General features: G+C 47.3%; 36 protein-coding genes (2 of these 36 cut by a window edge). 11 read left to right on the top strand and 25 right to left on the bottom strand.

Annotated features, from left to right (window positions below; genetic code table 11):
* On the bottom strand, positions 1-1,529 hold the 5' portion of the coding sequence (locus tag PAT3040_RS00715; RefSeq protein ID WP_108991121.1) for an extracellular solute-binding protein. It extends 67 nt beyond the left edge of the window; 1,529 of the gene's 1,596 nt are visible here — the first part of the coding sequence; the start codon lies at positions 1,527-1,529; its stop codon lies off the left edge, out of view.
* Between the two features lie 322 nt (positions 1,530-1,851).
* Between PAT3040_RS00715 and PAT3040_RS00710 the strand changes: the two genes are divergently transcribed.
* A complete protein-coding gene (locus PAT3040_RS00710) occupies positions 1,852-3,600 on the top strand; it encodes a DUF8769 domain-containing protein (RefSeq protein ID WP_108991120.1) in 1,749 nt (582 codons plus the stop codon).
* Between the two features lie 133 nt (positions 3,601-3,733).
* Here PAT3040_RS00710 and PAT3040_RS00705 read toward each other — a convergent pair whose 3' ends face one another.
* The 9 genes from PAT3040_RS00705 to PAT3040_RS00665 form a co-directional block, all read right to left on the bottom strand.
* Positions 3,734-4,270 carry a pyridoxamine 5'-phosphate oxidase family protein gene (locus tag PAT3040_RS00705; RefSeq protein WP_108991119.1) on the bottom strand — a complete coding sequence of 179 codons (537 nt, stop codon included), beginning with the start codon at positions 4,268-4,270 and terminating at the stop codon, positions 3,734-3,736.
* Positions 4,271-4,363: 93 nt separating this feature from the next.
* Positions 4,364-10,093 carry a CBM96 family carbohydrate-binding protein gene (locus PAT3040_RS00700; RefSeq protein WP_108991118.1) on the bottom strand — a complete coding sequence of 1,910 codons (5,730 nt, stop codon included), beginning with the start codon at positions 10,091-10,093 and terminating at the stop codon, positions 4,364-4,366.
* Positions 10,094-10,179: 86 nt separating this feature from the next.
* Complete coding sequence (locus PAT3040_RS00695) at positions 10,180-11,772, bottom strand: extracellular solute-binding protein (RefSeq protein WP_087565844.1); 1,593 nt, start codon at positions 11,770-11,772, stop codon at positions 10,180-10,182.
* 24 nt (positions 11,773-11,796) lie between these two features.
* The gene (locus tag PAT3040_RS00690; RefSeq protein WP_087565843.1) at positions 11,797-12,693 is read right to left on the bottom strand and encodes a carbohydrate ABC transporter permease; all 897 of its coding nucleotides are present in this window, start codon (positions 12,691-12,693) and stop codon (positions 11,797-11,799) included.
* Between the two features lie 2 nt (positions 12,694-12,695).
* Positions 12,696-13,652 carry an ABC transporter permease gene (locus PAT3040_RS00685; RefSeq protein ID WP_258234769.1) on the bottom strand — a complete coding sequence of 319 codons (957 nt, stop codon included), beginning with the start codon at positions 13,650-13,652 and terminating at the stop codon, positions 12,696-12,698.
* Positions 13,653-13,809: 157 nt separating this feature from the next.
* Complete coding sequence (locus PAT3040_RS00680) at positions 13,810-16,110, bottom strand: helix-turn-helix domain-containing protein (protein WP_108991117.1); 2,301 nt, start codon at positions 16,108-16,110, stop codon at positions 13,810-13,812.
* Positions 16,111-16,473: 363 nt separating this feature from the next.
* Positions 16,474-17,178: a response regulator transcription factor gene (locus PAT3040_RS00675; protein WP_108991116.1), complete on the bottom strand. Its 705-nt coding sequence runs from the start codon at positions 17,176-17,178 to the stop codon at positions 16,474-16,476.
* Positions 17,179-17,184: 6 nt separating this feature from the next.
* Entirely contained in the window at positions 17,185-19,332 is a 2,148-nt protein-coding gene (locus PAT3040_RS00670; RefSeq protein ID WP_108991115.1) for an ATP-binding protein, read from the bottom strand.
* Between the two features lie 232 nt (positions 19,333-19,564).
* Complete coding sequence (locus tag PAT3040_RS00665) at positions 19,565-20,350, bottom strand: aspartate dehydrogenase domain-containing protein (protein ID WP_087565839.1); 786 nt, start codon at positions 20,348-20,350, stop codon at positions 19,565-19,567.
* 254 nt (positions 20,351-20,604) lie between these two features.
* Here PAT3040_RS00665 and PAT3040_RS00660 point away from each other — a divergent pair, with 254 nt between their 5' ends.
* Genes PAT3040_RS00660 through PAT3040_RS00625 form a run of 8 tightly spaced genes read left to right on the top strand, consistent with a single transcriptional unit; the run spans position 20,605 to position 31,043 of the window.
* A complete protein-coding gene (locus PAT3040_RS00660) occupies positions 20,605-21,300 on the top strand; it encodes a polyphosphate polymerase domain-containing protein (RefSeq protein ID WP_108991114.1) in 696 nt (231 codons plus the stop codon).
* Between the two features lie 18 nt (positions 21,301-21,318).
* Positions 21,319-21,996, top strand: coding sequence for a DUF4956 domain-containing protein (locus tag PAT3040_RS00655; protein WP_087565837.1), 678 nt, complete (start codon positions 21,319-21,321; stop codon positions 21,994-21,996).
* 11 nt (positions 21,997-22,007) lie between these two features.
* The gene (locus PAT3040_RS00650) at positions 22,008-23,456 is read left to right on the top strand and encodes a CotH kinase family protein (protein ID WP_108991113.1); all 1,449 of its coding nucleotides are present in this window, start codon (positions 22,008-22,010) and stop codon (positions 23,454-23,456) included.
* 28 nt (positions 23,457-23,484) lie between these two features.
* Positions 23,485-25,650, top strand: coding sequence for a hypothetical protein (locus PAT3040_RS00645; RefSeq protein ID WP_108991112.1), 2,166 nt, complete (start codon positions 23,485-23,487; stop codon positions 25,648-25,650).
* A gap of 15 nt (positions 25,651-25,665) precedes the next feature.
* The gene (locus PAT3040_RS00640; protein ID WP_108991111.1) at positions 25,666-26,790 is read left to right on the top strand and encodes a HEAT repeat domain-containing protein; all 1,125 of its coding nucleotides are present in this window, start codon (positions 25,666-25,668) and stop codon (positions 26,788-26,790) included.
* The gene (locus PAT3040_RS00635) at positions 26,787-28,193 is read left to right on the top strand and encodes a glycosyltransferase family 2 protein (protein WP_108991110.1); all 1,407 of its coding nucleotides are present in this window, start codon (positions 26,787-26,789) and stop codon (positions 28,191-28,193) included. The genes PAT3040_RS00640 and PAT3040_RS00635 overlap by 4 nt, the downstream gene beginning before the upstream one ends.
* 31 nt (positions 28,194-28,224) lie before the next feature.
* A complete protein-coding gene (locus PAT3040_RS00630) occupies positions 28,225-30,162 on the top strand; it encodes an EAL domain-containing protein (protein ID WP_181376365.1) in 1,938 nt (645 codons plus the stop codon).
* On the top strand, positions 30,159-31,043 hold the full coding sequence (locus PAT3040_RS00625) for a hypothetical protein (protein WP_108991108.1): 885 nt from the start codon (positions 30,159-30,161) through the stop codon (positions 31,041-31,043). Before PAT3040_RS00630 ends, PAT3040_RS00625 begins: the two co-directional genes overlap by 4 nt.
* 137 nt (positions 31,044-31,180) lie before the next feature.
* Here the strand turns inward: PAT3040_RS00625 and PAT3040_RS00620 are convergent, their stop codons facing one another.
* From PAT3040_RS00620 to PAT3040_RS00590, 7 genes are all read right to left on the bottom strand, one after another.
* The gene (locus tag PAT3040_RS00620) at positions 31,181-37,024 is read right to left on the bottom strand and encodes an S-layer homology domain-containing protein (RefSeq protein ID WP_108991107.1); all 5,844 of its coding nucleotides are present in this window, start codon (positions 37,022-37,024) and stop codon (positions 31,181-31,183) included.
* A 33-nt stretch (positions 37,025-37,057) separates the two neighbouring features.
* On the bottom strand, positions 37,058-37,891 hold the full coding sequence (locus tag PAT3040_RS00615; RefSeq protein WP_108991106.1) for a carbohydrate ABC transporter permease: 834 nt from the start codon (positions 37,889-37,891) through the stop codon (positions 37,058-37,060).
* The gene (locus PAT3040_RS00610) at positions 37,888-38,772 is read right to left on the bottom strand and encodes a carbohydrate ABC transporter permease (protein WP_179215289.1); all 885 of its coding nucleotides are present in this window, start codon (positions 38,770-38,772) and stop codon (positions 37,888-37,890) included. The genes PAT3040_RS00615 and PAT3040_RS00610 overlap by 4 nt, the downstream gene beginning before the upstream one ends.
* Before the next feature lie 124 nt (positions 38,773-38,896).
* Positions 38,897-40,261 (bottom strand): ABC transporter substrate-binding protein, encoded by a 1,365-nt coding sequence (locus PAT3040_RS00605; protein WP_181376364.1) that lies wholly within the window; start codon positions 40,259-40,261, stop codon positions 38,897-38,899.
* Positions 40,262-40,338: 77 nt separating this feature from the next.
* Complete coding sequence (locus PAT3040_RS00600) at positions 40,339-42,732, bottom strand: family 78 glycoside hydrolase catalytic domain (protein WP_108991104.1); 2,394 nt, start codon at positions 42,730-42,732, stop codon at positions 40,339-40,341.
* The gene (locus tag PAT3040_RS00595; protein ID WP_179215287.1) at positions 42,729-43,784 is read right to left on the bottom strand and encodes a LacI family DNA-binding transcriptional regulator; all 1,056 of its coding nucleotides are present in this window, start codon (positions 43,782-43,784) and stop codon (positions 42,729-42,731) included. Before PAT3040_RS00595 ends, PAT3040_RS00600 begins: the two co-directional genes overlap by 4 nt.
* 255 nt (positions 43,785-44,039) lie before the next feature.
* Complete coding sequence (locus PAT3040_RS00590) at positions 44,040-44,639, bottom strand: Uma2 family endonuclease (protein ID WP_108991103.1); 600 nt, start codon at positions 44,637-44,639, stop codon at positions 44,040-44,042.
* A gap of 278 nt (positions 44,640-44,917) precedes the next feature.
* Here PAT3040_RS00590 and PAT3040_RS00585 point away from each other — a divergent pair, with 278 nt between their 5' ends.
* Positions 44,918-46,945 (top strand): 5'-nucleotidase C-terminal domain-containing protein, encoded by a 2,028-nt coding sequence (locus tag PAT3040_RS00585; protein ID WP_108991102.1) that lies wholly within the window; start codon positions 44,918-44,920, stop codon positions 46,943-46,945.
* A gap of 56 nt (positions 46,946-47,001) precedes the next feature.
* Here PAT3040_RS00585 and PAT3040_RS00580 read toward each other — a convergent pair whose 3' ends face one another.
* Genes PAT3040_RS00580 through PAT3040_RS00570 form a run of 3 tightly spaced genes read right to left on the bottom strand, consistent with a single transcriptional unit; the run spans position 47,002 to position 49,912 of the window.
* Entirely contained in the window at positions 47,002-47,610 is a 609-nt protein-coding gene (locus PAT3040_RS00580; protein ID WP_087565822.1) for a response regulator transcription factor, read from the bottom strand.
* The gene (locus PAT3040_RS00575) at positions 47,607-48,731 is read right to left on the bottom strand and encodes a sensor histidine kinase (protein WP_181376363.1); all 1,125 of its coding nucleotides are present in this window, start codon (positions 48,729-48,731) and stop codon (positions 47,607-47,609) included. The genes PAT3040_RS00580 and PAT3040_RS00575 overlap by 4 nt, the downstream gene beginning before the upstream one ends.
* Positions 48,732-48,763: 32 nt before the next feature.
* Positions 48,764-49,912, bottom strand: coding sequence for a DUF418 domain-containing protein (locus PAT3040_RS00570; RefSeq protein ID WP_373863915.1), 1,149 nt, complete (start codon positions 49,910-49,912; stop codon positions 48,764-48,766).
* Between the two features lie 182 nt (positions 49,913-50,094).
* Between PAT3040_RS00570 and PAT3040_RS00565 the strand changes: the two genes are divergently transcribed.
* A complete protein-coding gene (locus tag PAT3040_RS00565; protein ID WP_373863914.1) occupies positions 50,095-50,937 on the top strand; it encodes a YitT family protein in 843 nt (280 codons plus the stop codon).
* Between the two features lie 257 nt (positions 50,938-51,194).
* Here the strand turns inward: PAT3040_RS00565 and PAT3040_RS00560 are convergent, their stop codons facing one another.
* The 5 genes from PAT3040_RS00560 to PAT3040_RS00540 form a co-directional block, all read right to left on the bottom strand.
* Positions 51,195-53,129 carry a heavy metal translocating P-type ATPase gene (locus PAT3040_RS00560; protein ID WP_258234768.1) on the bottom strand — a complete coding sequence of 645 codons (1,935 nt, stop codon included), beginning with the start codon at positions 53,127-53,129 and terminating at the stop codon, positions 51,195-51,197.
* Between the two features lie 825 nt (positions 53,130-53,954).
* Positions 53,955-55,061, bottom strand: a complete 1,107-nt coding sequence (locus tag PAT3040_RS00555) for a cache domain-containing protein (RefSeq protein ID WP_108991098.1) — start codon at positions 55,059-55,061, stop codon at positions 53,955-53,957.
* 169 nt (positions 55,062-55,230) lie between these two features.
* Positions 55,231-56,019: an alpha/beta hydrolase gene (locus PAT3040_RS00550; RefSeq protein ID WP_108991097.1), complete on the bottom strand. Its 789-nt coding sequence runs from the start codon at positions 56,017-56,019 to the stop codon at positions 55,231-55,233.
* 40 nt (positions 56,020-56,059) lie between these two features.
* The gene (locus PAT3040_RS00545; protein WP_108991096.1) at positions 56,060-57,454 is read right to left on the bottom strand and encodes a GH39 family glycosyl hydrolase; all 1,395 of its coding nucleotides are present in this window, start codon (positions 57,452-57,454) and stop codon (positions 56,060-56,062) included.
* 104 nt (positions 57,455-57,558) lie between these two features.
* On the bottom strand, positions 57,559-57,671 hold the final stretch of the coding sequence (locus PAT3040_RS00540) for an alpha-galactosidase (RefSeq protein WP_108991095.1). The gene runs 2,101 nt beyond the window's last position; the window shows 113 of its 2,214 coding nt (coding positions 2,102-2,214); its start codon lies beyond the right edge, outside the window; it ends in the stop codon at positions 57,559-57,561.

Genomic DNA, 57,671 nt, shown 5'->3' with positions numbered 1-57,671 from the left:
CGCTCCCATTCCTTGCGAATTTCCTCTAGCGCCCATTTGCCGCTATATTTATCCCCTTGCTGCGTAACCGCCTCCGCACGGGTTTCCCTAATAAATTGGTCAAGCGACGAACGGATATCATTGATTTCGTCGAAGTTTGGCTGATAGGGGATATCTCTGCGGAATGGATGCTTCAGCGCAGTAGTCAGCGACTCCGAGTTCAGCTTCGCGATGCGCTGCGACAACTCATCATCCGCCGCCATAATGGACAAATACTCCGGCTTGACAACTTCCTGGCGCAACACGGCGTATTCCCCTGCGTAGCCGACTTCCTTGGAAAAAATGTCCGCATCCAATTTTTTAGCTACGCCGTCCACCATTTCATAATGCACGCCTTCCTCGCCGGATACTAACGTTCTCCAGTTTTCGAACACCCAGTCCAGGTATTCGATCGCCGCTTTCGGATTGGCGGCATCCTTGCTCATGGCAACGAACATAAACGGAGCCGATTCCTGATACGAGCCATAATGTCCGTACGGACTAGATACCATCTCCAGCGGTACCGGCTCAGCGGTAGGTACGTTGGTCAACAGGTCGCGATTCAAGTTATCAATGTTGCCGAGCCCCCACTGTCCCATCAGAATACCTGCCCGTCCGGTCGACCATAGCTGTGCCGCGCGCTGATTGTTGCTGTCGGTCAAATATTCGCGATCGACCAGCCCTTCCTCGAACAGCTGCTTCTCAAGCTGCACCACATCGCCAAAACGATCCAGCGTAGCGCCGTATTGCATCTTGTTGTCCTCGACATACCACATATTGTTGAAAGCGCCATAACTTGCGGAATAGATGTCAAAGGAATTCTGTCCAACAATCGGCGCGATGTCGGGATAACGATCCTTAAACGCCCTCGCCACCGCAATCAATTCCTCAATTGTCGTTGGGCTCTGCATGCCAACCTCATCCAGCCAGTCCTGGCGGATCCACATCCCATGGTTGGCGATGGACGTAACCGGGCGTTTCGTTGCAACCGCATACATTTCTTCCTCGAACGTCAGATACGGCAGCAAATCCTGGTTTTCCTCCAAATATTGTTTGTAGCTTGTGCTGTATTTCTCGATATACTCTCCGATTGGCTGCAAAACCCCTTGGGTCACCAGCTTGCCGATATAGGTGTGATCATATTCCCAGATCAGATCCGGCGCCTGTTTGGATGCAATCAGCACGTTAAGCGAATCCTGTGCCTGGCCGCGCGGAACCGGAACCATCGTTACATCGATGCCCGACTGCTCGCGAATCCAATCCACCCAACGGTTTTTCTCGTACGTGCCTTCGTCGCTCGATACCGCCCCCCTGTCGAAGGCGGAAATACTCACCTTGCGCGGAATAGCATCGAACGGATCGACTTCCGGCGCGGTTGACTCGCCGGAACTTGCCGTCGGACTCGTTCCTCCTATTGGTGTGCCGGACGTGGCTTTGCCTCCGTTCGAGCATGCCGCGAGCAAAACAACAACCGCAAACGCAAGCAACAGACCTTTCATTGCGTTTCTCATGCTTTGACCTCCTGAATGTATGGCGTCAAGACTGCTCCCCTTTTCCTGTTTGACATGTCGAACTGCTGCAGCGGCTCTTGTACCACGAATGTAGCACGCCGCTTGAGCTGCCTGAAACCTCCACTTTTTACCTTGCTACTCCATGCGTCACCTATGCGGACATTCTTTTTTTGAGATGATATTCCTTTTTTTCGATGAAGGACTTGCATCGACGCGCGAACTAGAAAGGCGTACCCGGCAAAAAGTGAAACTATCGGGCCGGAAACATCCGTGTTACTTTGATGAGGAAACGTTTATCATGCAGAAGGGATGCGAAACGCCAATGAGCTTAAGCGAAACAACAGAGGGTTACCCATCGGCCAAAGAGGAATTGGAGCTGTTAAAGAGAAGCGTCTCCATGCTGGAGAGCGAGTTTAATCCGGAGCTAAATCTGTTACGCGTCAAATATCACACCAACGGGTATCACACCATGCTGACCGGCGTGGAATACGTCCATTCAACACGTGCTTCCGTGGAATACGCGCTAGCCCTGCTCGATACCGGGCTGCCGGAATATGAGGCGAAGGCCTTCAAGATTATTGAACAAATCATCTCCCTGCAGGACTGCGACCCGTCGCGCGATACGTACGGCATCTGGTCGTACTATTATGAAGAACCGCTGGACAAGATGGCACCGCCGGATTGGAACTGGGCCGACTTTATCGGCAAGGTGCTGGTGATGATCGCGATTCGTCATGGCGAGCGGCTGCCGGAGATGTTGGCGGGGCGGCTGCAGGAGGCTGTCTTTCACGCCTGCGAATCCATTATTCGCCGTAATATGGGGCCGCATTATACGAATATTGCCATTATGGGCTCCTTCGTCGCGATTGCCGCCGGAGAGCAATTCGGGCATAGAGGCTATCTGGAATATGGTTTGGGGAAATTCGAAGCTTTCCATGCCTATACGAGAAGATTAAACACGTTCCAGGAGTACAATAGTCCGACTTATACCGTAGTCGCCATTATCGAGCTGTCCAAAATTCGATCCTATTGCCGATCCCCGCGCGCTATTGCTATCGCCGACGAAATGCTCCGACTGGCATGGACGATGGCGGGAGAGCATTATCACCCGGCTACAGGGCAGTGGTCGGGCCCGCACAGCCGTTGTTACCACACGCTGCTCACCGATGCAACTCACGCCTTCCTCCGGCGTTGTCTTGGCAAGGAATGGACGGAACTAGCCGCAGACTATCCGGTTCATTTGTTGGAATGGCATCGCTCCGGCGCCAGCTGTCCCGACGACCTGCGCAGCCTGTTCCAAGAACCTGCCGACAGGGAGCTGCGGGAAATCTATTATCGCGGAGAAGATGGATACGAAAAGACCGGCACGACCTGGATGACGCCCTCCTATTCGGTCGGCTCCGCCAGCAAGGAAGTCATGTGGAATCAGCGCCGGAACCTGCTGATCTACATGGACAACGGCGGCAAGCCCGCATATGCGTCGCTGCGCATGCTGCACGATGGATACGACTTCTCCGCGCCGGTGCTGACGGCGGTTCAGGACAAAGGCCATGTGTTATGCGGCATGCAATTCTCGGTTAACGGAGGCGATACGCATATCGGGCTGGACCGGATCAATGGCTCGATTCAAGCCGAAGATTTGCGACTACGCCTGGAATTCGGCGGCGCCCTGGAAGGCATGGAGCTTAATGCCGCGCAGGAACACGTCGTATTGACGATCGGCGGCACTCGCGTATCTCTGTCTTTGCTCTCGTTGGTGTTTGACGGCGATGTTCCCGAGGTGGAGCCCAAGTGGACGGTGACGCGTGAGGAAGACAAGCTTGCTCTGGATCTGTTGTTGTACAGCGGCTCCAGACGGCTCATCGACTTCACGGGCATGCGGCGCGCGGGCATCTGCTTTGCCGTGTCCGCCGAGGCTGCGGAAGCGGCAACCGCGCATGACTTGGCCGGGATGGAAGCCTCCGCTGATGAAACAGACCTAAGGGCCGACTGGTCGCCTGCCGGTCGCAGGCTGTCGCTGATGCTGCCACTCAAACCCGATCGTGTAGAGACGCTTCGCGGGCAACAATAAATGCATTCCCCCTTGGGAAAAATCGAAATGGCGGTGACAGGGTTGTTCACTCTGTAACCGCCATTTCAACTAATGGGATATTATGGACCACAAGGACAACGGCAACTCACGTTGTCCTTGATAAAAAAACCGCCTATACCGTTTTTCCTGGCTTGAACATTTTTCCCTCTTCAAGTTGATTTTCTTTCGCCGTGATTTGATGAGGATCAATTCGGTATACCCGAACCGGACCCCCAAATACTGTGGATCGATATTTGTCCACATGCTGCTGGGGAAGCGGTCGATTGTAGTACCCGGGAACATACTTATCAATCATTGCTTGCAGCATAAGTGTTGCTTCATCCAGATCGACGACGGGATGTGCCTTGCCAAAAATCATCACGCTCATATATGCGGTGTCCGTCTTGGCTGGTACGGGATCTGTAATTGTCCCGTATTCTTCACTAACCGTAAAACAAACCTCCGGATTTGCTTCCATAACCTGATTTCGTCGCCCGCCTGCGGCTCCATGAAAATATAGCTTCCCGTTTGTCCAAACAAAGTTAAGCGGAACAACATACGGCAAATGACCGTCGGCCATGCCTAAGTGTCCAATTCGGACTTGTCGAAGAAATGCCTCGATTTTATCCTTGTCCAACACTTCTCTTATTTTGTAACGTACCCCGTCCATTTGTTCACTCCTCGAATTGAAGTATGGAGTAAGCTTATCAGTTATTGGAGTGAATAGAAATATCCATAACTATACAAATGGAGCAGTCCATATTTACATCTGCTGCACCATTCGCACCGCGATCGCAGCAGCTTCCGCTCGGGTGACCGTTTCCAGCGGCTTGAACTGGCCGTCTCCTGTTCCTTCCATCAGGCCGCTTGCCAGCACTTGCGCGACATATCCTTGTGCCCATAATGGGATTTGCTTTGCATCCTTTAAGCCGTTCAGTTGCATTTCTACGCCGGCACCTTGACCTGCTGCCTTACCGACTGAAGCGCTAATGCGCGCCAGAACCGCTGCGAGCTCGATCCTTGTCATTCCTCCCTGCGGTCGGAAGCTGCCATCTTTGTAGCCCGTAATCCACCCGTCCGCTACGGCTCGCTGTACCGCCTCCAGCGCATACTTGCCAATCTTCGCGTCGTCCGTGAAGACTACCGCTCTTTCGGCAGCCTCATCCGCTGCTTCTGAATGACCTTCCAGCAACTTCATGCCTCTTGTCAGAATCGTAACCAATTCCTGGCGGGTAACCGCCTGGTCCGGACGATACGTATGATCCGGGAAGCCGGTAATAAGTCCTGCCTCTACTGCACGCTCAATCCACTTTTGTCCCCAATGTCCGGCGATGTCTGCCAGCTCTTTCTGCGGCTTCGGCTCCTCCTTCGCGAAGACTGCCACAGCAAAAGTACCTAGCTCATTGATGTCTGCAGTAACACTCAGCTCGCCAGATTTGCCGCCTACCTTCACCCATGCTTTTTGCTGCTCATCGTATCGAGCAAGGACGGCCTCCTCGCCTGTTTTCAGTTGACCTTCATAGGCGATGCGAAGGACAGCCGGTTTGCTTAGCTCGGCATTCCCATCCTGACTTAGCAAGTAAACAGGGCTTAGAAGACGAACCCCTTTCTGAACTGGCAGTTCTTCCTTCCACTCCTCGATCTTGAAGCGAGCGCTGACATTGGTCGCACCTTTCGGGATGCTCAGCTTAATTTGCTGACCCTTGCTTACTTCACCGCCCATGCCTGCAGGTACATACAGTTCCCCGTTAAAGGATTCGTTAGGCGCCACGCCTCCCGGATATGCAGGCGGATCGGTCGGCGGCTTCGGCTCGCTATGGATAGCCAGCTTGACCGTTGCCGTATTGGAATAGCCATAACCGTCATAAACACGGAATCGAAATTGATCCTCTCCCGATGCTGACACTTTGGCAACATAGAGAAATTCGCCAGTTGCAGGATCAATCAGCTCAATCGTTCCTTGCTTACTCGCAGTTACAATTTCATAGGTTACTGCACTTCCTGAAGCAGCCTCATTCTTAAGCATGCCGCGCAGTTCCTCCCCCGCTTTCACACTGTATGAAGCGTCAACTGCAACCGGAGCAGGCTTCGTATGCATCCACTGCATGGTGCGGAACAGGCTAGCTCTCTTCGTAAGACCGATCCCCGATCCCCATTCCATCCAGCCTCGCCTGCCCTCGCCGTTATTGTCATTAACAAGCAAGGAGAAGCTCATGACTTCATTTCGGAGCGGAAGCACCGGCGCCAGTTCAGACCATGGCAGCGACATTTGATACACGGTAATTTTTTTCTCCTCGTCACGCTTTACGACTAGCTTGCCAGACTTGATTGCCCCTTTATCAATACCTGGCGGAGCAGCGAATCGATACATTTGCGGTCCTTCGGGCGTATCGGACAATCCAATTTCATACCAGCTGCTGCTCTCGCCGGGTACACCTGATGAAATCGCAAATTGCAAGCTGTCATTATTCCAAATCTGGTTGCCGGTTGCCTTTGCAGAGTGAATCCCATCCTTAATTTGTGCTGTCAGATAGAGATGATCACGGTCATAGTTCATCCACATCTTGCCGCGAACATCGATCTTGCCGCTAAAGCCGGATAATAGTACTTGCGTTCCTTTTTCCAAGTCGATGGTTGGAGCTGTTGCTTCAAGCTCCGGCTCAATTTCTCCATTCACCTGCACCGTTCGCTCCGTAACAGGGTTAAAACCGAAATTGCCTTCGTATCGATACGCATCACTATTACTAAACTTCACAAGTACGGAAGCCTTGTAATTATCCCCGAATCCGAAAGAAGGAAGAGGAATGTTAATTTGCTTTGACGCCTGAGGTTCGATACTGGTGTTCAAAGCCTGCTTACCAGATTGGTTCCCAATACTCCACTCCACTTCCTGCACATCAAGTGCGCGAAGCTTGCTGAAGTTGGCAACATCAATATGAAGCGCTTGTTTATACTGTCCTTCCGCGCCTTCCGCTTGCTCCATGATCGGACGTACTTTTACTTCCTTGGCTTTCTCAACCTTTAGCTCATAACCAAGCTTACCGACCTTTTGGCCTCCTGCCATTAAATAAACCGGAATATATCGATAGCCGTCACGCGTGTCCATTACTGTAATTTCTTTGTTAATCGTTTGGCCAGGCTCTATCGAAATAGGGTACTCCTTCCCTTCAACATCCATAGTAAGGGAGAGCTTCGATTTGCCCGTATTGGTCATTGAAATTGCGAATTGTCCTTCATCCCCTACAACGGTAGCTACGCCGCTAATTGTAATAGTAGGCTCAACAGCAATTTGACCGATGTGGCCTTTCACATAATACGGCTCTCCGGTAAGGGAAAGCATTATCTTTCCGTTGTGCGGAGAATACAGCTCGGTATTGCCCATCATATCTGTAATCTCGATTGGAGCATCCGCTGCAATCTGGATAACGGCATCCTCCGTTGCCCAGACCACTCGAACAGGCTGCTGATCCTGGACAAAGCGATAGCTGTGAATCGGCGCTTCGACTGCCTCTACTTCCTCAAATTGTGCGCCGGTCAGCTCTCGCGTCATTACCGCATAGCTCAGATAAGCCGGCTTGGCTGTATAGGCCCCCAACAAGCTTTTTTCATTTCGGATCATTCCAAAATTATCTTCGTTCAAATCCGCTATCATGCCATCGTCCATCAGATCGTACCACATCATTTTTTCCACACCGCTGCTTAATGCGATGACATGCCCTCGCAGCAGGTAATTTGCTTGCAGCTTCTCATTGACTCCGCGAGATCCAACAAAGGTTGGCCATCCAAACTCCGTCAGCCAAATCGGAACCAAATTTCCGTCATTATACTTTCTAATCAATGTTTTCAGATCTTCCAGCTTCTCTGCTAATTCCTCAGGAGCGTTGGGGTATACATATTCTTGTACTGCTATAGCATCAAGATAATCCATACCTCCCAGCTCGAGCACTTTTTCGATCCAGTCCAGACTGATGCCGGCAGATACAATACCGACAATCGGCAAGTCTGGATGCTCCGCATGTACGACCTCGTAGGTTTTCTTCAATAATTCAAAGTAATATTCTGGTTGTGAATTCGCAGGGCTATTGCCGCGTTTGCCAAATCCGCCGTTAAACTCGTTGTACACATTCATGGCGAAAATCTGGTCTTTATACTTCTCCACATATGCCTTTGCGTAATTCGCCATGCCTAGTCGCCCTTCATCTGTATAAGGGGTTCCGTTATTATCGTAAAATTGGTTATTATAAGCGGCAACAAACAGCAGCGGAATGCCTTCCAGCTTCAATCTAGCCATATAATTTTCGAGATCAGGAAAGTAGGTATATACTCCTTTTTCTTTTTCAATATATTGCCACTCTATACCATCACGAACAAAGCTGGCGCCTGCATATTTCACAAGCTTCACAAGATCCGCATTCCAGCCGTATCCGATGCGATGCAAATGCGTATTAATCCCGAACGGTGAATCGCCATTCGCCGGTGCTGTGAAAGGTGCAAGCACGGAATAAGTTGTTTCCAACATAATCGGCAAGCTGCCGCCTTTTTCAGCCTGTGCTTCGAGTGTGAAATATCCCAGTCCACGATCGGGAACTGTAAACGTTGCCTGCCCATTAAAGGCCTTTGCCGTGCCCTCAGCAACCTTCGTGCCATTCAGATTAAAGGCTTTCCAGCTCACATTCGGCCTGACTGTCTCAACGATGAACTGTATAGGCTCATTATTCAAAAACACATTGCCAAGCACAGTCTGTTTGAACTTCGTGTCTGGCGGAGTAACGGTTAGAATCGGACCATCCTGACTCCACTCTCCTGCCGCATTGCCTGCTTCTACTTTATAGGTATAACGTTCGCCAATAATAAGACCTTCAACAAAGTAGCTCTCCTCTTGGCTGCTTATGGTATCCATTAATGTTCCATTTTGATAGATCCGATATTGCGTAACACCTGTCGGATCTACCGCTGCCCCCCATTGGAACGCCACTCCTTCCTCTTCCATGCTCTGCAGCTGCAAGGTGCTGCCCGTTGGCCAGCTTGGCGCTGCCGCATTTGCACGTGAGCTGTTGATGGATAGATAAGGCCGATTCTCTGTATTTTCCTTACTATTAATGATTGCTACGAGTCCGACATCTGCTAACTGTACTATACCAAAGCCGGCATTTGTCTCTCCTTTGCTAATCTGATCCTTTACATAGGAGGTAACATCAACCTGATGCCATTTCCAAGTCGTATTCATCGGAATCTTGTTCAAGAAATGTATAACATTCGGTTTCGTGATCCAGGTCATTTCCGCTTCTTTCCAGGAATGATCCTCCAATCCATACACAGCCATATCGATCGCACTGCCGCCGCCATCTGAAACGGCTCCATAGAAGTTGAGAGTTGCAGTGCCGACCTCTTCTGGCAACGCTTCCATTTCGAATTTCATAAAAGCTTGGCGAGTCACATTAGGGTCAGCCTTCATATTTTTGACGATCAGCTTGTCACTCGTGCCATAATTCGACTGACTTGCACTGCCTGAGTTAACATGGGTGTCCTCAACAACCGGAAGTCTGACAATGCTTGGCATAGTTACGACTGCTTCCGGCCCATCCTGTGACCAATTGCCAGATGAATCTCCCGCTTCCACCCTAAAGGAATAAGTTTGCTTTTGTGCCAACCCCGCTGCATGGTAATGCTTTTGAGTTACTGGCACTGTGGCGATCAGCTCATCATTCTGATAAATCCGATAGGATACAACCATTTGATCGTCTATAGCCGGTGTCCACTGCAATTCAACTGTATCATCTGCAGTCTGAATCGCTTTTAGTTCACTGCCATTTGGCCAGACAGGTGCTTCATGATCCACTGGCGCCCTATATTTCACTTCCACATAGGGTTGTTGACTGTCACTTTCCTTACTGTTTAAAACGACGGCTATTCCTTGCCCTCCCGGCATTTCAGGCTGAACAAAGGCAATGCTAACCTTCTTATCTGCTGCCAGCTGATCTATTGCCAGATCTGTAATATCGGCCTCGTAACCCCTTGCTTCTTTGCCCAATGTAAAAGAAGCCATTGCATCGGATATATAGGAAGGCTTGTTGTTCCAAGTGATTGTCTCTTCTGTCCAATCATTGTTTGTTACGCTATGAAGCTGAATACTTGCTTGGTTTCCTTCCCCGACAGCGCCGTACACGACCAGCGTAACGGATTCTACTTCTCCGGAAAAATCGGTGAAGTCAAATTTCATGTAGCTCTCGCGAGTTAATTCCGGGCTCCCCTTCTTGACTACCAAAGACTTCTCTTTACCAAAGTTGCTATTAGCAAAAGCATTCGAGCCTCGCACATATGAATCATCCGATGGTGATATCTTGAGCGTATGAAGCTCTGTTGCTCCACTTTGAATGACGTCTCCCGTATCATTAGCATAGACAGACATGTTGTTCATCTGAAATAGCGTGCAGATCATGGCCAGAATAAGCAATTGGACTAATGCTTTGGTTGAGCGTTTCCTTCTCCTCATCTTCCAACCTCCTAGAGTGAGATCATTGGACAGCTGTTGCTTCACCTGCAGCTGCTGCAGGTGAAGCAACTTTGATAGTCAGCTCCTTACAAATTGCCCTTATTAGCTTCGTACCACTCTTGAACCATAGACTCGATATTTTCTCCGCCAAGACGTTTCCACTCTTTACGGATCTCATCTATCCCCTGCTGCGGCGTCATTGCGCTGCCCCCTGTTACGACCTTCGTTTCAATTTGCTCGGCAATCGGCTTGAACGTGGCAATTAATTGGCTCAGCTCAGGGAGATCCGGGTTATAGGCAATATCTCTGCGGAAATTATTTTTAAGCGCAGTTTCAATCGATACAGACTGCTGCTTGGCATACGCTTGCGCTACATCATCCTGCGCCGCCAAAATCGGGAACCACGAAGCTTCCGGACTCCATTGATGAACGACGGCATACTCGAATGCATATAAAACCTCTTTGCGGAATTGTTCGCTATCAAGCGTTTGCGGCACGCCATCTACCAGCTTGTAATGCTCATTTTCATTCCCTTTTTTCAGCGGCAACCAGTTATCTTCAATCATCCAATCCAAATAGGCAATCGCATCCTTGATTTTTTCTTCGCTCATTTCGCTGTTGAACATAACATAGATGTTGGCCGGTGTTTCTTGATACAAACCTGTTTTGCCATATTGTGTTGCGAACGGCTCAAGCGGAACCATCTTCGCATCCGGTACATTCGCCATCAAATCGCGGAATTGATTAGGCATATCCCATGCGCCGAACATAATCGCCGCTTTGCCCGTTACCCAAAGCTGGTTGGCACGTTCAAAATTGTTGTCCGTAATGTATTCCTTATCAATCAGCCCTTCGTCAAAAAGCTGCTTTTGAAAAGCCAGGGAGTCGCGATGGCGATCCAGCGTTCTGCCGTTAACCAGCTTGCCTTCCTCTAAATACCATTGATCCGAAACCGCTTGGAACAACGTTCGCATAATCGGGTTTCCGTTGCCATTAAATGCAATCGGAGTCATTGTCGGATCGTCTTCCTTTATTTTACGCGCTACTTCAAACAGCTCTTCTACAGTTGTAGGAGCCTTTAGCTGCAAGCGGTCCAAAATATCCTGGCGAACCCACATCGCATGGTTGGCAATAGCATCTACTCCACGCTTGGAAGCAATCGCGTACACCTTGTTGTCCACGGTCAAATAAGGCAGCAAGTCCGCATTTTTCTCCAAATAAGCTTTGTAGGAGGTGCTGTACTTTTCAATATACTCCCCGATCGGCTGTATAGCGCCCTGCGCCGCCAATTGCGTCATATAGTTGCGATCATATTCCCAGATAAGGTCGGGAGCTTCGCCCGAAGCGATCAAGGCGTTCAGTTTGCTTTGCGCCTCGTTTCTAGGAACCGGAATAATCTCTACCTCGGTAGGGGAATTTTCGTTGATCCACTTCGTCCAGCGGTTACTTTCATAGGTACCTTCATCTGCGGCAACCCATCCGCGGTCAAACACCGAAATGCTGATTTTCCCTTTTGGTTTATTGGGCTCGTTTCCTTTATTATCCGTTTGCTCGCCCGTCGGTTTTACGCCTTCATTTGATGGCTTAGGCGTCTCCTTATTGGAGCTGCATGCAGCCAATATCGACAGCAGCATGATTACAGTCGCCAATACAGCACCCGTCTTTTTCCATTGCATCATATTTCTATCCCCTTTTTTTCAAAATTAGCCTTTCACCGAACCAATCAAAACGCCTTTAACAAAATGCTTCTGCAAAAACGGATAAACACATAAAATCGGCGTTATCGCGATAACTATCGCGGCGGCTTTAATCGCCTCCGGCGTCAACATCGCTTGCATAACCCCTTCGGATCCGCCAGCAGGGTTAAGCAAATGCTGATCTACCTGCCTGATCATCTGATAAAGCTTGAGCATAAGCGTCTGTTTATTGGATTTTCCAATATAGAGCATCACCTGAAAATAATTGTTCCACCAGCCAACCGCATAGAACAGAGACAGCGCAACTACAATTGGCTTGCACAGCGGCATAATGATTTGCACAAGTATCCGCCAGTCCCCTGCTCCGTCGATCGCCGCGGACTCTTCAATCTCTTCGGGCAGCCCTTCCATAAAGGTCTTCATAACAAACATGTTGTAGGTGCTTATTAACGCAGGCAGCCATAGCGACCAATAGGAATTCATCAACCCTAAATATTTGACCAAAATAAAGTTAGGGATAAGACCCGACACAAAAAGCATGGTAAACGTTATAAACATTAACAAAGCGCTTCGGCCAAGCAGCCGCTTCTTCGATAGAGGATACGCTGCAAGTATCGTCAGCACGATATTCAGCAATGTGCCTACAAACGTAACCCATATCGTATTTTTCATAGAAATGAACAGCTGCCCGTCTTCAAATAAACGTTTATACGCTTCGATATTGAATTCGACAGGCCAAAACATCACTTCGCCTGATGTAATCGCTCTGCTGCTGCTAAACGATGCTGCCGCCTCATACCAGAATGGATATAAGGTAGCCAATGAGAAAAGGCCAAGAAAAAGCGCATTTATCGCTCCTCCCAGTTGCGGCAGCCATCTCTTTTTGTCTGTTCTAGCGTTCATAGCTACCACAACCCCCGCTCTCCAGATACTTTAATGACTCGATTTACGCTAATAATAAGAATTAATCCTACAATGGATTGGAATAAGCCGATCGCCGTCGTATAGCTGTAATTCATATTTTGCAATCCAACCCGATAAACGTAAGTGCTTATTACATCCGCAACGTCAAGCACAGAGCTGTTTTGCAGCACCAAGGTCTGTTCCAGCCCCACGTCCATCATGCTGCCCATACGCAAAATAAGCAAAATCGCTATCGTGCTGCGAATACCCGGCAATGTAACATGCCATATTTGCCGAAGCTTGTTGGCACCGTCGATTTTGGCAGCTTCATACAGCTGCGTATCTATGGCCGCCATTGCCGCGAGATATAGAATCGTCCCCCATCCCGCTTCGCGCCAAATTCCCGATAACGTGTACATAACCGGCCACCATGAAGAATTAGCCATAAAATAAATCGGATCGATGCCAAATACCTTGTTTAATAGCAGGTTGACTATCCCGGTACTTGGCGACAGCATCGCAACCAGAATACCGCCCAGCACTACCCAGGAAATAAAATGCGGAACATAAAGAAAGTTTTGCACGAGGCGCTTATACCATTCTCTGCGAACCTCATTTAATAGAAGAGCCAGAACAATCGGTACTGGAAACCCAAAAACTAAGCTGTACACATTCAATAACAGAGTATTTCTTAATACGCGCCAAAAATCCGCACTTTCAAAAAGCAATTCAAAATGCTTTAACCCTGCCCACTTGCTTCCCAATAAGCCGTCGGCGAATCTGTAGTCCTTGAATGCAATAATTTCGCCACCCATAGGAAGATACTTAAACACGATGTAAAAGACGATTACAGGCAACAGCATCGAATATAAATACTTGTCCCTGATCAATCTTTTCGTAATGGTGCCGTTCTTCTTCGTTCCGACGGGCACTTGGTCCACCGGGATCATCCCCTTCATTGCAATCCTCCTCCCTGCATCGATTAAGCTAGGCTGATCATTCCGCCTCGCAACTCGATTGTATGCAGCTGGGCAAGATAGGCGAAAGAGACTCGTTTTAAAATGGTGTCATTTCTTGCAAAACCCAGGTTACAATTATTAATTCAGGTTCATTTTCTTATGATTTAAGCGTTTTTTGCTCTCTAAACTCTGTAGGCGTCAGTCCTGTATATTTCTTGAAGGCACGCAGAAAGCTGCGCGTATTCGTATAGCCGACTGCTTCTGCGACATCATTGACCTTCATGCTCCTGTCGTGTAAAAACTGCTTGGAAGCCGCAATCCGAATTTCAATTAAATAATCAATAAAATTTCGCTCCGTATGCTCTTTGAACAGCTTGCTTATATACGGAGGAGACAGCTCGAACTTATCCGCCAATTGATCCAGTGAAAGCTCGCTCTCATGGTAATGCTCCTGAATATAGCTAAGTATGCTGTCTACCGTTTTATTTTTACCGCGGCTGCTTCTCTTTTCCGCGATATTTGCCGCTATTTGCTCCAACACGCTTGCAACTATGCGTTCGATGTCCTGCCAATTGTCGCAAGCCGTTATGCGTTGATGTAAATTGCCGAGGCTTGCAATCGTCTCTTCCGGGTCTATGCCGATAAAAGAGATCATTTGCAGCGACTTCATAATCAGCTCAAACGAAAGCTGCTTAATCAAGTCGGGAGATAAATTGCTGCCCAGCGCATCTGCAAACATCTCCTTAACGTACAGCTTCACGCGTTCGTCATCCGACTGCTTCAACGACTCCGTAATCCGTTCGGCCTTTTTGACGATATGGTAGTAATCCTGATTTTGAGAGGTGGAAATATCCTCTATCGAAATGACCGCATCGCTGCCGAACAGCAGCTTATATTGCAGTGCTTTAAGAGATTGATCATAGGATTTTGGAATATCCGCCATATCCGGATAGCAGCGTCCAAGCCCCGCTGTTACTGAAAGCTTGAACTCCCGCTCCATCGCCTTCAGCAGCAACTCCAGCACAGCCAGCGCGCGCAAATGGTTCTGTTCCTCATCGCCTTCAGCAAAGCTGATTAAAATAACCGCCTTTCCGCCGCCCAAATCAACGGCTATTCCGGCATGCTCCATATTAATCAGCTCTTCCGCCACATTGCAAAGCATGAATGTATAAAGCGCCAGGTCTCTGCTGCCAAGTTGCTCCCCCTTCTCGATTTCGGCGCTGCAAACGATGTAATAACGGGAGTACAATTTAATTCCGATATACTCCAATTGATGACCTACAGCGGCGTATTCCGTTTTGTTGCCCGTCAGCATATCGGTCATGAGACGCCATTTCAGCACAGGCTTGAAATCCCGCACCTGACGCTCCAGATGCTCGCGATCCAACGAAATTTGATCAAACATCGTCTCCAGCGAGCTAAAACCGTTCAAACGCCTTGCGGCCTCCGTCTGCGGCGTACGGTATACCCCGAACATTTTGCCGGCCAGGCGTTCGATCGGTTTAAACGTCGTATGGTTAAAATAAAAGAGCACCAATAAAGCAACGACAATCATGCCCAACGCGACGACGATGAGCAAATCCCGCGTCGATGAGATCGGCTTGTACACATCGCTATTGGGGATGACCGTTACTATATTCCAATCCGTATAAGCCGATTTCATGTAGAACACCGAGTGCTTCGTCCCATGCCAGTCAATCGTAAATTCACCCTTCGCGCCGCCTGCCATGATTTGTTTCGCAAACGGAAGAGAGTCGGCACTGCCATAGCGTTGGGAACGGTCGCTATGCGTGACAACCTGGCCTTCCTGATCCATAATGATCGTTTGGCCGCTGTATTTTGATTCGTAGATGCCTGCGATCATGCGCTGCAGCAGCAGCTCGTCTATATTGACAGCCACCAGTCCCTTCCGAAAACCTGGCTTGCTAATCGCAGGATAAGGGCGGATTAAAGTGACAACATCCCTGGAAACAGCCCCTTCCCATATTTGATGAGTAGGCAGCCATTTTATATAGCCATCCATATTAATGTGATCCACTAGCCAATCTTCGTTATTTTCCGAATGGGGCACATACATCTTGTTCATCAGCATGTTACCGCTTACATCGGAATATATATAAACCGAGGTCAACTGTGTATTGGAATGGGTAAAGCTTGTCACTTTATTGAATAGGCTGTAAAAGTTGACATACTTCTCCGACTCGTCGATATAACTGTCATACATGAAATAAACAAACTCCATCTCATTCATAAGCTTCAGCAAATTTCTTTCCGTCTCCCGGAAGGACAGCTCGATTTTATTATCGATCTGATTGAGCAGCGCATAGTGAACATCCTTCAAGTCCTTCTCCAGCCTCCCAACTGTGCCTATAAAGGACAGCCAGAAGCTGAGTGCAATGATCACCATTAATACGATGCTGTAGGTGAGCTTGATTCTTCTCGAAATATGAACCGACATATAGTCCTCCTCTAGTCGTGATGAAATAGATCGTCGCTCAAAATGAGACAAGCCTTCCGAACATCTTACGTTTCGAAAGGCTTGGCGCGCTGCAACTCTTTATAGGCACTTTTTGAGCTTGAATTCGGTATACTCGTATCCCAACGCACGTTTGTCTTATGTTTCAATACTATTTACTATTGTTTATGTTGTCAATTTATTTCTTTTTAGTTTCGAACACTTATTTTTTTAGGAAGCGTTTGAACCAAGGCAAAAAAGAAATAGAACGGTTCTCGACCCTCGACATTAGCGATGTACAGGTCTTGAAACACGTTCTAAAAAGGGCAACGTTGCTGCCGGCGATGCAAACATCACGTATTAACGCTATGTACGCGTTTGTAACGGACTTCTGGCAACTAGCATATAGCCAGCCCCCCGAACCGTAATGATTCTCTCAGGATTGGCAGGATCAGCTTCAATTTTTTTGCGTAAATTGCTGATGTGCACAGCGACCGTTCTCGTATCCTCCAGACTCTCCATTCCCCAAATGAGCTGAAACAACGCATCACTACTAACGACACGATTGACGTTTTGTGCCATATAGGACAGTAGACTGAACTCTTTTTTCGATAAAAAGATGGTTTCGCTGCCCGTGTTGACGGACTGGGCGTAGAAATCCAGCGTCAAACCCGGCAACTCCAGCAGTTGTTCCCTTCTGCCCGTCGACACTCTGCGAAGATGAGCTTTGATCTTGGCCATGAGTACTCCCGGACTGAAAGGCTTAGTCACATAATCGTCGCCGCCGTAGGATAATGCGCTGATTTTCACCTCGTCTTCCTCGCGGCTGCTCAGGAACACAATCGGCGCATCCGTGCGGCTGCGTGCGTTCATGCACCAATCTATGCCGTTTTCATTAGCCAGCAGTACATCCAGTACAATCAAATCCGGCTCGAACGAAGCAAGCAGCTTTGTTGCTTCTGTCCCGCTGTGGCTAGAGGTGGATATAAAGCCTTCCCGCTCGCAATACACCTGGATAATCTCGCATATATGGGGATCATCATCGACGATCATTATTTTGTATGTGCCCATCCACCGTCACCCTCCCTCTTCTCGAACACACGGAAGCGATACATAGAAGGTCGTCCCCGTCTGACCATCGCTTTCCGCTCGGACCGTCCCTCCATGCGCATGTACGATTTCCCTGCAAATCGCCAGCCCGAGCCCGCTGCCCTCTACTCCCTTATCCATGCCCGGTCGATCATACCTGTAATTGCGATCGAAGATTTGCTCGAGCTGCTCTGGAGGAATACCCATGCCGGAGTCTTGCACGCTAATGATCGCATAGCGGGTATGATCCACCTCGTCCACAGCTAACGCAATACGCACCACCCCGCCGCTAGAGGTGAACTTCATTGCGTTCGACACCAGATTGAACAAAGCCTGCTCCAGTCTTTGCGCATCCATCTCGACAACAGACATGTTGGGTCCTTGATCTCCCGTATCTCCGACATCCAGCATGAAATGGAGCCCTGCGTCACGCACAACCAGCTCATATTGTTCATAGAACTGGCGCAAAAAGCGAGCCGTATGGACCGGCTTCATTCGATACGAGACTTGTCCCGTCTCCAAATGCGACAAGAAGGACAACTCCTCGATCATGCGGTTAATCCTTATCGTGTTATCCCGGATATACGCCAGGTACTGTTCATTGCGTTCAGGCTTGACCATGTCTTGCACAGCCTCCACATATCCAAGCATGCTGGACAGCGGCAAACGCAGATCATGCGTGATATAGGCAAGGAGCTTTTTTCTCCCTTGCTCGGATAGGAGCAACTGGTCATACGATGTGCGGAGATCATCATGAGCTGCGGATAAGGCATGTGTGCGCTCCTGTACGATCCGTTCCAAATTCATATTCATTTCGGACAGCTTGTCGTTCGTGTCCTGCAGTTCGCGCGCAATCCGCTCTTCATTCGATGCCGCCCTCGTAAATCTGGAAGATAGCAGAATCATCTGCGCGATCGTAAACACCAACAGACCAAGAGGAGATGTATTTCCGATTCGTGACCATTCGTTGTAATATAAAAAATCGTTGATAACCGTAACTAAAGCAACCACCGACACCAGCAGGAAGATTAGCGCTCCCTCCATGCGTCGCAAAGCGGCTAGGCCCAGCCCGACCATCAGATAAACCATATGCAGAACAACGATCACACCGATCATCAGTAACATTTTGGTATATAGAAGTGCAGGGGTCACCACAACAACGATACAGAATGCGCCGGTAACGATCCGCGTGCCAAGATGAAACCAACGCGACACATAATTCGGAAAAACACTATCAAAGTACATCGTCATGATATAACCAATACTGCAAAGAATCAGATACTCGATCTTGAACTGCAATCCCCATGGAAAAGATGGCCACAATTGTGTGAGCAAGAGCTCGCCGACCAGCAGGGATCGGATACCGGACAACGTGGTGAACAGACCAAAATACAATGGAGCCTTGTCTTTGCGCCGCAGGATGAACAACAGCAGGTGATACGCGCCAATCACCAGCAGGCTCGTGGTGATGAACACCTCAGCGGCGATATCCAGATTTCTCCTGACCGTTAATACATCACTGCCGCCAATCTCGATATACTTAGTGATGCCGCCTCGCTTATGATGAAAGTTGGCGACTTGCATAACCAGCTCCACCCTCTCATGCTCGGGCTGGAAGAACACCAGCTTCGTTGCCAGAAGCGGGGTCACGCTGCTCTTGTCCTGACCAACCTCACCGACTTCTGCCAGCAGCTCACCGTTCACCCATAATTTATACGCATGAAAGATGGTCGGCAGCCGCAGAGCAAGCCTCTCGTTCTTATCCTGCTCGCTAAGCTCAATGACCACACGAAAGGTTGCGAAGCCTGTACCGCTCAGCTGCTGACCATCTAACCGATAACCTAGCCAGGAGCTCGGTATGCTGATCCAGCGGTCACGATATCCGTCCTTCGCCAAGCGATTCTGTATGTCCTCGGGCGACAGCAGCTCTTGCCAGTAGAACGCCCACTCCCCTTTTAAATTTAGCGGGTTCTCACTGACATGAACCTGCTTTAAATCCAGAATGCCTTTTTCACTATGTAAATTAGGAGATTCCGGTACAGAGATGACGGCATAGCTTATAACCAAACCAACAACAACGGCAGCAACGATATGAAGCAAGATCGTACGAGAACCGAATCGGAGAATACCCTTCATTATGAAACGACCCCAATCTGCAAGAGCACCATAAGTAAGTTGATTATCTAGATCATATCATCATTATAGGAAAATGTGCCCAACAAATATCTGCGAGGCGTTGAACACAATATTACGACGGGGTCCTGTTTTAAACGCACGAAAAACCGTCCCAACGGACGGTTCACCGATGCAGATCACTTTTGATCGCCCTTGCCGATTATCCGTAGACAGAGCTGGATCTCCTACTTCGTTAAAACACAATGGGCGATACGATATTTCGCAAGACAGCGACTACGCTCCAGCCGGCGATGTTGCTCGTTCTGGAATAAATATTAAGATCAGTTTTCACTTCTCCGCCTTCGATCTCTATCTTATATTCATCTCCTACAAAGCCAGGAACCGCATCGATATGGAGTGTCGTCCGTTCAGGACCTGCACTGGCAAGAGCTGTAGCAACCGCCACGTTAAAATGAAAAGGAAGCATTTCAATCGCTTCCTTCGTATTTCCGCTAAACACTTGCTCCGGCTCCGTTATATTCATGAGCTCTTCTTTAAAGAGCGGTGTGTAAAACAAGGAGCGTAACGATTTTTTAGATGTCATGGTTGCTTTGATAGGACTCATTAGGGCAGCAGTACGGAGAACATCAAACCCCCCGACAGCACCGCTGGCGATGTATACCTTTTGATTATTTTCGGCTGCTGTCTCTCTTACTCTATTATATAATGCCGCATCCGCAAAAGCTCCTATAGACAGTACGACCAGGCTTGCTCCGCCTTTTAGAATGGTTTCGCTGTACTCTCCGACTGCTTGCGGCGATGCAGCTTCTGCGATAATATCCGGCTTTAATGCCAACAGCTCTTCCATACTGTAGCATGCCTTGCAATTGTGACGTTCGGCAAAAGTCGTTGTCCGCACGGGATTCCTTCCAAATGCACCAACGAGCTCATATTCAGGAAGATATCCGTTATGTAAAGCGTTAGCCACGATCTCATTTAAAAATCCACAGCCCAAAAATGCCAGTTTCTTTTTTTCCATCGTTCCTTAACCCCTCTCCTATTTATATGAGCATAGCAAAAAAGCAGCTTTGTGGCGCAAACGAACCAAGCCGTAGCCTCTATACTAATAATTTTTATTATATTAATCAAGGCTGTTACGAGTTCTCCATCTCCTATTTTCGCCTTTTATTGACATGTTCAGAAATTTTTCAGTTTAGTATGATATTATTGTCACTTAGCTTTCAACATTATACGACAATTTTCCGTCCTTAAAGAAGGGTGAGGGATAGCTGGATGAATGAAGTCTTTAGACAAGAAAAGAAATACCTGATATCTATTGATGAGTATGTGAAGCATAGTCACTTTTTAAGTCTACTGCTGCATCAGGATCCTCATAACGGAGCGGACGGATATATGATCCGATCCCTTTATTTTGATACGCTGGACGACCGGGACTTTTTTGAAAAAGTAAATGGGATTTACATCAGAAGGAAAATACGGCTTCGCGTCTATGATCCATCCAGTGAGTTTGCCGTTCTTGAAATGAAACAAAAACAGGGCCCTTATCAAAAGAAACGTTCCTTGCGGATCAAAAGAGATGACGCGGCGCAATTATGCAAAGGCAACTATTCGCCCCTGCTAAAGTATCCCGAACCATTTGCAGCGGAGTGTTACGGATATATGAATATGTATTGTTATCGACCGACTGCAGTTATCCAGTACAATCGCAAAGCGTTTATTGCAAAGGAAAATAAAATCAGAATTACCTTTGACAACCAAATCGAAGCAACAGAAAGTTGTTTCGACATCTTTTCCGATCATCTAAAAATGAACCCCGTGCTCGATCGTTTTAACGTCGTCCTCGAGGTTAAATATAATCATTTTTTACTCAGCTATATCCGTAACATGATTAACCAGTGCACTAAAAGTGAATTAGCAGTCTGCAAATATGTCCTGGGAAGAAGAAATCTATTAAACCATTTATCGTAAAGGCGGTTAACGTTTATCATGAGAGAATTTTTATCGAACATGCTGGAGCAGGGAAAAACATTGGATCTAGAAGGGATTCTAACAAATTTAGGAGTTTCCATTATAATTGGACTCGTTATTTTTCTGTCTTACTGGATTACTCATTCCGGTACGATTTATAGTAAGAAATTCAACGTTTCATTAATAATGCTCACTATTTTAACGACAAGCGTCATGGCAGTTATTGGAAATAACGTAGCACTTTCCTTAGGTATGGTCGGTGCTCTGTCTATTGTTCGTTTTCGAACGGCGATTAAGGATTCCAGAGATACCGTGTACATCTTTTGGGCGATTGTGGCAGGCATCAGCAGCGGCGCCGGCGAGTTTATGGTTGCTTCCTTAAGTTCGGCTGCCTTATTTATAATCCTCCTCTTCTTGGGAAGAATAAAAAACGACAACAGAAGGCTTCTCATCATTAGAGCAGCCAAAAGCCAGGAAAGAAATATCGAATCTGTGGTGTTCTCCTATTTCAAATCAAAAGCGAATTTAAGAGTCTTAAACTCGACAAGGGAATCCGTGGAGTTAATCTATGAGTTATCCGGCAGAACACTGGCCGAGGCCGCAAAGGGAAATAAAAGCATTACTGAGGTCCTCTATGAAATTGACGATGTTGAATATGTCAATGTGGTCACCCAAAATGATGAGATCGATGGTTAACGGTAAAATAGATGAATAAAAAATGGATTTATTTTGGCGTGATCTGCCTGGCCCTTTTCTTTACTTTCTATAGTTCGGTTGCCCTGTCGGACACCATTACGAGAGAACATCAGCACTTGTCGGCGCTCCCGCCCCAAACCTGCGTCCAGAAGGATCAGGTTTTCTGTACACATCTGCCGATTGTTTCCATTAATACTAATGGAGCTAGCATTCCTGGTGCGAGAGGTCAAAAGGAAATGCTGAGAAGCGATTTAAGCATTTTTGATACGCAAGGCGAAAATAACTATCTTACCGATGAACCTGCACTTTCTACCTTGGCAGACATCAGATATCGAGGAAATACGTCGCTCCATTTTGATAAGAAATCATATCTTGTCAAACTGGTGCATGCGGATGGAACAGAAAATAAACAAGAGGTAGCAGGCATGCCTGCCCATGACAATTGGGTTTTAAATGGGCCCTTTCTAGACAAAACCTTGATTCGTAATTATTTGAGCATGAATATTTCGGCGGAAATTATGGGGTATGCGCCCAGGGTTCGTTTCGTCGAACTTTTTGTCAATGAACAATATCAAGGTGTTTATGTATTGATGGAGACGATTTCCCAAGGGACGGAACGAGTAAATATTTCAAGCTACAAAGATGGTGATCCATTTACCAGTTACATCTTAAGGATAGATCGAGGCGACACTCCGGAAAATGAATTAAATAACTTCTCTAAATACATCAAACGGATACCTCCGAACACCGAAACCAATCGATATATGATGAATGTGGAGTATCCTGCAACACGAAAGCTTACGCCAGCGCTGAAGGAATATATTGAGCGTGATTTTAGCAAGTTCGAAAAATCACTTTATTCCTATGACTATGATGACGATGATTATGGCTACGAAAGCTTTATTGATACGCAGTCATTTGTTGATTTTTTTATTATCAACGAGTTCTTTCAAAACTATGACGCCGCTATATACTCCACTTATTTCTACAAGGATATCCGGGGGAAAATTACTATTGGGCCTGTCTGGGACTTTAACAACGCATTTGACAATTATATGGAGGTAGCCCATGATGGCACTGGGTTTGCGCTTCATGATCGAACCTGGTACTTTATGCTTACCAAAGAAAAGGCCTTTGTCGATGCAATTGTCCATCGATATAAAACGCTTAGAAAAACCACATTAAGCGAAGATTATCTCATGAACTACATGGATGAAACGGTCGCTTATTTGGGAGATGCTCGCGATCGCAACTTTGAAGTTTGGGGCTACAGCTTTGATCCATCAAAGCTCACCGAGCGGAGCTTGCTAGAACCCTACGAGCGGAATATTACGAGTTATGATCAAGCTATAGAGCAAATGAAGGCCTTCATTAAAAAGAGAGGCAGCTGGATGGACGAGCACATCGAAACCCTCTACCAGTACAGCCATGAATCTAACAACAAAAAGTTTAATCATTAGCAGCTAACTTAGAAAGGAGGAACGCTAATTGAAAAAGTTTATTATCATTTGCGTATCCATCCTCCTACTGTACTTTATTGGCGATTATCTGTATTACAATAAAGGGATTTATATTTCTTTTTCCACCGATAAGACTGTAACAAGTTTTACAAAAACGGAGGGCAAAAAGATCTATGTCGATCACGGTATTGGAAAGGGATTCGAGGAATTCCAAATTAAAGGCGTAGATATGGGTGTGGGGATACCAGGTTATTTTGCCACAGATTATGCGATCGATAAAACCACCTATCTTCGCTGGTTTAAATTAATTCAAGAGATGGGCGCCAATACCGTTCGGGTTTATACGATATTGGACGATACCTTTTATGATGCTGTGAGTGAATATAATACTGGGAATAAAAATCCACTGTATATTATCCACGGGTTATGGGTCAATGATTATGTTCAAAATTCTCGCGTAGATGCCTATGACGAAAGTTTTTTAGATCGGATGATCGAAGACTCCAGGCTTCTTGTCGATGTTGTCCATGGCAATCGAAAACTGGAACTCGGAAGAGGCCATGGTTCAGGCAGCTATACGAAGGATATCTCCCCATGGGTTATCGGTTATATTTTGGGTGTCGAATGGGAAGATCTTACAGTTGCCTATACGGATCGCATGCAGAAAGACAAAAACATCTATATAGGGAATTACTTTAGTACCACTGTAGATGCCAGTCCGTTCGAAGCGATGTTAGCACAGGTTGGAGACAAGATTATTGCGTATGAAAGCGACCGATATAAGCAGCAGCGTTTGGTTGCATTTTCGAATTGGGCTACTACTGATCCGTTAGATTATCCAGATTACATCTCTAATTATTTCTATAAGATAGCCAAGGTGGATGTCGAGCATATCCAGCCAACCAGAAATTTTCTGTCGGGCACTTTTGCTTCCTATCATATTTATCCTTATTATCCCGACTATCTGAATTACATGCTAGACAAAGAAAAGTATGTGGACAAGGCAGGCAAAATAAATACGTATTACGCTTATTTAAAAATGATTAATGATCATCATACGATGCCAGTAGTCATCTCGGAATTCGGTTTTCCTACATCAAGAGGAATGGCGCAGAAAGACTTTAATACAGGGCGATCTCAAGGAAGATTGTCGGAACAGCAGCAAGGACAGGCCATTATTGACAGTTATAACGATATTATGGCCGCCGGCTCGGCAGGCGCTGTTATTTTTACATGGCAGGACGAATGGTTTAAACGCACCTGGAACACGATGCATGCGGTGGATTTGACAAAAACACCTTATTGGAGCGATTACCAAACAAATGAACAGTATTTCGGTCTGCTATCCTTTGATCCCGGCAAAGAGAAGAGTATCAGCTATGTAGATGGTGATCTATCCGAATGGAAAGATACAGATAAAGTAATAGACACCCCTACCTCTTCTCTTTCTATGAAATATGATGAAAAATTCATCTATTTTCTTGCATGGAATAAGGGTTTTACAGAGGATGACACACTCTACATTCCAATCGATACGACTCCGAAGACGGGCAGCAATTACAGCCAGAATGAAGATGTGAAATTTGAGCGTGATGCAGACTTTCTGATGGTTATCAACGGAAAGGAAAATAGCCGTGTGCTGGTTCAAGAACGATATGAAGTGTTACGCGCTATGTTCCGGCACGAAGTAGAGGGCAAAGATGCTTATTATGATCCTCCTGATAAAAAGACGCCTATTTTCAAAAATATAAATCTGATTCTGCAAACAGCACTGTTAGATCCAAAAGAAGCAACACAACCTAAAAATAATGCCCAAACTAAAGCGTTGAATATGGAGATCTATGAAACCGGAAGACTGACTTACGGTAATGCCAATCCTGAATCGCCGGATTTTAACTCGCTTGCGGATTTTCACTTTAGCGGTGAGTATATCGAGATTAAAATTCCGTGGCAGCTTTTCAATTTTTCCAACCCTTCGGAAATGATGATTCATGATGATTACTATAAGCATTATGGCGTGGAAAATATCAAAATCGACAAGCTGTATACAGGAATCGGCAAAAAAGGGGAAATCAATCAACGGATTGCGATGAAACCTTTTGCATTAGACGGTTGGGGACGAAAAGTAACCTACCATGAACGATTGAAGCAATCTTATTATGAAATTCAGAAAGTCTGGGTAAAGAATGAGTAGGGGTGATACATACACATGATCATTACAGTCGAAGAGATCGTTTATATTTATATAGGTGTATGTATCAGCATGCTCATTTTCAATGTTTTCATTATTTTTTTCCGCAAGTCGCAATACAAAAGGTTTAAAACTCGTACCCAGGATATCTCAAAACTAATCGATGTGCAGCTTGAGCATATTGCGCGCAAACAACCCATTAAACGAACGATACAAATCAAGTTGAACAAGATGTTGACCGCGCCAAACAAGCTGATGGCTTTTCATGAAGCCATAGAGGCTGCCCTTGAGCAAGATGCCGTAGTCGTTCAACAGTATCTGCTCTTAAGCCGCCCCCTGTTCGGCAGCCTGGCTGTAAAATATATGCAGAAGGATGATATAAGAAAAGCCTATTTTGCCTATTTGATGTCGAGATACAAGGTTTGCAAGGATATTGAGCAAGATGAGATCATTAATAGCATGCTGCAGCTTATCGATACCAAATCAGCTTATTGCAGGGAAAATGCGCTCAAAGCGCTTTACAGCTTTGGTAATGAAAAAAATGTGTTATCTGCGATTATGTTAATAAATAAAAATGAAATATTCCATCATGAAAAATTGTTATCCGATGGTCTATTATCTTTTGAAGGCGATAAAGCTCGACTCGGTGCCTTGCTGTGGGAGCACTTTAACGAATTTAACAATGACATTCAGGTTTCCATCGTGAAATTTTTGCATGCTGTTTCGGATCAATTTAAAGAGGAGCTTTACTCCTTGTTAATACGACAAGAAACAAACAAGGAAGTTAAAGTGGCAATCATTCGCTACTACGGGAAATATGTATATGAACCTATGTATCACTTTTTGCATACGACTTTGACAGAGGCTTCGGACGACTGGGAGATTATAGCGATATCAGCAACGGTAATCCGAGCATATCCAACCCCTGCATCTATAGAAGCATTGAAGATAGCCATGCATCATTCCAATTGGTACATTCGGTTTAATGCTGCTGAGACTCTTAATGCATTGCGAAAAAATTACAATGAGCTTGCATCCATATACAATGGTACTGACCGCTTCGCAAGAGATATGCTGCTGTACCAAGACCAGCGAACCCGTATCAAAGCACAGGCTCAACAGCAGGAGGCAGTGAGGGTATGATGGATTCCATCAAGGTATTATTCGAATATGTAGCCATTTTTTTCATTTGTTATATGCTGGTGTATTCTACATTTTTATTTTTGTCTGTTACGGTCGGAACCTCCGTGCTATACAAACAGCTGCAAAGGCGGCAAATGAAAAATGAGCTCCAACATGACTATTATATTCCCATTTCGATCATTGTACCTGCTTATAATGAAGATGTTACCGTTGTAGATACCGTCATTTCGTTGCTGAATTCTAAATATCAGTTATTTGAAATTATTGTCGTGGATGACGGATCAAAAGATAACACATCACAGGCATTGATTGATTACTTCGAATTGAATCCAATCGAGCGCCCGATCCGCAAGCTGATTCCGTGTATGCCTGAGGAGGCTTGTTATCTCGGCTATCGAGATAATATCCAGATCACGCTGATTCGAAAGAAAAATGGCGGCAAAGCGGACAGCTTAAATATGGGAATTAACGCTTCACAATTCCCCTACTTTATCTGTATGGATGCAGACTCCATGCTGCAGGATGATGCACTTGAAAAAATTATTCAGCCTGTACTTGAAAACCGCGACGTTATTGCTTGTGGCGGGCTTATCAACATCGCGAACGGTGTTACGATTAAAAATGGTAAAGTAATCAAATATAAACTGCCTAATAATATTTTAATTATTATGCAGGCATTGGAATACAACCGCTCTTTCCTGGCATCCCGCATTTTTTGGGATCAATTTAATGGAAACCTAATTATTTCTGGCGCCTTTGGCTTATTTAGAAAAGATATGGTCATCAATGTCGGCGGTTATGATCACGACACTCTAGGCGAGGACATGGAGCTTGTAGTAAAGCTGCATTCCTTTTGCCGTTCTCATCAAATCCCTTATTCTATTAAATACGAACCCGATGCCATATGCTGGAGTCAAGTACCAGAAACGATGTCGGATCTGATTAAGCAGCGAAGACGATGGCATCTCGGACTGTCCCAAAGCCTTTGGAAGCATAGAAATTTAATTGTAAATCCAAAATCCGGTATTGTCGGTCTAACATCTTATTCTTATTTTCTGTTTTATGAATTATTATCACCTTTTATTGAGTTGTTTGGATTGCTGACCATCATGCTGGCCTTCTCTGTTAATATAATTAATGTACAATTTATGATTATATTTTATTTGATATACGCAGGCTTTGGCTCAATCCTTTCCCTGACAGCTTTCTTTGCTCGTATCCATACACAAAATTTAAAGCTTGATCTAATTGATGTCTTAAAGGTCATCAGCCTATGTTTGCTGGAAAATGCGGGTCTCAGACTCGTTATTGCATTTGTTAGAATGACTTCTTTTTTCCGATATAAGAAGAAGAAAAACCATTGGGGCGAAATCACACGCCAGAAGATGAATATCGATCTCTAAAATTGGATCATATTGAATTGAGGAACTGATGATGACTAAAATATTACGCAATTTTTCATCGCTAGTATTGGCATTTTTGCTCCTATTAGGCGGTAGTGCGGCAACTGTAGACGCAAATACGAACAGCGTATCTGTAATAGAAGGAAATCAGACCGCATCAAATACGGAAGCTGTCGTTTATGTAGCAGGTAATCCTGATCACTACCCCATGGAGTACTTTGATAAAAAAGCTCATACCTTTAAAGGCATTGCGCCTGAGTTGCTCGAAATCATATCGAAAAAAACAGGCATTCAATTCATCTATATGGATGAAAATGTCGAACAAAAAAATTTGATTAAAAATCTTCAAGTAGATATGGTATCCGCCTTTGCCTTTAATCAGGAGCAAATCGACACCTATAACTTAACGCTCAGCGAGAAATATATTTCCGTCCCCAATGAGCATGGCGCAGATGATATTTATCTGGCTTTTACAACAATAGCCGATCCAGTAATGATATCCCGTATAACTGACGCCTTGCAATCCATTACGAGCGAACAAAAAGAACAGCTCCTGTGGTCGAAAATACCTAAGCAGCTCGAGACTGCACATAAAAGAACGGATATCATCATCCTGGCCTTATTGTGTGTTTCTGCTGCTCTTGTAATCGTTATGATCTTTATCGTTCTCAAGTATAAAAAGCGTTGGATTCACGTGCTTCAAACGGATCCAATAACGGGCTACGGTAATCACATTAAACTTTTTAAAGATTATGATGCATGTATTACGGATGATAATCGTGTCAGTTACAGTGTTGTCAATTTAAAAATCGAGAATATCTCTTCGATCAGCGAAGTGCATGGTTATGTAGAACGAGACCTTACCCTCACTCATATCTCAAAAATCATACAATCGCATCTTAGTGAACACGAGATGTTTGCCAGTGTATCGGAAGACAGTTTTATAATAGTGATGCAATATCTCTCCCAGCAACAATTAGCGAAAAGACTGGGGCCGCTATATTTGGACATCGAGAGCTTATTAAAGCAAAAAACGAAGGATGATGCGGCAACGCTTAGGTCGGGCATATATGGTTTGGCGATTTACGATAAAGAATTAAACCCGGCCATCAATCATGCTATACAAGCCCGGGAATATGCACAGAGCAATAACCTTAGCTATGTCTTTTATGATAAGGCGCTCTTCAAATCGATCCATTTGGTCAAAGAATTGGATCAAGAAGCGATTACAGGTCTTGATAACAATGAGTTTATTCCATACTTTCAACCAATGCTCGATTTGGACCAAATGGAGATTGCAGGATTTGAAGCCTTATCACGTTGGCAAAATAAAAAAAGAGGTCTGTTGTTCCCGGATCAATTTATCCCTATCCTCGAAAAGAATGGGCTGCTTGGCAAAGCGGATATCGCTTTGTTCCGCAATGTATGTCAATTGCTGGGTCAAAGAGTTAAGGAAGGGCAGGATCTGCTCTACATTTCCTGTAATTTCTCACGATATAGTATCTATCAACCTGACTTCTGTACAACCCTAAAAGAGATTGCCGCAGAACAACAAGTTCCTGCAAGCTGCTTGCAAATTGAAATTTCCGATACGATTTCGGCAGAAAATATGCCTGAGATTATAAGCAAAGTATCAGAATTAAAATCCTATGGCTTTACAGTAGCCCTTGATCATTTTGGAGGGGGCTATTCCTCCATTATGGAATTAAAAAACTTTGCAATAGACATCTTAAAGCTGGATAAGGAAATGATCAAAGATATTGAACATCCAAAAATACAATCCATCATGGGCAGTATAGTGGAAATGTGTCATGGCATTGGCGTAGAGGTTGCTTGTCAAGGGGTAGAGACGGATGCACAGCTGCAATTGCTTAAACAAATAGATTGTGATTATGTGCAAGGTTACCTTTTCTATCAGCCTATGCCTTATTCTGAGCTGGATAAGCTTATGCGGGGAATGCAGATATGAAAAAGCTCATTTATTATACGGGATTGACACTGATCCTGGTTATAGGAATTATCCTGATTGTTAATCGTGTTGCGCAAAAATCAGCTGAAACACACAGCAAGCATAGTATCTTTTCTTGGTCAGATGAAGTCGTATTAGCCGAAGAGCGCCCTGCATTGCTATCCATTCTTGATCGGATGGATATTGGAGCCATCTATCAATCATTCTCCAAAGAATTACTTGCATCACAAGAAGCAGAATCTTTTCTTTCGCAAATGCAGGAACATACGATTGATGTATTTTATCTGACTGGAGAAGCCGAATGGGGCTTGGAAGCAGACGGAGCATCTCTGAAAGAAGAAATCATGAAAGTAGAGCTGCTCAATCAAAAGGTAGACAAAAAAGCTGGATTGAAAGGTCTTGTTATCGATGTAGAGCCTTATCTTTTGGAGGAATGGGATGCAGCTGACAAAAAGGGAAAAGTAAAAATAATTGAAACATTTATTGATGGTTTGGAAGCAGCCTATCAGGTGGCAAAGGATAAGGATTTAATTATGATTGTTACAATTCCTAATTTCTACGACAGATATTCTCTGTATGAACTGGATCGCTTGATATCCTTGGCAGGTGATGGAATTGCCGTCATGAATTATGATCGCACTGACGAATTTACGCAAATCGAGAACGAAGTTCATTTTTCCAAAAAGCATGGCAAACCGATCATCAATATCGCCGAGCTGCAACAGCCAGGAAAACATAAACTCGTAGATATCAACACCTATTATAACGTCGGCCTTGAAGAGTTGCAAAAGTCTTGGGCTAGTCTGGACGACCGCTTCCAGTATCCCAAACTAAGCTTTTCCTATCATTATTATGATACTTTAAAGGAATTGCTCGAGTAGTAGGATACATGGACCGCGCTCATTACTTTCTGCAAGAGAACAAAAAGTTGGACGGATTTTTCCGCCCAACTTTTTTATTTTCGGGACTTAAAAGACAGCCCCTTCTGAGGGAATTAATCGCCAATCCTTTGTTGCTTTCATTGGTCGATTGTCTCGATGAGGCCGGCCTTCGATAGCAAACGCCGAATCACAACAGCCGCCTCAGCACGCGTGATGCTGGCCTTGGGCGCCAGCATATGCTTCGCCCTTCCGGCAAACAATCCCCAGTTGACATTGTTGGCAGCTGCCGGGACGGCCCAGACTGACACTAGATTGGCGTCTATAAAACGCTCAAGGACCGCCATATCGCTAAGTACAGCGGCAGACTCTTTATCGTCGGCCAATATCATAGCTCGGCTGGCAATAACCATCGCTTCCTCGCGATTAACCGGATTGTCGGGACGGAAATTTCCATCGTCATATCCGGCTATCAACCCGCTTTTCCAGGCAGCTTCCAGCCAGCCCGCATACCAAGCCGAAGCATCGACATCGTTAAATGCGCTATCTCCCTCTATTGGCTTCAAGCCCAAGCCGCGAGCCAGCATAACAGACAGTTCAGCTCTTGTCACTGCTGCATCGGGCTTGAACTGACCGTTCGCGTAACCGGAGACGACTAACCGTCTGGCCATATCCTCGACGGCCCCTTGTCCCCAATGACCCTTCATATCGAGAAAGGCAATATTCGAAATCGCCAGAGCATATAGGCTATTAGTCAGGCTGCGAATTTGAACGAATTTGCGGTCATCCGTCGAGTCAAGGATGGCAGGGACCGGACGTACTTCGCCTTGTTCATCGACAACAAATGCCGCCGCCTTATCGAATATCTTCTCCGCTTCTGACGGAAGTTTGATTCCTCTCTCCACGTAAAAATCAAAAGTATCAACAGGATCCATTCGCCCTTCCTGTCCCAGCATCAACTCGAAGCGAATCGGCGAACCGATCAATTCCAGTCCATTCCGCTTGAGGGACTTCGCCACCCGACTTCTCTCGGATTCTGCCACTTCAGAAATAACAACTCGCAGCAACAATCCGTCGTCGTCCGCCTCCGCTCCGCTCAGGAATTGTTCCTGCAGTTGCGCCGCATTCAGCGTGTAGTAAGCGCTCGATGTTTGCAGCGTAATAAAAGCTTTGCGGTTACCCAGCAATTCAAGCGACTTTCCATCCAACTCCAGCGCAGCTTCGGGGTTATCCAGATCCAGCGCAATTTCAATTATCGCCCCCTCATCCCCCACTAGGCTAGACAATAGCTTGTCATAGTCCAACAAGTAGGTTACGGAAAAACCATTCGACGATTGGTCGCGCTTCTCTCGGCCCAGATCGGCGGTACGCCCGTTCAATAGCAGCTTCACCCGCTCAGGATCTGTCCCGCGAGAGTACGATTGCCCGGCAGGTAGGACATACTGAATCTCTGGCACTACCGTTTCCTTGCTTCGTTCTCCCCATTCGTTAGCGCCGGTCAGCAGGAAGTGGTAAACTCCCTCCTGATCCAACGGCACCTCAATCACAAATTCGCTGCCATCGGTCAAGCGTTTCGTTGCGGCCAGCTTATCCCAACTGTCCACCGAAGCGTTGCCATTGGAGTCCTGCCATACTTGCACCAAAGCTCCGTTCATTGCCGTTCCTTCAATTGTCACATTCGCTTGGCCAACGGTTCCGGTTGGCTCTGATACCGTCGTCACAACAGGAGGAGCCATAACGGCCTCCCGACGATGCGGGCCGATGTAGAAATAGGGAATATCCGCCTCCATTAGCGAGAATTGCGGCAGCCGCTGCAAACTTGTCCAGCGATAGGGATCGGCCGATTGCCCCGAAGACATTCCCTCTGGTCGTACCTCCACCACAACAAAGGTGCGCATCGGGCCCATATCAGCTTGCACAACTGCAATTCCTGGCTGCAGCGCAGCGATGACACCATCGCTGCCGACCGTTACCGTATCGTTGTGATTGGTGGACCAAGTTACCGTTTCTGCAGGTTGCCGCAAGTGTCCCTGACTGTTTAATTCGGTAACCGTAAGCGTATCTTGGCCGTTTACAGGCAGTACCAGATGCGGACGATCAGCGATGAGCGCCACGGGTTTGCCGACATCAGGCGGCAGCATTCGGAAGGCCAGCTCTGTAAGAGCGATCTCCAGCGACGATCCTTCGCCGTTTTCTTTCAACAGATAGATATCCGTTGTCTCCAACGTCTCGCCTGCAAAAGCCGAAATATCAATCTCAAACGTAGACAGTGCACCATCATCGGATACTGTATATTCTTGATAGAAGGGATTGCTGCCGGTAATGCTCGTATCCCATGATCGCATAAAAAACTTCGCTTGACGCTGCACGGCTCCGGACTCGCCCACAAATCCGAACTTTCCTGTCAAAAAGACAGCCGGTTGATCCGGTACCTCCAGGCTGATCCGGCCATTAATGCCGGTGCCGCTATCGCTTCCCGCGAGTACAATGGGATGTTCATAGCTGTTGCCATCCTCCATGACCACGCTCTCCGGCCTCGAGGCGCCGCCGTATTCTGTCCAACTGCCGAATGGGAAGCCCGCATAGGTCGGTTCCGCCGTCCAGCTTCCTTCCTCTTCATACACGTCCAGCAAGTCCTCATATACATAACCATCATTGCTTACATGCACATATCCTCTGGTTAACGTATGATCAGTTACCAGCGTTATTTGAGCTGTTCCTTCCTTGAGCGCCAGGAAATGACCCGTATTGTCCACTTGGACGATATCCGGCCGATCATTGTAGAAATGGGCATTCTCTTCCTGGAGCCAGACGCCGCGAGAACCGTCGCTATACACCTCGTTGATCTGCAGATGACCGCTCGTTCCCGGTTTCACCGTTGTGTTAACCTTATCGAATTCCAGATGCGTGACGGAATTGACCGGCGTTTCATCTTCATACACGAATTTATAGTCCGTCAGCAGCACTTCCGCATCCTCCCAAGAGGTTGCGCCTTTGTGACGCACATTCAGGTCGATCCTGATTTTCTGACCCGCATAAGCGGATAAATCCACTTCCACGGAGGTTCCCTTTCCCGTCACGGGCAAATCCTTTTGTACCACGAATATATTGCTGCCGCCGCCTTCCGTATATCCCTCCATAATAACGGAATTGTATACGCCCTGCGTCGCTCCTTGCGGGTATCGGAAGGTTGCAATCGCCTTTACCTTGGTTTTATTGGGCACTTGGAGGGAGTCCAGCGATCCGCTAATCTGTTCTCCGTTCTGCAGCGGCGCATAGCGGAATACTTGAGTATAGTTCTCTCCGTTCTCGGCTGTAGCCGCATCCCTTTGTTCGCCTATGCCATATTCGTTGCCTTCTCCGAAGGTGAACGGATGCCAGCCGTTGGCCATCGACCAAGTGCTCCAGAAAGCCGTCGGCATACGCTGCATGAGAGACTCCTCCAAAGGCGCGCTGATCGTCAACAAAGCGCTTGCGACAACTCCGCTTGAGGTAGCCGTTATAACCGTCTGCCCTTCCTCAAGCGCCGATACTCGCCCTTCCGAATCGACAATGGCGACATTTTCGTTACTGCTGCTCCAGAGCGAAGCTGCTTCCATCTCATCCTCGTAGAAATAATAACCGTCCGATGTAATCCCGGTCAGTGCAAAGGAGATATCCGAGCCCGCAATTGTTTCAAACTCACGGTCGGACAGGCTTTCCAATTGCTGCTCCTTCAGTGTTTCGCCCTCCAGACGGAGCACAAGCCGGTCCAGATCGGTAGCATATTCTCCCTGTCTGTTCAGCTTCAGATCGGCAGGGTTGCCGTTGAAGAAAGCGAAGGTAGCCGCGCTATCCGTTGACAGCTCGACATCACCTTCCGAATCGGGAAAGATAAACTCGCCAGCTATAATATCGTAGCGAGGCGATGCATCCGGGAACCGGATCGTTTCTGTGCCGGCCTCCGGCAATGTGACGAATACAAAGGATTCGTTGGCATTCACCTGCTTGCCGCTTCTCGAATACAAATGAACGCCGGCCAGATCGGCCAAATTGCGATACAGTAGCTCCGATGAAATAGAGGGTGAGCCGATCCATACTTCCGCTCCGCCTGCATGCTCTTTATATACAGCGGTAGCATGTGAGCCTGTCTGTCCCAGTAATTGAAATCCCGCCGCTTCGTATCCAACTGCCGCATACAGCGGTATAGCCGGCACTGATCCGCCGAGCGGTTCGGATACGTCTATTCCCGACAGCAACGACGACGTGCTGCTTTCAGCAGGCAGAATTTCAAAGCTCTGCTTCCCGATCTCCACGCTCGGCACACCGGTTACCGATGCCATATGCCCTGCGGAACGACTGTCCACTCCATCTGCATCCCGCTTCCAGTATCCTGCCGCATACAGCCAGACGAGCGTCTTGCCCGTTTTATCCCAATTCTCCAGCTGCGCAAGTCGTTCGTTATCCCAGGCATAAGCATTAGCCATAATATACAACTTGTACGGATCGGTTTTGCCGGCTAACACATCAGAAAGCAGCACGATATCGTAAGGAGCTCCAACGGCGGACAACTCCTCCCGAATGAGCCTTACCCGTTCATTGACCGGGGAACCCCCGGCAGATTGAATCAACTGGGAGAACTCGTCCAGGACAAGCGCGATTTCGGTTGTCGACCGCCTCGGTAGATCAACGGCAGCTTCTGCTAGCTGATTCATCAGTCGAATGTTGTTCATCATTCGCGCGTTATGAAACCCGCCATACCCGGCGTCGTCATACCAGTGAATGCCGTAGTTTTTGGACAGCGTAAATCCAAAATTGCGCCACAAGAGAGCAAGCGATCCCTCAATGTCGTTGGCCAATGGCGGAGCGCCATGGGTATCGGTCCCCATATGCGTCGCATAGTCATCTTCGCCCACGTATAGTTTGCCGTACAAGCGGGCCGAGTCCATCGCTCCGTGGACACTTGTGAAGCCGTCATCCAGATCCCTGTGCGTATAGTCCAGCGGCGAATACAGCAGATCAATATCGTCGTTACGAAGCAACGTCTCAAAATCCAGCATGCCCGACAACGGACCGTATTGTCCGAATGCCATCGTGTAGCCGCCGTATACGGCAGCGAGCTTCCGGCCTTCCACTTCTTCCTTCACAACATGGGACAAGTAAGTCATCCGCTCGGACACAATCTCGTTGTGGTACACGGCATAATCAATCAGGTCGCTCTGTGACCCTGGATTTAGGAACGGATCACCGGAAGCCTTCGCTGGAATGTCAGCGCTTTCAAACGTGACATACGCATCGTTCCACGCTTCTCTTAGCTTGGCGACATCATGATTGTACCTCTCTTGCAGCCATTGCCGGAACTTCGCCTTATTGCTAACGCTGCGGTCAAAATCCCGATTGGCCCAGGTATCTACATAGAACCACTCTGCTGTACTGCCCGCGCTTAACATATACCCCAAAATGCGATCGCCGACAGGACTTGCCTCATACCTGCGAATTTGCTCCCGCAGCAGCAGCTCCGCCCGATTCTGCCATTCATCCGAGCCGTAGGATATCGCTCCCCAAGAAGCCCCTGTATCGGTATGCACATCCGAACTGTTTTTTTCGTCAAAGCCAAACGGGGTATTGGAACCCATCCAGATCACGGGCAGGAAGTAGGCGTTGGGGTCCTGTTCGGCAATCTCCTGCATGTGCGGCAACCACACTTCGAGAGTCGGATAGCCGGTCGTATGTCGCGGCTGATAGATCCGAATACCCGCATAGTCGGCGGATTGCGTCATTCCGGGATACCAATCCCATTGAAACCAGCCGACTAGCGGCTGCGGTTGATTGTTAATATGCAGGGTTGGAATACCGTCGATACTCTCAACCGACGCATTCTCTACCGCATCATAATCGTTTTCCTCCGCTGCCGCTCCGGCCGTCTCGCCCGCCAAAGGCGGCAGCAAGCCGACCGTAACGATCAGCGCTGCCAGAAAGCTTGCAGTTAGTTGCTTAAATCTCATACACGATTCACCCCAATATTGTATATTTGCGCTTTACCCCTTGACCGCTCCCGCTGTCATTCCTTCAATAAAATAACGGGAGAAGAACAAGTAGACAAGCAAAGATGGAAGAGTTACGATTGTAAGTCCCGCCAGAAGCACGCCATAATTGGTGTTGTATTGCGATTGAAAATTCAGCAGTCCTAGCGGCAGCGTCTTCAATTTGTCATCCGTAATCGTAATCAAAGCCCAGAAAAATTCACTCCACACTCCCACGAAGCTCATAATGGCAACGACTGCAAGCACAGGCACAATCAGCGGCAGATCAATAGACCAGAACACCCTCATGTAGCCCGCCCCGTCAATTCGGGCCGCTTCGTCCAGCTCCTTGGGCAGCGACAGTACAAAATTGCGTATCAAATAGATGGCCATGCCGATCCCTCCCCCAACATAAGCAAGAATAAGTCCGGGATGCGAATTGAGCAGGTCCAAATCGCGCAGCATCAGAAAAATCGGAATGGTTGTCATCTCTCCGGTTATCATCAGAGTGGCCAGAAATCCGACAAAGAGCACCGAGTGGCCCGGCGGTTTCCACTTGCCGAGAGAATACGCCGCCAAGGTTACCACCGCAAGCGTAATCACAAGCGAACTGATCGTCACGAATGCACTGTTGGCAAAATACACCGATACTTTGCCGATCACAAAAGCCTCCGCATAATTCGACCATTGCGGCCCCGAAGACGACCACAGCCCGGACGGCTGCATCATGATTTCACGGGTTGTTCTCAAGGAATTAAACACCATGTAGAACAAAGGGTAAACGATGATAAGAAAAAGTCCGTATACCGGCAGCATACGAAGCGCTCCGAATAATCTATTGTTTGTCATTGCTCGTCCTCCCTTGAGGCAATTAGCCTGCGGCTAATCAGGGTTAGCGTCAAAATAACAATGAACAGGATTATTCCCATCGTAATCGCTTCGCCGAACCGGAAGGAAAGAAACGCGCGTCGATAGATCATGATCCCGAGCACAGTGGTGCTGTCCCCCGGACCTCCTCCTGTCATCATGTAGATAAGGTCAAACGCTTTCAAGCCGCCAATCAGCGATAGAATAAAATTAACTTCCGTAATCCCTTTTAGCAGAGGCCGGAATATGTGCCAGAGAAGCGTGCCGCTTCCTGCTCCGTCCATCTTGGCACTCTCTATAAGATCTTTCGGAATCGCCAGCATCGCAACAATATAAAACGTAATGGTCATGCCGATGAACTTCCATGTATTTACGATCATAAGCGTATTCATCGCGGTCTCGGTGCTTCCCAGCCATCCTCTTGCCCACGCCTCAAGCCCAATTGCTCTCAGCACTTCATTCACCAGACCGAAATTGGGGGATAACAGATTGCTCCAAAGAAGGCTCACGACCGCTCCAGGCAAAATGACGGGAATATAAACAGCGACGCGCATCAGTTTTCGCCACCGATCGGATACGAGCGTATAGATGAAAAATGCCAGCAAAAAGCCGAGTATAGTCTGCACAATAGTCGTCACAAAAGCAAACCGCAATGTGCGTCCCGTTGCCGCCCAAAAATGATGATCGCCAAACACATTTTTATAGTTGCCCCAGCCAACCCAAAGAAATCCGGCATCAAACCCATTCCAATCCGTAAAGCTGCGTACAACGCTTGTCAGAACGGGATAAATGTAAAAGGCAGCCAGCAGTGCGACCGCCGGCAATAGAAATAAGTATGCGAGCGTATATTTGCGCGCTATCATGTATGTCTCCACTCCTTTATGGGCGAACCGGCAATCTCTCCAAGATTGCCGGCTCCCCATACCGCTAGTCGGCCTTGCAGCCTGAAATATTCCGACCTATTTCGCCCAACCCAAGGGCTGACGTCTATTGGCTGCTCTCAATAGCTTTTCGGTGATCCGCTTCCATCTTCTTCGCCGAAGCGGTCACATCCGCATTGGCGTTCAGCAAATATTCTGCGAAAGCCGCCTGCAATTGCTTCGATAGCTCCGCCGGATTATAGGTGAGCTTCTGCACGGGATAATCGGTTGCGCTTGCCGCAATTTGATCAATCAGACCATCCAGCGTTTCATCACCTGTATTCAAGTTTTGAAGCACAGGCATGGATTTGCTTTGGGATGCCCACAGCTTCTGGACTTCTTCGCTGGTGAGATGCTTAAGGAACTCAACCGCTTCATCCGGATATTGCGTCGTTTTCAATACGAAGAATCCATCTGCCGTTAACGGCGCCTGAATTTTCAAGCCTTCGGCAGCCGGAAACAAGAAAGCGCCAAGCTCGTCGTCGACCTGCTCTTGCAGCGTAGGGATTTGGTTGTTATTGCCGAGAATCATCGCTGCGCGTTTCGTCAACAGAAGATTGGCAATTTCGTCGTTGCCTACCGCGAAGGCGTCTTTGCCAAAAAATCCTTTAGAGAACCATTGCTTGGCGAGCTCCATTGCTTCGATATATTCCGCAGATTCATAGCTTTCTTCGCCTGCCAGCCATGCGCCTTGCGCTGTGCCGTTCTTGACAAAATTCATACCCGCGAAGGAATCCTTAAGCATATCGATTTGTCCGTCTTTGCCGCTGGCTGCAAGGGGAATGATGCCGTTTGCAGCCAGCTTTTCCATGGTTTGCTCCATTTGCTCCCGCGTTTGCGGAACTTCTAGCTGGTGGTCGCTAAACATCTTTTTATTGTAGATAACAACCTGGAAGGATAACTTAAACGGAATATTGGACACAAATGGTTTATCCGCATTCACGACGCTTATATCGAGCAGGTCGCTGCGAATAAAAGACTGCTCCCAAGCCGGATCTTGCTGCAAATAATCGTCCAACGGCATTGCGGCGTCCACCTCGTTGACGAATGGAGCCATCCAATGCGTCCAGCCAAAAGACACGTCCGGCGCCTGATTGGCAGCTACCTTGGTCTGCATAACCTCGATTGCCTTGTCCCAGGGCACAATTTCCGGCTCGACCTGGATATGGGGGTTTTTCTCTTCGAAGAGACGAATGGTTTCATTCATAATCGCCTCATACTCTGGCCAGATATACAGAAACTTCAGATTGACGGGATCCTTTACCGCCTCCGGAGCTGCATTAGACGCAGCGTTTGTGGAATCAGGCTCGGCATTCGACTGCTGTCCTTCATTGCTCGCGTTATTGCCGCAAGCCGCCGCCAGCAGCAGGCCTATCAACAGCAGGCCTTTCAGCAGCATCGGTAACGATTTCGTTCCCATTTCTTTTTTCATTGTCATTCTCCCCTTAGATAACAATTTATTTTTAATGCCTTGGCATCAAAAATCATGTAAAAACGCACTCTATCATGCTATATTGAAACGCGACCGCCCTGAGCCAGTTCGACAACCCGACCGTCCGGCAGCTCCAATCTTGCCGGAATTTGTTCCGGACAATCGATCTGGCAAGCAATTGTCCCGTCCTCCCGACGCCGCCATGACACGTGTACGACACCACCGGCTGTCGCCACTGCTCCTTCGGCCCATTCCAGGTAAGATGTATCCGGCCTTATGAGAATCCCCCGGCTGCCGGGCTCCATAGGACTCACCCCTAGCACGCAAGCGGTAAACTCATACAGCGGTACAGAGCCCCAGCCATGGCAATCGCTGCGTTGCGATACAGGGTCCTCTACCCAAGACGTTAAATTCATCGCCGCAAGATCTCGCCAGGTATCCCATAACCGATAGCTCTTGTCATACAGGCCGGCTTTCTCCAACGCACGGAACAAATAAAAGGACATCGCGTACGAAACGGTCGGCAAATCCCGCTGCTCCAGCATATGGCTCAGCAACTCGCCCGCTTGCCCATCCGGCACCGTCCGGGTTAGTACGGCAAAAATTTGACAATGCTGCGAATACAGCTGCACGGTCGGCCCGTCGGCAAACAGCCTCCGCTCAGCGGACCAACAATTGCTCCGTACGGCCTCTTGTACCGCTGCGGCGCGATTCATATATTCCTCAGCGGTGGAGTGCCTGCCGCAAACCTCATTCAACTCAGCAGCTGTCTGAAGCGCCAATACATAAAATAAGCTGTAGGCGGTCAGCGGACCGTACTCATTTGCCGTCGGCACCCCTCGGCCCTCGCGCCATTCCTCCACCCAATCTACAAAAGACCATACAGATTGAGGCATTGCCCCCATCAGACCGCTTGCTTCTACATGCTGGGCGAACCAGTGAAGCACCGCGTCGATCGTCGGCAAGTAACGGCGGACCAGCTCGGCATCCCCGAAATACCGATAATGGTCAGCCACCATCATGATCCAATAGATCGAGAATCCCGGAATAACCTGAGGGTATACCGATGGATAACGGCTCTGAATCATCCCATTCGGCATAAGTGAGCTGTGAAAATCGAATATGGCTTTGCGCGCCAGCCGATCGTCCGCTGATATTTGATAGGTGAAAAGCACCTGCAGACGAGTATCCATAATGTATTGAAGCTGCTCGTAATAGGGGCAGTCCTCGTACGTTTCGTGCATGCAACGTCGCAAAGTATTGATACTAATTTCCCACAAGGGCAATAGCGTCGGGTCGGAGCTTGCGAAGGATGCCTTCACCTCAAGCGGATATCCGGTTTCACTATAATTGAAGCGGTGAAGCCGAACATCTTCCTCTCCGGCCCGTACCGTCAGTCTGACATAACGGAAGGTGCGAAATTCAAACGGCTCGTACCTCTCGTAGTTCTCCTTGTCGGTCTCCCCTTGTCCCGCAACAATATAACGATCGAACTCGCCGTACAGGCATCTTCCTTCAGGATCGTCCCGTATATCCTTATTGCGCCGGATCGTCGATTCCGCTTCCCTCTCATAACATTCCGAATACAAAATCTCTACAGTTGTTCCTCTCCCGCCGGTTAAGTCCAGATAGGGATATCCGGTAGTCAGCCCCCCTGCATCCAATTCAACTTCCAACGTCTCACCTGCTCGTACCAGCCATCCGCTTCCGTTTGAGTCTCCATCAAGAAGGTAGAAATCAGGCAACGCATTCGAAGGAAGAATTCGCTTCACACCTACGTAACCGTTTTCAATCTCATACAATGGTGGAATGGCACGAGCCTCAAGCGGCCATGGCGTCAGTTGCCCATACAGCACATCCATAATTTCCGACACCATTACCGCCGGTCGCCAGCCCTGGGCTTTATCCCGCATTTTTAGCCAGCCGAACGGCAGCAGACGACCGTCAGTTTGCTCTGTGCCTCCGACATAAAGCGTATCCTGCCCTCCCGCTACGAAGCAGGTAGCCGCGTCTCTCAAACATTCCCAACGACTATCTGTCGATAAATCAATGGTTGCGCTACCATTTTTCGCGATCAAATTTCCTTCCAGTAAGAAAACGCCTTGCCCCGAACGCCACACGGATGCCGGTCCACCGATTCCAAGACGGAAAGGCTCGCATGATCGGTAATGAACGACTTTGGCAGCCAGCACATTCATCCCTTCGACAAGCTTATCCGTAATATCCACCGTTTCGAAATAACGAGTGAACCGGTCCCCCTTGCAAGGGCCCACACTAACCGATTGACCATTCAGATACAACCGATATCGGCTGTCGGCCGATACATGAACGACCAGCCTGGAGGCAGCCGGTTCGGCCACCTCGAAGCAACGGCGAAAATAAACAATCTCGTGTTCTTCAGACCTTTCCCGGACATCCTCGGACTCGCTCCAGATCCATTGTGCCTTCCATTCTTCCGGTTTATGGTTCAACTCTTCTCTTCCTCTCCTCTGCCCCGTAAAGCGCTTGTACTTTCGCGGACATGCAATTGCGATTTTACGATGAGACTGGGCAGGTCTTTCTTGGCGCTCATAATTTGAACAAGCAGTTCTACAGACTGCTCACCCAGCGAATATCGCGGATGCACCACAGACGCCAGACTCGGATAGCTGTACTGCGCCAGTTCAATTCCGTCGACGCCTATAATGGACAACTCGTCAGGAACGCGAATCCCCAGTCTGTGCGCCGCCTGCAGCACTCCCACAGCCAAAATGTCATTCGCCGCAAAAATCGCCGTAGGCCTCTCTTCTACCTGCAGCAGTTGATATGCCCCCTGTTCTGCCTCTTTTACTCTTTCCTTCTCAATCAACCGGATATACTCACTCCTGAACGGCAGCCCTCTGGCTAACAAAGAATCCTTGTATGCACGGAAGCGATCCATCCAGACGCTCGCATCGCGGTTTAGCGACAGATGACCAATACGTGCATGTCCCAATTCCAACAGATGCCTCATCGCGATCAAACCGTCCAAATAATTATCCGTCTGAATCACCGGCAAGGAGGTATGGGCTGGGGACGGATTAAACAGCACCACCGGCACCGTATGATTTTTCCGAAAGTGGAGCTGTTCCAGCTCTCCTATAAAACGTTCCTGCATCCGAATGGAATCAAATTCGAACGAGGTGAAAATAATTCCATCCACTCTCTGCATCAATAACAATTCCAGATTGCTCTTGGCTCCGACATAATCCAGGCCATTACAGATAACAACACTTTTGCCGAACTGCTTCGCTTTCGTCTCAATCCCCAGTATGTAATCTGCATAGTATGGATTGGCAATATTGGAGACTACTACGCCTATCATATTACTTTGGTTGGTCGCAAGACCGCGAGCGAGCTGATTCGGACTATACCCTAATTGTTCAATAGCCTGCTGCACCTTGCTTCTTGTTTGCTCCTTGACGGTATGTGGTTCGTTAATCACCCTGGACACCGTTATCGGAGCAACGCCGGCCAGCTTCGCCACATCCTTTAACGTAACCAAATTACAAGCTCCCCTTCCACAACAGAATGGTTGCGCTACCATTTTGTTAGTGCTATCTTAGCATAGGTTTTGAAAGATGGCAATATCTTCGTATATCTTCGTGCAGTCCATAATATATTCCGACTTTTGACTACCGTATCTCCTCCTTTTTTTCTATAAACGCAAAAAACTCGGAATTATGTCCCCGAGCTCCTTGCAAGCTATGCAATTTCAACCCATTTTCGAGTACAATGTCGCGGCCGAGATTGATCCCATCTATCTATTCCAGTCCGCAATTTCCCGAAATATATCCTCCATAACAAAACCGATGCACGGAATCTTATCCGACACAACGGTATCCTTCCCTTCGAATAGATTGATAAGCTCATATCGTCCGTCTTCGAGCAAATGGTGCTGCTCCAGCGTACGAGCTTCGATATCGACGATCCAATATTCCGCAACTCCATGCACGGCATAAGCCTTTCGCTTAACGAGCTTGTCTCGCTTATGAGAGCTGGGCGACAAAATCTCGATGACCAAATCCGGCGCTCCTTCAATCCCTCTCTTCGTTACAACATGCCCGCGACTGCGATGAATCATGAGAATATCCGGCTGGACGACCGTCGTTTCGCTCAGAATAACATCGATTGGCGCATGAAACACTAGATAATCCTTTCTGCAGCTTTGCTTAATGATAAACTCTAATTCTCCGCTAACAGCTTGATGCATCGTCGAGGGGCCCGGCGACATCAATTCCATAATCCCGTCAACAATCTCATAACGCTGCCCGTCATCCGGCCATTCGGCATACATTTCATACGTGACCGGAGGTTCCAGCACTTTATCGGCCGTTTTCTTTTTCGGATTACGGTCCATAACATCCGCTCCTCTCCATGCGAAAAGCACCTTCAATAGCAACACAAATACAATGTGTGTCTACGAAGGTGCTTCCTTGTTATCCCTATTATGATCAGTCCTGTCGCTATTGTCAATGAATCCATCGACACCACGTTGACACCATCCCAGCACCAGAGCAAGCAAAGCTGCCCAACGTTAAATCGGATTTATTTACATAATATTAAGCTGCAATTTATGTTTCAAAAATAATCCATCCCTACAATAAACATGATCACAACATAAAGGAGAGATTTATTTTGAAAAGAAAATGGATTGGTCTGGGCACCGCAGCCATCATGGTTTCTTCTTTAAGCAGCCCCGCAGTTGCACTTGCCTCCGAATCTTTCGATTTAACCATTATGCACTTGAATGACCATCATTCGCATTTGGAAAGTCAAACTTACGATCTTAGATTAGACTATGACGACGCGCAAGATGACGAAAAAGTACGCTTGGAGTTAGGCGGCATGTCTTACATATCGTCGTTGATTAATGAATACAAAAACGACGGCTCCTTGTATTTGCAAAGCGGCGAAGTGAACGGAACGCTATATTTCAGCCTCTACAAAGGCGAAACGGACATAAAGGTGTTAAACGCCTTGCAGCCTGATGCTTACATGGTGGGCAACCATGAGTTTGACGAGGGCGACCAGCGCCTTGCCGACTTGTACGACATGGCAACATTTCCGGTCTTATCGGGAAATATTAAACCGACTAAAAAATCCCCACTCTTCGGCAAACTGGACAAGCCGTACATGATTAAAGAAGTAAACGGCGAAAAGGTTGCCATTATCGGCGTTGTAAAAATCGAAAAAACGAAAGAATCTTCACTTGTTAGCGACAATGTTGACTTCATTAACGAAATCGAGTTTGTTAAGTCTGCCGTTGAAGAAGTAAAGGAGCAAGGTATCAACAAAATTTTGGTACTGAGTCATCTGGGTTATGACTTTGATCAGGTTTTGGCAGCTGAAACCAGCGACATCGATTTGATTATCGGCGGAGATACTCACAACTTGCTAGACTCTTCGGGTGCGATGAATGATCTTGGTTTGCCTGTGACCGGCGAATATCCAACGGTTGTTACAAATGCGGACGGAAAAGACACTTACATCGTCCAAGCATGGGAATACGCCAAGGTTCTGGGTAAAATCGATTTGACATTCGATGAGCAAGGCGAAGTCATCAGCGCAGCAGGGAAGCCCATCGCTCCCGTTAACGGTCCTTATCAGATTAACGTAGACGGTAAGTGGGTTGACGCGGACGAAACTGCATTGGCCAAAATCAGAGATGCGATTGCGAAAAGCCCGGTTTTGGTAGAGGGCACTACCAATCCTGTTGTGGAGGAAATTATTGAACCTTACCGGGAAGCGGTAGAGGCAGAGATGGCGACCGTCATTGGCACTGTGAAAGAAACATTGACCAACGATCGTATCCCCAAACCTTTTACAGCTATGAAAGATGCAAACGGCAGCTTTGCGGCACAAGTTGTTGCCGATTCTTTCTTATACGGCTTGCCGCAAGCTGACCTTGCCATCCAGAACGCTGGCGGCGTTAGGTCCACCTTTTTACAAGGCAATTTTACAATGGCCGACGCCTACACCATGCTGCCGTTTTCCAACACAGTGACTACGCTTAAAATAACCGGCGAAGAAGTAATCAATGTTCTGGATGACGCCATTCGCTACTCGCAGGGCATCACACAATCCACCGGCGCCTTTCCTTATGCGTCGCACTTGCGATATGACGTTTATTTAAATGCAAGCGACAACGTCAAGAGCGTATATAACGTAGAAGTAAAAGATAGAGAGTCAGGCAAGTGGTCTCCCATCGACAAGGATAAATCTTATGTTGTAGTTACAAACTCCTTTACGGCTCTTGGCAAAGACGGCTATGTCACGTTTGAAAAGGCTATTGAAAAAGATCCAAATGTAAAGGAAGAAACTCATATTGAATATGCCGTACCGCTTGTTGAGCTGTTTACAAAATACCTAAACGGCGGAGAGCTTGTTAAACCGAACGCGGACAGCTACTCCATAAAATCGGTAAAAGAATGGCAATCCGAACCATCCGAAGGATCGGAATCAACCGAGGCGCCTGACGGCGAGTCCACGGATCCAGCAGAAGAAGTAAAAACATATACGGTCGCAAAGGGAGACACTCTCTACAGTATTGCGAAGAAAACCTTAAAGGACGGAAAACGCTGGAAGCAGATTTATGAATTAAACAAAACTACGATCAAAAATCCGAACTTCATTTATCCAGGGCAAGTCATCGTACTGCCGTAAGGAAAAAGCCGCTCTTCCGTATTGGGAGAAGCGGCTTTTTTCTGTTTTGAAGTCCACTACACTAACCACCCGCGCTCAATTGCTTTTTCCGTCGCCTGCTGACGAGTCTCCACACTCAGCTTTTGAATAGAAAGGGACAAGTAGTTGCGGACCGTGCCCTCCGTCAAAAACAACTCCTTCGCAATTTCACGGGTCGATAACCCCGATCCGGATAATCGCAGCACATCCCGCTCCCGCTCGGTCAACGGGTTGTCCTCCTTCAGAAACAACGCCGCTGCCAAGTCGGTGCTGACGACTCGCTCGCCTTGCATAACTTTGCGAATGGACCTAATTAAATAATCGATCGGCTCATCCTTAAGCAAATAGCCTTCGACCTTCAAATTCATAGCCTTCTGGAGAAATCCTGGACGAGCAAAGGTCGTGACGATAATGATTTTGACAGATCGACCCTCTTGCCTAACGATCTCCGCCACCTCCAGCCCCGTCCTGCCCGGAATCTCAATATCAAGCAGACAAACATCCGGCTCATGACTGCAAATCGCATCATATGCCGCCAAGCCGTCCTCCGCTTCAGCAACGATCTCCATATCTTCCTCCATAGCGATCAAGGCGGATAATGTTCCGCGCAAAAGCTTTTGATCCTCTGCAATGACAATTCGAATCATGTTGACGAAACCCTCCCATTGCTAACTAGCGGTACCTGCAACACGATAATCGTTCCTTCTCCTGGAGTTGCCGATAAATTTGCTTCACCTTGCAGCATAAACATCCGCTCCTTCATGGATTGAAGGCCGTTGCCCGCCCCCTGCTGCAAATTTCCGTTCCCATTGTCGCTTACCTTAACGATGTAATGCTCCCCGTCCGTGCATAGTACAATGGTACAGCGGCTCGCTCCGCTATGCTTCATTATATTGGTTATCGCTTCCCTCACGGAAATCGCCAGCATCGTTTCCGCCACATTGGATAATGGCGGCATCGCTTCTTTGCGCCAATCGGCAGCAAGTTCAATGCCGACTTTGCCGAGCATGTCCCTCGATAATTCAATCTCCTTTTTTAAGGATATAAATTTCATATCGCTCACAAGTTCGCGAACCTGCTTCAAGGCATGGCGAGAGTTATTTAAAATATCATGCAGCTCATCCTTGGCTTTCTGGGGATTTTTATCTACCAGCCTCATGGTAAGCTCACTTTTCAGCTTGATCATGGTCAGCGTTTGACCAAGCGTGTCGTGCAAATCTCTGGCAATTCTGCTCCGCTCTTCTTCCTTAATATAACGTTCCAGATGGGCATCGGCGAGTGCCAGCTTCTCTTTTAGAACGCTTGCATTTTCCCTTGTATGCACCACAATCGACAAGGCAAGCTGAGCCACCATAACGGGAAGTCCCAAGGTGGCAACAAATGCAGCCGGATTGTCCGCATCCAGCCAGCTGAACAGAGCGAACATCGCGACAATGCCCGCCATTCCTCCGGCAATCATTCCTTTGCTGCTCGCTCTTCCCAGCAAATCAGCAAATACAAATCCGTATAGCAGCAGCCAGTTGCCGAAATAGCTGCCCATTACCGCAAGCAGCATACATCCGATAAGACAGGCACAAAGCAGCCTCCAGTCCCGATGCCAGAGCGCGGCATAATAACATGCCAGGAACAGCAAAAGAAAAGCCAGTCGCCCCCACAGAAGCACGTCTTCCTCATGAAACAGCACCCGATAAACGAGCACCATGATGATAAAAACATCAACCATCAAATATCTTTCGATCTGATCGGCAGGATATATTTTTTTCAGCAAAACAAACCCACCTATTCCATTATTAGTTCCGATTATGACTTGCTTATCAGACCGGAAGCGAACCTTCTCGCGGATTCCATAGGACCCAGCCTGAATCGCTTCAGCCACAGAGTTGCAAAAAGAATCTGAATGCAGCTTACGGCAATCCATAAACCGGCAATCGCAGCGGAATTCACCTTGCCGCCTAGTCCGAACCCCCATCCGTAGAAAATGACGGCACTCATGACATTTTGCATCACATAGCAGCTTAACGACATTTTACCTACCGCTTCAAACTTGCTCCACAACCACCATTGCGAGTACATCTCATACAGCTTCGCAATCAATCCTAGATAGGCAAGCGACATTAGCGGCGCAAACAAATACCGGATGGGCAAATCAAAATATCCGCCCGGCACAAAAATCAGCAAATTAAGCGGAATACCCGCATAAAGACCGATGCGAAGAAGCTTTCGCCGATGCCGTCGCCCCCGCTCATCCATAGCAAACACGCCCGACCTCATCAGACGGATCCCTAGCAGGAACAAAAACAGATTCATAGGAATGACAAGAATCGCCTCGGAGCGCAGCGGCAGAAAATTCGCAAGCCTGTTAGCCGCCTGTTCTTGCCAATTGCCTTCCCTATATAATAACACGGTCTCCTTCATGTCCCCCATGGAAAAATGAGCGCCAGAAAACGCAAGAGTTACGAAGTAAAATAGAATAAGCAGCATAACGGTTCCATGCAAGCCACCCACTATTTTCATGGCCAAATTAATCGCCTTGTCACCATTCTTCACGATAAATGCAGCCAAAATCGCGGTTATGCCGTAGCTCATCAGAATATCGTACTCCATGACAAGTGTAAAATGAATAAACCCCTCCGCCAATAAAATAAGGGAAGTCCATATATACATGCCAGGCCACGCATGTCCTTTTCTCAATGCCTGCCGATACTTCATCTCCAGTCCTACCCCGAACATAATGGTAAGCAGCCCAAGCAGCTTTCCATTAACAAGAAAGAGGATAAACACTCTAACAAAGTCCTGAATAGAGCTCCACCATTCTGTATTAGTAAAAGTAAACATATAATTCACGTCACCTAGATGGGCAAACAACCATATATTCGTGCCTAATGTTCCGAGCACAGCAAATCCTCGCAAAATGTCCAACAGCCTTAATCTGCCAGCCGCTTCCTTCACAGTTATCATCCTTTCGCACCCATACGTTGCCTTTATCATATATCCGGACTCAACCAGTGAATATTCACAGCAATCAGCAAATTAATATGACAGTGTCATAACGCTTACTAATCATTTGCACAACATTTTACACTCCACTATAATGATAAAATTAGACCACATTCCATGAAAGTGATGATACCATGCAACTGAAGAAATTAAGTCGCGATCTGTTGATTTTGATGTTAGGCTCTTTTTTATTTGCGCTAGCCGTCAATGTGTTTATTATTCCCAATGAGCTCGGCGAAGGCGGCGTAACCGGAGTAACGATCATTTTATATTATTTGTTCCAGTGGTCGCCAGGTTTGATGAACTTGATTATAAATGCCCTGTTGCTCCTATTCGGATACCGATTTTTGGACAGACAGTTAATTGTTTATACGATTATTGCAGTATTGTTCAATTCCTTGTTTCTTCATTTGACGAGGGATTGGAGCATTGCTTCAAACGAAATGATCGTCAATGCTATATTTGGCGGGGTATTGACAGGCATCGGCATCGGGATCATTATCCAAGTTGGCGGAAGTACGGCGGGAACTACCATTCTTGCCCGTATCGCGAATAAATACTTAGACTGGAATATTAGTTATGCTCTGCTGTTTTTCGATTTAATTGTTGTTTTTTCCTCCTATTTTATTATTGGGGCGGAGCGCTTGATGCTCACCATTATTATGCTTTACGTTGCAACTAAAGTGATGGACTTCATTATTGAAGGGCTTAATCCGAAAAAAGCAGTTACCATTATTTCCATTCATCAGGATCAAATTGCCGAGCGAGTGACGCTTGAAATGGACAGGGGCGTTACCGTGCTTCAAGGAAAAGGCTACTATTCTAAAGAAGCGAAAGAAGTTCTATATATCGTCATTACGAAACAAGAGCTCCCCAATCTGAAAAAGATAGTAAAGGCTACCGATGAGGATGCCTTCCTAACGATTCATGATGTTAGAGATGTGTTCGGCGAAGGTTTCATGAAGCTGTCCAAATAAAAAAGCAACCAGTTAAGCTGGCTTAGAGCTTTTCACCCATGAGCTCTGATGTCAATATAAATTGATGGTCGCATGGCAATCGACATGGATGATTCGGCATAGTGCTAATGGTCTGACCATAATGCGCGCTGAACAGCAAAGTCGGCAAAATATAGATCGCAATCAACGCCGCTCTCCTTTTGTCTAAGGAAGTGAGCGGCGAAGAGCGCTGCAAATAATCAGATGGAACGGATACGAAAAAGCGGCCGCGTTTTCGTTTATCTTTGGACTCCTGCTGATGGTGAGTCTGATTGACTGGTTCGGTTAGCGTCGCGCTGTACCAACAGCCTCAAACCGTTGAGGATGACCAAAATCGTACTTCCCTCATGCCCAATCACGCCAAACGGAAGCGATATCCCTTGAATAAAATTGGCCGTAATCAACAGAATCATAATCGTCAACGCAAATCCGATATTTTGTTTAATGATAGCAGACGTTCTTTTGCCTAGCGCGATCGCATCGGCGATTTTGGTCGTATCGTCATTCATCAGCACAAGATCGGCCGTTTCAAGCGCGACATCGCTTCCCGCCGCTCCCATCGCAATTCCTACGGTTGCGGTAGCCAATGCAGGCGCGTCGTTAACGCCATCGCCAACCATGGCGACATAACCGAACGTTTGCTTCAACTCGTTAATCCTATACACCTTATCTCCCGGTAACAATTCAGTATATACCCGATCGATCCCCAGTTCGTTCGCAATCGCCTGCGCGGTTTGCGCTTGATCGCCAGTCAACATCGCAACTTGAACGCCCATTTTCCGCAGCATGGCGATTGCCTGCCTGGCCTCGGGGCGGATGTCGTCGCGCAAAGCGATCACGCCTGCGGCTCCCTGCGAATTGTGCAAGACCGTCACTGTCTTTCCTTCGCTTTCCAACTGGTCAATGACGGCCGATAATTCCTCAGTCCGAAATGAATCGTTTAGAAAAGAAGGCTTCCCTATTTTCCACATTTCGCCATTCCATTGAGCCTGAATTCCCCAACCTGTCAACGTTTGAAATTCTGTAGGTCGTTCGAACACCTCCCCCTGTTTCTGAGCTTCTTGCACAATAGCTTTGGCTAACGGATGCCCGGACAAACTTTCCAACGATGCGGCTATTCGCAGCACTCCTGATTCGTCATATCCCCGGAAAGCAGTCACATCGGTGACTATCGGTTTTCCCGCTGTCAGCGTCCCCGTCTTGTCAAAAGCAACAGCCTTAACTCGGGCGAGGTTTTCCAAGTGCGCTCCTCCCTTAAAAAGAAGCCCTTTCCTTGCGCTGCTGGATATGGCCGAAAGCATGGCGGGCATAATGGAAGCAACGAGTGCGCAAGGCGAAGCGACAACCAAAAAAACCATCGCTTTATACAAAGTTTCCTCCCACGGCAAACGAAAAAAAAGGGGCGGAACCGCAATGAGAAGCAAGGAGATCAAAATGACAACCCTGGCATAAACACGTTCAAATCGTTCCATGAAGCGTTGCGATGCCGGCTTTTCACTTTGCGCTTCCTGCACAAGGCGAATGATCTTCGCAAACAATGTCGTTTCGCTAAGTTGATTGACTTGAACGAACAAAGCTCCTTGACCGTTCAGCGTTCCGGCAAACACGTCATCCCCCGCGCTTTTATCGACCGGAACCGATTCGCCGGTAATAGAGGATTGGTTGACGTCCGACGATCCTTCCAGCACAACGCCGTCAGCCGGAACACGTTCTCCGGGTTTGACCACGACGATATCTCCGATCTTCAACGCTTCAATCGCAACAACCGTCTCAATCCCGTCTATAATCCTTATACCTGTCTCCGGTTTTAAATCCATCAGCGAGGAGATGTCGCGACTGCTGCGCTCCATCGTGTAGCTCTCCAAAGCGCCGCTAAGCGAAAAAATAAAAATTAGCACCGCGCCTTCTGTCCAATACCCGATGCTGGCCGCCCCAATCGCCGCAACGATCATCAGCAGATTGACGTCCAGATCGCGTTCTACAATTAACGTTTGCAAGCCTTCTTTCGCTTTTACAAATCCTCCGACAGCGAATGCGATCGAATAGAAGATGACCGCCCACAGATAGGAGGTACTTTCGATCCCACATGCAGCCGCGATAAAAATTCCGCTCGTTAGTGCCGCCAAACCTTCCCCGTATCGACGCAACCAACGATTATGAAAGATTGAGCTCATGACCATTTTCTCCTCCTCTTTGAGAATGAATTCCATTACAGCACCCCTTAAAACAGCACATGCTGCTCCAATTAAGGAGCAGCATGTGAAACGAGAATGATTCTCGTTTTTTCTTTATCCAATTTTTTTGCCTCGATACAACTTTCTTGTTTAAATTATACTCCAGATTCGAGTAATAATAAAGACCAAAACCTTACCATGCCATAAAGCCATACACGCGCTTCACTTGTTGATTTGTTGAGGCGGCCCATAAGCCGAGATTTTGTTTACAGTTGTTGCTCCTGGCAGCCAATTCTGCCATCTGAGAGATGACCATGCTCTCCGCTCGGCAAGATAGGTGTCAAACGTCTCTTCGCCGCTGCAATGAAAAAACTCAAACTCCCGCTTATCGAAAGCTTTTATCCTGTGCCGACGGAACCAAGCGTTCCCGGTATTCCCGCGGATCGCTAACGTTCTCCTCGATATACTCCAATGCATGCCTCATCATCCGTTCAGCGCCGTAATCAGAAGGCGCATCGATCTGCGGTTCTTGACGCGCCGGCGGACTCCTCGGTATTTTACATAAAAAATCATGGTTGATAATTCTTCAAATTTCTGACGAATGTATGGCGGTCGGCCAAGGTTTGATCGTCAGGAGCGGAAACATTGAAAAGTATGCCCAGACGATTGCGATCCATCTCTACCACGTAGCCCTCTTCACCAATCAATTCTCGACTTAAATTGGAGAGAATGAATCTGACTAACGCCCACTCCCGCTATGTATAGTCCGCAACGAACTGGCTGCAATCATCGATTTCAATAATATGAACGCTAAAATAATCCTTCTTAAAATGTACGCCCATGAACTGTAGCGCGGGAGATCGCTTGCTTAATAAAATCAAACTCGTTAATGGCGAGATTTTTTGTGTAATTTTTTTCCTCCATAATCGTTTTGACCACCTCGCGAATGGGATTATAATTGCGCCTTGCCAACACGATGGAAATAATGATGCCCACAAACAGCAGCAGAAGAATGAGTGATAACGCCCAGTTCTTCAACATGATAATTTGCTTCAATACGACTTTCTTCGGCAAGACCGATATATACTTCCACCCGTTGTTATCCGTCGTATGACTCAGAATCATCGATTCATTATTTTGACGGAATAAGCTGTAACCGCTTTCCAAGTTAATCAATGGAATGGTTGCTTTATTCAACTCGTTCTCTTTGGACGTTGACATAATAATTTGTTGATGTTCATCCACGATGTATATATCACTGTGGTACAGTTTCTCTATCTGCTCGATCAGTTGGTCAATCTCCTGCTCGTTGATCAGCATGACCAAATAACCCGATATATTGGATGTTTCCCCGATCGGAAGCGATTGAATATACGTAATGACCGTGCTGGTTTTCTCTTTCTCCCTGACCTCGGCAGAAGGCAAATAAGTTCTAAGATGATCGCCGGTAAACAGTTCCCTCTTGACTTCCTCCGTGCTTTTCCCTGAAAACCGGAATATATCGTCGAAATACATGTTCGAATCTGCTTTACCTGTCGACGTCAAGATAGAGTCCGTGTTTTTGAAATAAACAAAAAAGTGGCTGATAAAGCTGTTCGTATTTGTAACACTACGAATACTGTTCATAATTTCCAGAAGATTGATTTGATTTTTGGCGTACTCTTCGTCTATATGATTTAATGACCATTGCAGCTTAGGGTCGCTTGCGAACTGCAAGGCGATCTTATCCACTTCGTTGAAGCGATTCTCGGTAACGAGCTTGACCTGCTCCAATAGCCCCAAGTTGGCCTTATTTTCATTGATGATCATTGTATTCTCTACCCGCTGGAAAATGTATGCCCCGATACAAAGCGGAAAAAGCAAAATAACGATATAGGAAATAAGAAATGTTTTGAAGACGCTCCTTCGGCGACCCTTATCCATCCATTTCATAAAACGTCCCCTTCCATGTATAACTAAAATAATATGGCAAACAAGGAGATACAAGGGATTGCGTCAATGCCGGGTAAGCTGGTGTCCAACGCAAATAACGCAATGAAAAGACCACCTCCGATTTGCTCGGTAAGGTGGTCTTTCATGCCGTTTTGCTGCTGCCGAGCGTTTAGAATCCGCGCTTGCGCAGCCATTTCTCGCACAGCCCCGTCCACGTTCTTGTTTCTTGCTCATGTAAAGCCAAGCCGAGGCCGTGACGGCCAGATTCGTATATATGCAGGTCGTAAGGCACGTTATGCCGGCTTAATGCCATTGCAAACAGCAGGACATTTTCCACGCGGACAACCTTATCGTCTGCCGTATGCCACAGAAAAGCTGGCGGGGTTTTGGTGTCGATGTGTTTTTCGTTTGACAAGTAATCTCTCCATTCGGGAGTATCGTTACTCCCTAGCAGATTTGCACGCGACCCCCTGTTAGCAAACTCACCAAACGTGATGACCGGGTAGCACAGAACCATAAGATCCGGCCTGCAGCTCATTCGTTCGATCGGATCGCTGGATTGCTTGTCTCCGTTGTCGTAATGAGTCCCCGCTGTTGAGGCAAGATGGCCGCCGGCGGAAAAGCCGAGAATGCCGACACGGGCTGGATCGACTCCCCATTCGCTAGCACGGTGGCGTACTAGCCGAATCGCACGCTGCGCATCAAGAAGCGGTACCGGATATCGATAAGGAGAGACGCGATAATGCAGCACGAACGCCGCGATCCCGATGCTGTTGAGCCATTCCGCAATCGGGCCTCCCTCATAATCCGCCCTCGATTCGTAGCCGCCGCCCGGACAAATGATAAGGGCTCCAACAGGCTCCTTCCCTTTTAATAGATATGGAATCAGCCGTGGGCAATCTTCTGTTTGATCTCCCTGTGCGTAAGGAGCTCCTCCCTGCCAAATCTCTACAACCAAATACTTCACCTCTTCACAAATTGCCTTCTATCTGTAGCGTTTAGGGAACTATAGGGGTAAGCTTAATGCCCACTGCGCACTTATAAGGTAACCAAAAGCTGATGCTGCCGCTCCCGCTTGTCGCCGTGAATGTAAAGGACTGTCGAATAGCGGAGGCAAATTGCCAACGGCTTGCTTCATACAAATCCGCTTGATATTGTACTCCCGGAGTTAATCCGCTAAAGGTGACGTTCGCGTTGTCTCCATTTCCTGAAGTATTAACGATCCAAGCTACCGGATTCCCGCTGGCATTGATTGCCGCCCCACCGAGAACAGTAGCGCTGCCATTCAACCATGACAATCCTTTTAAAGCGAAATCTCCGTCCCCTAGCCCAAGCTGTTTGGACATTAAACGATAGACCGTCATTTTCGGGGTCAAGGTTCCGTCAGCATATAGCGAGAAAAAGTCGTCAGTTCCTGGCGTGCCTTTGTTGAAAGCAAAGTAACCGTTGCCGTTGGCGCGAGCATTAATAAAATCGCTTAATCGTTGGGCTAAATAGGGAATCGCATCAACAGATTCGTTGTTCATCGGAATCTTCGTATACGAGGGGCTATAGTTCCACTCCGTTACGAAGATGGGCATATCCGGTTTGCCATGTGCGACCGCCACATTGCGCCAAGAGGTCACCTGTGGCTCCCCGTCAGGGTTTTGCCGATAGTAGTGGTAACTCAGAAAGTTAATATTATTGCTGATGCGCGAATCGTTCAATAAGGAGTCCGCCCAATTTGTAGCGTTCTGAGATGAAGTTGCAGGTCCGCCAATCGGAATAGAACTGTCCACGGAGCGAATGCCACTCGCAGCGTAATAATAAATATCCTTGTAGGCTGCCAAATTATTGGCATACCCGCTGTTCGTCCGGTCGAGAAAAGAATTCAAATCAGGCTCGTTCCAAATTTCCACATAGTCTACTTTATCTTTAAAGTGCGCGTAAATTTTCTTAATAATATCCTGATAGACATCCCAGTCTTTGGGAATCCCATGCATCGTATTGCTGTGAGACAACCAAGGAACATTGTAGCTCATAATCAGCATGATCTTGATTCCTTTGTTATGATAGGTGTCAACCCAATCATAGTTGCTCCAATTCCACGTGCTTGGATCGGCAACGTTGCCTACATTATTCTTATAGTCGGCAACAGTCGTATTGGGCACAATTTGGACGAGATAAGCATCCCTTCTCATGAAATTAATGCCGATTGACCGAAGCGTATCTACATCGGCCGGACTATCCAACTGATTGACGGCTCCCCCAAAATTGTTGGCATAACCTGTTCCGTTATTAACAGAAAAGTTTGCCGTAACCGACGTCGCCGCATACCCTATTTCGGGAAATCCCGCTAAAGAAACAACCAGCAACACAACCAGCATGCAGCAGCTAAGAAAACGCTTGACCATTATTACCGCCTCCAAATTTTATTATGAATAACCGATGTATAATAAATCTGTAGCATTGCTCTTGTGGCCTGTCAGTAGATACGTCGATCTGTTGCCGATAAACCTTACTCCCGAGTCACTTCAAAATAGCGTGCTTGGAAAGATTGTGGCAAATGCACGGTCAACTTACAGCTATAAGTATTGTAATAAGTTCTTACCTGGTATTGCTCGCCCGATG

It is taken from the genome of Paenibacillus agaridevorans (assembly GCF_003112455.1).
Taxonomy (GTDB): Bacteria; Bacillota; Bacilli; order Paenibacillales; family Paenibacillaceae; genus Pristimantibacillus; species Pristimantibacillus agaridevorans.
This window is presented reverse-complemented; position numbering and strand designations above follow the sequence as displayed.

Coding starts and splice junctions, on each gene's coding strand:
- PAT3040_RS00635 (WP_108991110.1), top strand. CDS start 26,787: ATGATGGATTCCATCAAGGTATTATTCGAATATGTAGCCATTTTTTTC.
- PAT3040_RS00545 (WP_108991096.1), bottom strand. CDS start 57,454: ATGGTCAAGCGTTTTCTTAGCTGCTGCATGCTGGTTGTGTTGCTGGTT.
- PAT3040_RS00630 (WP_181376365.1), top strand. CDS start 28,225: ATGACTAAAATATTACGCAATTTTTCATCGCTAGTATTGGCATTTTTG.
- PAT3040_RS00605 (WP_181376364.1), bottom strand. CDS start 40,261: ATGAAAAAAGAAATGGGAACGAAATCGTTACCGATGCTGCTGAAAGGC.
- PAT3040_RS00655 (WP_087565837.1), top strand. CDS start 21,319: ATGAGAGAATTTTTATCGAACATGCTGGAGCAGGGAAAAACATTGGAT.
- PAT3040_RS00685 (WP_258234769.1), bottom strand. CDS start 13,652: ATGAAGGGGATGATCCCGGTGGACCAAGTGCCCGTCGGAACGAAGAAG.
- PAT3040_RS00580 (WP_087565822.1), bottom strand. CDS start 47,610: ATGATTCGAATTGTCATTGCAGAGGATCAAAAGCTTTTGCGCGGAACA.
- PAT3040_RS00560 (WP_258234768.1), bottom strand. CDS start 53,129: ATGAGCTCAATCTTTCATAATCGTTGGTTGCGTCGATACGGGGAAGGT.
- PAT3040_RS00650 (WP_108991113.1), top strand. CDS start 22,008: ATGAATAAAAAATGGATTTATTTTGGCGTGATCTGCCTGGCCCTTTTC.
- PAT3040_RS00705 (WP_108991119.1), bottom strand. CDS start 4,270: ATGGACGGGGTACGTTACAAAATAAGAGAAGTGTTGGACAAGGATAAA.
- PAT3040_RS00700 (WP_108991118.1), bottom strand. CDS start 10,093: ATGAGGAGAAGGAAACGCTCAACCAAAGCATTAGTCCAATTGCTTATT.
- PAT3040_RS00690 (WP_087565843.1), bottom strand. CDS start 12,693: ATGAACGCTAGAACAGACAAAAAGAGATGGCTGCCGCAACTGGGAGGA.
- PAT3040_RS00675 (WP_108991116.1), bottom strand. CDS start 17,178: ATGGGCACATACAAAATAATGATCGTCGATGATGATCCCCATATATGC.
- PAT3040_RS00620 (WP_108991107.1), bottom strand. CDS start 37,024: ATGAGATTTAAGCAACTAACTGCAAGCTTTCTGGCAGCGCTGATCGTT.
- PAT3040_RS00680 (WP_108991117.1), bottom strand. CDS start 16,110: ATGTCGGTTCATATTTCGAGAAGAATCAAGCTCACCTACAGCATCGTA.
- PAT3040_RS00625 (WP_108991108.1), top strand. CDS start 30,159: ATGAAAAAGCTCATTTATTATACGGGATTGACACTGATCCTGGTTATA.
- PAT3040_RS00555 (WP_108991098.1), bottom strand. CDS start 55,061: ATGAAATGGATGGATAAGGGTCGCCGAAGGAGCGTCTTCAAAACATTT.
- PAT3040_RS00670 (WP_108991115.1), bottom strand. CDS start 19,332: ATGAAGGGTATTCTCCGATTCGGTTCTCGTACGATCTTGCTTCATATC.
- PAT3040_RS00615 (WP_108991106.1), bottom strand. CDS start 37,891: ATGACAAACAATAGATTATTCGGAGCGCTTCGTATGCTGCCGGTATAC.
- PAT3040_RS00660 (WP_108991114.1), top strand. CDS start 20,605: ATGAATGAAGTCTTTAGACAAGAAAAGAAATACCTGATATCTATTGAT.
- PAT3040_RS00710 (WP_108991120.1), top strand. CDS start 1,852: ATGAGCTTAAGCGAAACAACAGAGGGTTACCCATCGGCCAAAGAGGAA.
- PAT3040_RS00610 (WP_179215289.1), bottom strand. CDS start 38,772: ATGATAGCGCGCAAATATACGCTCGCATACTTATTTCTATTGCCGGCG.
- PAT3040_RS00565 (WP_373863914.1), top strand. CDS start 50,095: ATGCAACTGAAGAAATTAAGTCGCGATCTGTTGATTTTGATGTTAGGC.
- PAT3040_RS00665 (WP_087565839.1), bottom strand. CDS start 20,350: ATGGAAAAAAAGAAACTGGCATTTTTGGGCTGTGGATTTTTAAATGAG.
- PAT3040_RS00590 (WP_108991103.1), bottom strand. CDS start 44,639: ATGGACCGTAATCCGAAAAAGAAAACGGCCGATAAAGTGCTGGAACCT.
- PAT3040_RS00695 (WP_087565844.1), bottom strand. CDS start 11,772: ATGATGCAATGGAAAAAGACGGGTGCTGTATTGGCGACTGTAATCATG.
- PAT3040_RS00640 (WP_108991111.1), top strand. CDS start 25,666: ATGATCATTACAGTCGAAGAGATCGTTTATATTTATATAGGTGTATGT.